This is a genomic window from Sinorhizobium fredii USDA 205, from assembly GCF_001461695.1.
Lineage (GTDB): Bacteria > Pseudomonadota > Alphaproteobacteria > Rhizobiales > Rhizobiaceae > Sinorhizobium > Sinorhizobium fredii.
This window is the reverse complement of record NZ_AUTC01000199.1, coordinates 109,662-167,332: the sequence shown is the minus strand read 5'-3', so window position 1 is coordinate 167,332 and position 57,671 is coordinate 109,662. Positions and strand designations below refer to the sequence as shown.

At 61.8% G+C, this 57,671-nt stretch carries 52 protein-coding genes and 1 pseudogene (2 of these 53 cut by a window edge); 14 read left to right on the top strand and 39 right to left on the bottom strand.

The features are described from left to right. The 3 genes from N181_RS29600 to N181_RS29590 form a co-directional block, all read right to left on the bottom strand. A protein-coding gene (locus tag N181_RS29600) for an SPOR domain-containing protein (RefSeq protein WP_037435262.1) crosses the window boundary here: on the bottom strand, positions 1-1,662 show its 5' portion. 1,248 nt of this gene lie to the left of the window's left edge; the window shows 1,662 of its 2,910 coding nt (coding positions 1-1,662); its start codon is at positions 1,660-1,662; the stop codon falls past the left edge of the window. Between the two features lie 60 nt (positions 1,663-1,722). After that, positions 1,723-3,483 carry an arginine--tRNA ligase gene (argS, locus tag N181_RS29595; protein ID WP_014328219.1) on the bottom strand — a complete coding sequence of 587 codons (1,761 nt, stop codon included), beginning with the start codon at positions 3,481-3,483 and terminating at the stop codon, positions 1,723-1,725. A 99-nt stretch (positions 3,484-3,582) separates the two neighbouring features. Next, entirely contained in the window at positions 3,583-4,800 is a 1,218-nt protein-coding gene (locus tag N181_RS29590) for a deoxyguanosinetriphosphate triphosphohydrolase (protein WP_037393430.1), read from the bottom strand. Positions 4,801-4,993: 193 nt separating this feature from the next. On the opposite strand from N181_RS29590, the gene erpA reads away from it, so the two are divergent. Beyond that, complete coding sequence (erpA, locus tag N181_RS29585; RefSeq protein WP_037393432.1) at positions 4,994-5,326, top strand: iron-sulfur cluster insertion protein ErpA; 333 nt, start codon at positions 4,994-4,996, stop codon at positions 5,324-5,326. Between the two features lie 26 nt (positions 5,327-5,352). On the opposite strand, the gene N181_RS29580 is transcribed toward erpA, so the two are convergent. Beyond that, positions 5,353-6,816, bottom strand: a complete 1,464-nt coding sequence (locus tag N181_RS29580) for a phospholipase D-like domain-containing protein (RefSeq protein WP_014328216.1) — start codon at positions 6,814-6,816, stop codon at positions 5,353-5,355. Positions 6,817-7,127: 311 nt separating this feature from the next. Between N181_RS29580 and xth the strand changes: the two genes are divergently transcribed. After that, a complete protein-coding gene (gene xth, locus N181_RS29575) occupies positions 7,128-7,910 on the top strand; it encodes an exodeoxyribonuclease III (RefSeq protein WP_060564123.1) in 783 nt (260 codons plus the stop codon). A 67-nt stretch (positions 7,911-7,977) separates the two neighbouring features. Here the strand turns inward: xth and exoR are convergent, their stop codons facing one another. The 10 genes from exoR to N181_RS29530 form a co-directional block, all read right to left on the bottom strand. After that, a complete protein-coding gene (gene exoR, locus N181_RS29570; protein ID WP_014328214.1) occupies positions 7,978-8,781 on the bottom strand; it encodes an exopolysaccharide production regulator ExoR in 804 nt (267 codons plus the stop codon). Positions 8,782-9,227: 446 nt separating this feature from the next. Further along, positions 9,228-10,487, bottom strand: a complete 1,260-nt coding sequence (locus N181_RS29565; protein WP_014328213.1) for an OmpP1/FadL family transporter — start codon at positions 10,485-10,487, stop codon at positions 9,228-9,230. A gap of 107 nt (positions 10,488-10,594) precedes the next feature. Continuing rightward, the gene (locus tag N181_RS33540) at positions 10,595-10,813 is read right to left on the bottom strand and encodes a hypothetical protein (protein WP_153451522.1); all 219 of its coding nucleotides are present in this window, start codon (positions 10,811-10,813) and stop codon (positions 10,595-10,597) included. Between the two features lie 117 nt (positions 10,814-10,930). Continuing rightward, entirely contained in the window at positions 10,931-13,774 is a 2,844-nt protein-coding gene (locus N181_RS29560; RefSeq protein ID WP_060564115.1) for a valine--tRNA ligase, read from the bottom strand. Between the two features lie 222 nt (positions 13,775-13,996). Then, the gene (locus N181_RS29555) at positions 13,997-14,797 is read right to left on the bottom strand and encodes a PopZ family protein (protein WP_014328211.1); all 801 of its coding nucleotides are present in this window, start codon (positions 14,795-14,797) and stop codon (positions 13,997-13,999) included. A gap of 266 nt (positions 14,798-15,063) precedes the next feature. Then, a complete protein-coding gene (tolC, locus tag N181_RS29550; RefSeq protein ID WP_014328210.1) occupies positions 15,064-16,428 on the bottom strand; it encodes an outer membrane channel protein TolC in 1,365 nt (454 codons plus the stop codon). Positions 16,429-16,709: 281 nt separating this feature from the next. Next, on the bottom strand, positions 16,710-17,369 hold the full coding sequence (locus tag N181_RS29545; protein ID WP_014328209.1) for a protein-L-isoaspartate O-methyltransferase family protein: 660 nt from the start codon (positions 17,367-17,369) through the stop codon (positions 16,710-16,712). 218 nt (positions 17,370-17,587) lie between these two features. Then, positions 17,588-18,013 carry a TonB system transport protein ExbD gene (gene exbD / locus N181_RS29540; protein WP_014328208.1) on the bottom strand — a complete coding sequence of 142 codons (426 nt, stop codon included), beginning with the start codon at positions 18,011-18,013 and terminating at the stop codon, positions 17,588-17,590. A gap of 5 nt (positions 18,014-18,018) precedes the next feature. After that, positions 18,019-18,969: a tonB-system energizer ExbB gene (gene exbB, locus N181_RS29535; RefSeq protein WP_014328207.1), complete on the bottom strand. Its 951-nt coding sequence runs from the start codon at positions 18,967-18,969 to the stop codon at positions 18,019-18,021. A 210-nt stretch (positions 18,970-19,179) separates the two neighbouring features. After that, a complete protein-coding gene (locus N181_RS29530; protein ID WP_037435260.1) occupies positions 19,180-21,624 on the bottom strand; it encodes a ComEC/Rec2 family competence protein in 2,445 nt (814 codons plus the stop codon). Positions 21,625-21,941: 317 nt separating this feature from the next. Between N181_RS29530 and gltA the strand changes: the two genes are divergently transcribed. Beyond that, a complete protein-coding gene (gene gltA / locus N181_RS29525; protein ID WP_014328205.1) occupies positions 21,942-23,231 on the top strand; it encodes a citrate synthase in 1,290 nt (429 codons plus the stop codon). A gap of 31 nt (positions 23,232-23,262) precedes the next feature. On the opposite strand, the gene lpxB is transcribed toward gltA, so the two are convergent. The 14 genes and pseudogenes from lpxB to N181_RS29455 all read right to left on the bottom strand — a co-directional run bounded on the left by lpxB (position 23,263) and on the right by N181_RS29455 (position 37,681). Beyond that, positions 23,263-24,447: a lipid-A-disaccharide synthase gene (gene lpxB, locus N181_RS29520; protein WP_037393442.1), complete on the bottom strand. Its 1,185-nt coding sequence runs from the start codon at positions 24,445-24,447 to the stop codon at positions 23,263-23,265. Further along, positions 24,444-25,325 carry an LpxI family protein gene (locus N181_RS29515; RefSeq protein WP_014328203.1) on the bottom strand — a complete coding sequence of 294 codons (882 nt, stop codon included), beginning with the start codon at positions 25,323-25,325 and terminating at the stop codon, positions 24,444-24,446. The genes lpxB and N181_RS29515 overlap by 4 nt, the downstream gene beginning before the upstream one ends. Before the next feature lie 5 nt (positions 25,326-25,330). Then, positions 25,331-26,149, bottom strand: a complete 819-nt coding sequence (gene lpxA / locus N181_RS29510) for an acyl-ACP--UDP-N-acetylglucosamine O-acyltransferase (RefSeq protein ID WP_037393444.1) — start codon at positions 26,147-26,149, stop codon at positions 25,331-25,333. Continuing rightward, complete coding sequence (gene fabZ / locus N181_RS29505) at positions 26,146-26,610, bottom strand: 3-hydroxyacyl-ACP dehydratase FabZ (protein WP_012707899.1); 465 nt, start codon at positions 26,608-26,610, stop codon at positions 26,146-26,148. Before fabZ ends, lpxA begins: the two co-directional genes overlap by 4 nt. Continuing rightward, positions 26,603-27,667, bottom strand: a complete 1,065-nt coding sequence (gene lpxD / locus N181_RS29500) for a UDP-3-O-(3-hydroxymyristoyl)glucosamine N-acyltransferase (RefSeq protein WP_037393447.1) — start codon at positions 27,665-27,667, stop codon at positions 26,603-26,605. Before lpxD ends, fabZ begins: the two co-directional genes overlap by 8 nt. Before the next feature lie 43 nt (positions 27,668-27,710). Then, complete coding sequence (gene bamA, locus N181_RS29495) at positions 27,711-30,044, bottom strand: outer membrane protein assembly factor BamA (protein ID WP_014328200.1); 2,334 nt, start codon at positions 30,042-30,044, stop codon at positions 27,711-27,713. 252 nt (positions 30,045-30,296) lie between these two features. Beyond that, entirely contained in the window at positions 30,297-31,421 is a 1,125-nt protein-coding gene (gene rseP, locus N181_RS29490) for an RIP metalloprotease RseP (RefSeq protein ID WP_014328199.1), read from the bottom strand. A gap of 136 nt (positions 31,422-31,557) precedes the next feature. Beyond that, entirely contained in the window at positions 31,558-32,391 is an 834-nt protein-coding gene (locus tag N181_RS29485) for a phosphatidate cytidylyltransferase (RefSeq protein WP_014328198.1), read from the bottom strand. Then, positions 32,391-33,134 carry an isoprenyl transferase gene (locus N181_RS29480; RefSeq protein WP_014328197.1) on the bottom strand — a complete coding sequence of 248 codons (744 nt, stop codon included), beginning with the start codon at positions 33,132-33,134 and terminating at the stop codon, positions 32,391-32,393. Before N181_RS29480 ends, N181_RS29485 begins: the two co-directional genes overlap by 1 nt. Before the next feature lie 35 nt (positions 33,135-33,169). Further along, entirely contained in the window at positions 33,170-33,727 is a 558-nt protein-coding gene (frr, locus tag N181_RS29475; protein ID WP_014328196.1) for a ribosome recycling factor, read from the bottom strand. Between the two features lie 52 nt (positions 33,728-33,779). Then, on the bottom strand, positions 33,780-34,502 hold the full coding sequence (gene pyrH, locus N181_RS29470) for a UMP kinase (RefSeq protein ID WP_014328195.1): 723 nt from the start codon (positions 34,500-34,502) through the stop codon (positions 33,780-33,782). A gap of 192 nt (positions 34,503-34,694) precedes the next feature. After that, entirely contained in the window at positions 34,695-35,618 is a 924-nt protein-coding gene (gene tsf / locus N181_RS29465) for a translation elongation factor Ts (protein ID WP_014328194.1), read from the bottom strand. A 245-nt stretch (positions 35,619-35,863) separates the two neighbouring features. Next, positions 35,864-36,630, bottom strand: a pseudogene (gene rpsB, locus N181_RS29460) (30S ribosomal protein S2). A 229-nt stretch (positions 36,631-36,859) separates the two neighbouring features. Next, a complete protein-coding gene (locus tag N181_RS29455; protein WP_037435259.1) occupies positions 36,860-37,681 on the bottom strand; it encodes a cell envelope integrity EipB family protein in 822 nt (273 codons plus the stop codon). A gap of 134 nt (positions 37,682-37,815) precedes the next feature. On the opposite strand from N181_RS29455, the gene N181_RS29450 reads away from it, so the two are divergent. From N181_RS29450 to N181_RS29435, 4 genes are read left to right on the top strand one after another with little or no spacing between them, the layout of a single operon-like run. Beyond that, positions 37,816-38,283, top strand: coding sequence for a RidA family protein (locus N181_RS29450; protein WP_014328191.1), 468 nt, complete (start codon positions 37,816-37,818; stop codon positions 38,281-38,283). Positions 38,284-38,295: 12 nt separating this feature from the next. Beyond that, complete coding sequence (locus tag N181_RS29445) at positions 38,296-39,021, top strand: glycerophosphodiester phosphodiesterase (RefSeq protein ID WP_014328190.1); 726 nt, start codon at positions 38,296-38,298, stop codon at positions 39,019-39,021. 4 nt (positions 39,022-39,025) lie between these two features. Next, positions 39,026-40,213, top strand: a complete 1,188-nt coding sequence (locus N181_RS29440) for a GNAT family N-acetyltransferase (protein ID WP_014328189.1) — start codon at positions 39,026-39,028, stop codon at positions 40,211-40,213. 44 nt (positions 40,214-40,257) lie between these two features. After that, on the top strand, positions 40,258-40,677 hold the full coding sequence (locus N181_RS29435; protein WP_014328188.1) for an HIT family protein: 420 nt from the start codon (positions 40,258-40,260) through the stop codon (positions 40,675-40,677). 9 nt (positions 40,678-40,686) lie between these two features. On the opposite strand, the gene N181_RS29430 is transcribed toward N181_RS29435, so the two are convergent. From N181_RS29430 to N181_RS29395, 8 genes are all read right to left on the bottom strand, one after another. Next, positions 40,687-41,031: an AzlD domain-containing protein gene (locus N181_RS29430; RefSeq protein ID WP_014328187.1), complete on the bottom strand. Its 345-nt coding sequence runs from the start codon at positions 41,029-41,031 to the stop codon at positions 40,687-40,689. Then, positions 41,028-41,765, bottom strand: coding sequence for an AzlC family ABC transporter permease (locus N181_RS29425; protein ID WP_014328186.1), 738 nt, complete (start codon positions 41,763-41,765; stop codon positions 41,028-41,030). Before N181_RS29425 ends, N181_RS29430 begins: the two co-directional genes overlap by 4 nt. An 86-nt stretch (positions 41,766-41,851) precedes the next feature. Further along, positions 41,852-44,344, bottom strand: coding sequence for an ATP-dependent Clp protease ATP-binding subunit ClpA (gene clpA, locus N181_RS29420; protein ID WP_014328185.1), 2,493 nt, complete (start codon positions 44,342-44,344; stop codon positions 41,852-41,854). A 9-nt stretch (positions 44,345-44,353) separates the two neighbouring features. Continuing rightward, the gene (gene clpS / locus N181_RS29415) at positions 44,354-44,707 is read right to left on the bottom strand and encodes an ATP-dependent Clp protease adapter ClpS (protein ID WP_014328184.1); all 354 of its coding nucleotides are present in this window, start codon (positions 44,705-44,707) and stop codon (positions 44,354-44,356) included. Between the two features lie 323 nt (positions 44,708-45,030). After that, positions 45,031-45,384, bottom strand: a complete 354-nt coding sequence (locus N181_RS29410) for a phasin family protein (RefSeq protein ID WP_014328183.1) — start codon at positions 45,382-45,384, stop codon at positions 45,031-45,033. Positions 45,385-45,615: 231 nt separating this feature from the next. Beyond that, positions 45,616-45,819, bottom strand: a complete 204-nt coding sequence (locus N181_RS29405) for a DUF3126 family protein (RefSeq protein WP_037393466.1) — start codon at positions 45,817-45,819, stop codon at positions 45,616-45,618. A gap of 155 nt (positions 45,820-45,974) precedes the next feature. Then, a complete protein-coding gene (gene cysE, locus N181_RS29400) occupies positions 45,975-46,802 on the bottom strand; it encodes a serine O-acetyltransferase (RefSeq protein ID WP_037393467.1) in 828 nt (275 codons plus the stop codon). Positions 46,803-46,914: 112 nt separating this feature from the next. Continuing rightward, entirely contained in the window at positions 46,915-47,700 is a 786-nt protein-coding gene (locus N181_RS29395) for an alpha/beta fold hydrolase (RefSeq protein WP_014328180.1), read from the bottom strand. A 175-nt stretch (positions 47,701-47,875) separates the two neighbouring features. Between N181_RS29395 and N181_RS29390 the strand changes: the two genes are divergently transcribed. Together N181_RS29390 and N181_RS29385 are read left to right on the top strand one after the other, a co-directional pair. After that, complete coding sequence (locus tag N181_RS29390) at positions 47,876-48,121, top strand: zinc-finger domain-containing protein (RefSeq protein WP_037393469.1); 246 nt, start codon at positions 47,876-47,878, stop codon at positions 48,119-48,121. A 28-nt stretch (positions 48,122-48,149) separates the two neighbouring features. Further along, complete coding sequence (locus N181_RS29385) at positions 48,150-49,331, top strand: FAD-dependent monooxygenase (protein WP_014328178.1); 1,182 nt, start codon at positions 48,150-48,152, stop codon at positions 49,329-49,331. Positions 49,332-49,381: 50 nt separating this feature from the next. On the opposite strand, the gene N181_RS29380 is transcribed toward N181_RS29385, so the two are convergent. Beyond that, complete coding sequence (locus N181_RS29380; RefSeq protein WP_037393472.1) at positions 49,382-50,569, bottom strand: cystathionine beta-lyase; 1,188 nt, start codon at positions 50,567-50,569, stop codon at positions 49,382-49,384. 340 nt (positions 50,570-50,909) lie between these two features. Here N181_RS29380 and N181_RS29375 point away from each other — a divergent pair, with 340 nt between their 5' ends. The 4 genes from N181_RS29375 to N181_RS29360 all read left to right on the top strand — a co-directional run bounded on the left by N181_RS29375 (position 50,910) and on the right by N181_RS29360 (position 55,181). Continuing rightward, on the top strand, positions 50,910-51,935 hold the full coding sequence (locus tag N181_RS29375; RefSeq protein ID WP_014328176.1) for an amino acid ABC transporter substrate-binding protein: 1,026 nt from the start codon (positions 50,910-50,912) through the stop codon (positions 51,933-51,935). A 100-nt stretch (positions 51,936-52,035) separates the two neighbouring features. Then, positions 52,036-53,229 carry an amino acid ABC transporter permease gene (locus N181_RS29370; RefSeq protein WP_014328175.1) on the top strand — a complete coding sequence of 398 codons (1,194 nt, stop codon included), beginning with the start codon at positions 52,036-52,038 and terminating at the stop codon, positions 53,227-53,229. Between the two features lie 4 nt (positions 53,230-53,233). After that, on the top strand, positions 53,234-54,388 hold the full coding sequence (locus N181_RS29365) for an amino acid ABC transporter permease (protein WP_014328174.1): 1,155 nt from the start codon (positions 53,234-53,236) through the stop codon (positions 54,386-54,388). Positions 54,389-54,401: 13 nt separating this feature from the next. Beyond that, a complete protein-coding gene (locus tag N181_RS29360; protein ID WP_014328173.1) occupies positions 54,402-55,181 on the top strand; it encodes an amino acid ABC transporter ATP-binding protein in 780 nt (259 codons plus the stop codon). A 137-nt stretch (positions 55,182-55,318) separates the two neighbouring features. Here N181_RS29360 and N181_RS29355 read toward each other — a convergent pair whose 3' ends face one another. After that, positions 55,319-56,212: a dihydrodipicolinate synthase family protein gene (locus tag N181_RS29355; protein WP_014328172.1), complete on the bottom strand. Its 894-nt coding sequence runs from the start codon at positions 56,210-56,212 to the stop codon at positions 55,319-55,321. A gap of 91 nt (positions 56,213-56,303) precedes the next feature. Here N181_RS29355 and N181_RS29350 point away from each other — a divergent pair, with 91 nt between their 5' ends. After that, positions 56,304-56,921: a GntR family transcriptional regulator gene (locus tag N181_RS29350; RefSeq protein WP_014328171.1), complete on the top strand. Its 618-nt coding sequence runs from the start codon at positions 56,304-56,306 to the stop codon at positions 56,919-56,921. 191 nt (positions 56,922-57,112) lie between these two features. Here N181_RS29350 and N181_RS29345 read toward each other — a convergent pair whose 3' ends face one another. Continuing rightward, positions 57,113-57,671, bottom strand: the 3' portion of a protein-coding gene (locus N181_RS29345) for a ferredoxin--NADP reductase (protein ID WP_037393477.1). The gene runs 254 nt beyond the window's last position; 559 of the gene's 813 nt are visible here — the last part of the coding sequence; the start codon falls outside the window, past its right edge; the stop codon is at positions 57,113-57,115.

Genomic DNA, 57,671 nt, shown 5'->3' with positions numbered 1-57,671 from the left:
CATCGCCTTCTCGAATTCTTCGAAATCGTCGAGCGAGGCGAGCGGAGCTGCGCCGTTGCCCGCTGAACCGGCGCGCGCCGGAGGAGCAAGCTCGGGCTGGCCGGTGCGAACTGCGCTCTTGGCGGCCGGGGCCGGCGTGCTGAAGAGCTGCGCCATTTCCGCGTCGATATCCAGGTCGAAATCGCCCGGATAGGAAGCCGGTTTCTCCTCGGCCTCCAGCGACGGCAACTGCGGGACATCGAGATCGGCGATCGGCGCGACGCCGCTTTCCATCTCGCCGATCATGGCGGGATCGAAAGGCAGCGGACTTTCGGTTGATGTCTCTTCGGTCTCGGCGATCGCGGGCGCCTGGGCAACCGTGGGCGCCGCTGCCTGTTCACGACGCGGCTCAGGCTCACTCGCCGGGGCAAGTGCCTGCAGGAATGGCTGAGCAGCCGGCTCTACCAGAGCAGGATGGCCTATCACCGGCGGGGCGTCCGCCGCCGCTTCCGGCTCGTCGCCCTTCGACGCATCCATATCGAGCGCGATGTCGGCGAGTTCGAGTTCGAAATCGTCGAGATCGAAGCTCGGTTCGGTTTCACCCTGCGGAAGCCTGTCTTGTGCGGTCTCAAGCGCGGGTTCGGCGAGCGCCTCCGGCGGGGCGACCGGAGCGACCGGTGTCTGTGCGGAAACCGGGGCCGGCAGAGGGGTCGCGAAGGCGCGCTGCTGAGACGGACCGGCGGTCGACGCGACCGGCGTCGCGCGGCTGAACATCGGCGTGAAAGGATAGGTGTTCTTCTTTGCGACCGGAGCGGAAACGGCGGGCGCCACTTGCGCCGGGGCGGACGCGGCCGCCAAGCCTGCAGCTGCTGCGACTGGTATTACCGGGAACCGGTCCACGTCGGCGAGCAACCGATCGACGTGATCGGAGGCAACCGGGTCAGACGGCATGGTCGGCGACACATGCGCAGCAATCGCCTCGGTGACGGCCGCCTCCTGCGGCAGGTCGGGTTCGGCCATGTCCAGGTAAACCGGTTCCGCGATCTCCGCGCGCTCGGCAGCCTTGCCGGCGGCAGCGAGCCTGGAGGCAAGCGGCTCCTGCCAGTCTTCGAAGGCCGGAAGCTCCGGCGTCTCGGACTGCAGATCGGATTGCACCATATCGTCGCGTTGCGCCGGCTCCGCCGACAAATCTTCATAGCCGAGCGACAGTTCGAGTTCACGCTCCAGATCAACCGTAGAATCGACATCCTGCGCCGCAGCAGGCTCGTGATCGGCCGAGACCTGATCATCTTCGGAAGCCGGAGAAGAGGCTACCGGCTCACGGGACACATCGTCGGCAAACTCTGCGTCCGACACGAGAGGCTCTGCGACCGCAGGATCCTGGACTTCCAACACGGGCTCGGCAGGCGAGCCAGCAGCCGCGTGCTCGACAAGTCCGCTGTCGGGGTGGACCGGCGCCGCCCGCGGCGCGTCATAGCTGTCAAAGGCGCGCAGCAGCTCGTCTTCGAGGTCAAAGGTCGGATCGCGCCGGATCGCCTCCTGGTGTCGCTGCAACTCCTGCAGCTGCTGAACTGCTGGCCGAGCATCGTAACCGACAATGCGGGCAAGTTCGCTCAACGGATCATCATCGGCCAATTTATCGAATTCTGCCGGCCCGCTTCGTGCGAATTGTTTGTCTGCCATAGTTTCCACTCACAACTGCTGCGTTGATGCCAGCGCATTGTGGGGAAATGGTGACACTACTTACCGCATCTCTTCCGGCGCCGAGGTGCCCGTAACGGACAGACCCGACTTCAATACCGAGGCGACAGCATGCACCAGCCCGAGTCTGGCAATGCTTAATTCTCTGTTCTTATCGTTAACAAAACGTAATTCCGGATTTTCCTTACCTTTGTTCCAGAGTGCGTGGAAGGCTGCAGCAAGATCATACAGGTAAAAAGCGATTCGGTGAGGCTCCTGCGAGAGTGCTGCAGCCTCGACGACGCGAGGATATTCTGCGAGCTTGGCGACGAGCTGCAGTTCGGCAGGATCAGCGATTGCCCCGATCACTGCGCCGGCAAGATCGATCGAAGACAAATCAAGATCGGGGAAAGCTTCTTTCGCCTGGCGGACCACCGAGCAGCAACGCGCATGCGCATACTGCACGTAGAACACCGGATTGTCCTTCGACTGTTCCGTGACCTTGGCAAAGTCGAAGTCGAGAGGCTCGGAATTCTTCCGGTAGAGCATCATGAACCGGACCGGATCGCGACCGACCTCGTCGACCACGTCGCGCAGCGTCACGAAGTCGCCCGAACGCTTCGACATCTTCACCGGCTCACCGTTCCGGTAGAGCTTGACGAGCTGGCACAGCAGGACCGTGAGCTTCGCCGTCCCTTCGGATATTGCCCGCGCCAGCGCCTCCAGACGTTTGACATAGCCGCCGTGATCGGCGCCGAGGACGTAGATCATCTCCTGGAAGCCACGGTCGAACTTGTCCTTGAAATAGGCAACGTCGGCGGCGAAGTAAGTGTAACTGCCGTCAGACTTGATGAGCGGCCGGTCTATGTCGTCGCCCACCTCGGTCGAACGGAAGAGCGTCTGCTCGCGGTCTTCCCAGTCCTCCGGCAACTGGCCCTTCGGCGGCGGCAGCGTGCCTATGTAGACATGCCCCTTGAAGGTCAGGTCGTTGATGGCCGTGCGGATCCGCGCCGCGCCATTGTCGTGCAGCGTCCGTTCGGAAAGGAAGACGTCGTGGTTGACGTTCAGCGCCGCCAGATCTTCGCGGATCATCGCCATCATCGCGTCGATCACGCGTTCCTTGACGAGCGGCATCCATTTGTCTTCCGGCATGATCCTGAGGCTCGTGCCGAACTCGTCGGCAAGCGCCTCGCCGACCGGCACGAGGTAGTCGCCGGGATAGAGCCCGGCCGGGATCTCGCCGATTTCCTCGCCGAGCGCCTGCCGGTAGCGCAGGAATGCCGAGCGGGCGAGCACGTCGATCTGCGAGCCGGCGTCGTTGATGTAGTATTCCTTGGTGACGTCATAACCGGCGAAGGCGAGAAGGTTGGCCAGGGCGTCGCCGACGACGGCGCCACGGCAATGGCCGACATGCATCGGCCCCGTCGGGTTCGCCGAAACATATTCGACATTCACCTTCCGTCCGGCGCCGACGGTGCTGCGCCCGAAGTCCGTCCCGGCCCGCACCATCGCCGAAAGCAGCTTCTGCCAATAGGAAACCGACAACCGGACATTGATGAAGCCCGGCCCGGCAACCGAAACCTCCGCCACCTCAGGATCCTGGCGCAACTTGTCGACGATGAGGTCCGCAAGGGCGCGCGGGTTCGTGCCCAGAGACTTTGCGAGAACCATCGCCGCATTCGTCGCTACGTCACCGTGGCTCGGATCACGCGGCGGCTCTATGCTGACTCTGCCGAAGTCAACGTCTGATCGCTTTTCACGAACGATATCAAGTGATTCCAGAATATTCTTAATTCTTGATTCGAAGTCTGTGAAGAGGTTCATCTGATCCATCCGCTCTTTCCAGTCCAACTGGAAAATGGCGCAAAACTATAAAAGAGGCCGGGTCCCAGGGGGAACCTGCAGCCTCCGCGCGGCGCGTCACTACCGCAAATCGGGCGTGTGGTCAAACAAGCGCCGGTGCACGCTGATCGCGAAGGTATCGGTCATGCCGGCGAGATAGTCTCCGACATGGCGCGCTCGGGCCGGCTCGGCCATACCGGCGATCTGGTCGATCCAGTAGTGCTCCTTCATCAGCAGCGGGTCGGCCATGAACGCCCGATAGAGGTCGGTGACGATCGACGCCGCCGCCTGCCGCACGCGCATGACCTCCGGGTGGCGATAGATGCGCGTCATCAGCAGGTTCTTGATTTGCCGGTCGGTCTCGCTCATCGCCTCGGAGAAGGTCGCGATGACCCTGCCGGCCTTGCGCACGTCGCTGACGCTCTTCGGTCGAACTTGGCCCAGACGCGCCTGGGCGACGCCGATGACGTCCTCGACCATGGCGGTGATCTGCCGGCGCATGATTTCATGGGTGAAGCGGCTGCTTTCGAGTCCCGGATAGCGGTCATGGACCTCGCGCATCAGCCGGGCGAGAAACGGCACTTCCTCCAGCATCTCGAAGGTCAGGTAGCCGGCTCGCAATCCATCGTCGATGTCGTGGGTGTTATAGGCGATATCGTCGGCAATCGCCGCGACCTGCGCTTCGAGGCTGGCGAAACTCGCCAGTTCGAGATCATGGAGGGCGCAATAGTCCAGGATCGGCTGCGGCACCGGACCGCGGGTGCCCTCACCTTCCGGGGTCATCAGCGGCCCATTGTGCTTGACCAATCCTTCGAGGCTCTCCCAGGTGAGATTCAAGCCATCGAATTCGGCATAGCGGCGCTCGAGCTTCGTGACGATGCGCAGCGACTGGGCATTGTGATCGAAGCCGCCATAGGGCTTCAGCATCTCGTGCAGCGCATCCTCGCCGGTGTGGCCGAACGGCGTGTGGCCGAAGTCATGCACCAGCGCGACCCCCTCGGCCAAATCCTCGTCGAGCTTCAATGCCCGCGCCAAAGCGCGCGCGATCTGCGCGACTTCGATCGTGTGCGTCAGCCGGGTGCGGTAGTGGTCGCCGTCTGCGGCGATGAATACCTGGGTCTTGTGCTTCAGGCGACGGAACGCGGTCGTATGGACGATGCGGTCGCGGTCGCGCTGGAAGTCGGAACGCGTCGGGCTGGAGGCTTCGGGATAGAGCCTGCCGCGCGACGCCCAGGGATTGGAAGCGAAGCCTGCGTGTTCACCATAACCGAAGCCCAGGGCCTGTCTGTCGAAAGCCATTTCACACCTGTGATGCCGCCCCATTGACGGGACATTCCAGCCTTCATACCTATAGTATGCGTTGCATGAAAGCGACGAGGGAATAGCTTCAGTCATCACGGGCGATCCCGAGGCTCGCTTCTCAAGCCCAGCAATTGTAACGCCAGGACGCAAACGAATCTCTCCGGTTCTTGACCCCGGCAGGAGGCCAGACATGATGCAGGAAACAGTGACCCTTTCGGATGCGGCCGCCCGGCGCATCGCCGCCATACTTCAGACCGAACACGACAAGACGGCGATGCGCGTCTCCGTCGAGGGCGGCGGCTGCTCCGGCTTCTCCTACAAGTTCGACCTGGTGGATCGGGAGAACGACGACGATCTCGTTCTCGAAAAGGGCAATGCCAAAGTGCTGATCGACAGCCTTTCGCTGGTGTATATGGGCGGCTCGGAAATCGACTTCGTCGACAATCTGCTCGGCCAGTCCTTTCAGATCAAGAATCCGAATGCCGTCGCAAGTTGCGGCTGCGGAACAAGCTTCTCGGTCTAGAAGACTCCTCCACTCATCTTCTCGTTCTAGAGATAGGGCGAACCGAGCCAAAGAAGGCGGTTCGCCAGGCGGTTCAGCATGGGCTCAGCCTCAAGGCTCGCGAGCGTCACCTCGGCGGCCGTCTCGCGCGCCGCGCAAAACTTGTCGCTGATCGCCCCTGCAAAGGCGTCGTCGAGGACCTCGAGATCGAACTCAAAATTGAGGCGGAGCGAGCGTGGATCGAGGTTGCTCGAGCCGACATAGGTCCAATGATCGTCGACGACGATCAATTTCGAATGGTTGAAGCTTCCTTTCGCCCGCCACACGCGACAATGGCCTTCCAGCACCTGGTCGAATTGCGCGGTCATGGCGCGATCCACGAGGGTGAGGTTATTGACGGCCGGAACGATGATGTCGACTTCGACGCCCCTTCGCGCAGCGGTCACCAGCGCGCTGATCAACTCCCTGTCCGGGAGGAAATAGGGCGACATCACGCGGATGTGCCTGCGCGCGATCGAGAAAGCCCCCATCAGCATCTTGTGGTTGGTTTCATTGGTGCTGTCGGGGCCTGAGGGAACCGCTCGCATCAGCACGGATGGCGCATCGCCTCGCTCCTCCAGCTCGGCCAGCCGCCAAGCTTCGCCCGCCAGCAGCTCTGCGCTCGCGAACTGCCAGTCTTCGGCCGCCACCTGGAAGATGTCTGCGACGATCGGTCCGGTAAGGCGGAAATGCGTGTCGAACGAAGCGGCGATGCCTGCGATCTCCGCCGTGAAACCGGCCCGGATGTTCATGCCGCCGGTGAAGGCGACCGCGCCGTCGACGACGACGATCTTTCGGTGTGTCCTGAGATTGGCATAGGGCAGCCTCAGGCCCATGATGATGTTGCCGTTGAAGACCGCGGTCGTGACGCCGCCTTCCTGCAGATAGCTGACGATGCTCGGCACCGAATAGCGTGCGCCGACGGCATCGATCAGGACCCGCACGCTGACACCGCGCTTGACCGCGGCGATCAGCGCATCGGCGAAGCGAAGCCCGATCGGATCGCGATCGAAGATATAGCTTTCGAAAAGGATGCTGCGGCGGGCGCCGGCAATCGTCTCGAGCATCGCCCCATACACTTCGTCGCCGCCCTCCAGCATGGTTATGTGGTTGCCGGTCGACATCGAGAAACGCGACACCCGGTCGCCGAGAATCTTCATCGCCGCGAATCGCTGCCCGAATCGAACCGCAACATTCTCGTCCGTGACATCGGAAGCGAGAAACGGGTCCGGCCCACTCGTGCGCAGCAGCGAGCGCTGCAGACCGATCGAGGACCGGCGAATGCGGTTGATGCCGGCGACCGCATAGATGGCTGCGCCGATCACCGGCGAAAGGAGGACGACGCCCACCCAGCCGGCGGCCGCACGTACGTCGTCCTTCGTCATGGCTGCATGAATGATCGCCGGCACCCCCAGCGCGAAGGACAGGAGGGCCAGGAAATGCGGCCAATAATTCTCGATGAACGCGATCATGCGCGGGACTATAGACGGACCGAATGAGGAATCAATTCCACTACCGACGGCTGCATTTCCGTGTGCGAACGCGCGAAGAAACAGGCCGTCGCCAGCCACGGCTCCTACTGCGTAATTCCTTAGGTCGGAATCGATTTAAGGACAAAATCATGCAGCATTTCAAAGTGCTACAGCGACCTTAGCGCGTCCGATTGGATGCGCGGCGCTGTAGCACACGGATCTTGCAGCCAGCGGATTTGTCAAAAGAAATCGCAGTCGCTACAACGACTCGGCGCCAACGCGAGACCATAAATGAAAGGCGGATGCGGCCCATGAAGATCGCCACCTGGAACATCAACGGCGTCAAGGCACGGCTCGACGGTCTCGTTGCCTGGCTCAAGGCATCGAACCCTGATATCGCCTGCCTGCAGGAGATCAAGTCGGTCGACGATGCCTTCCCGAGGGAGGAGATCGAGGCGCTCGGCTACCACATCGAAACGCACGGTCAAAAAGGATTCAACGGGGTGGCTCTGCTGTCCAAGCTGCGCCCCGACGAGGTCAACCGCGGGCTGCCGGGCGATGATACCGATGAGCAGTCACGGTTCATCGAGGGCGTCTTCTCCGTCGCTGGCGGCGCGATCCGCGTTTGCTGCCTCTATCTGCCGAATGGCAATCCGGTCGAAACGGAAAAATATCCCTACAAGCTTGGATGGATGCAGCGGCTCACCTCCTTCGCACGGGAGAGGCTGCTGCTCGAGGAGCCGCTTATCCTCGCCGGCGACTACAACGTCATCCCGGAGGCCCATGACTGCTGGGACGTGAATGCCTGGCGCAACGATGCGCTCTTCCTCCCCGAGACGCGCGCAGCGTTCCGGAGTCTACGCAATCTCGGCCTAACCGACGCCGTTCGTGCCACGACGGATGAAGTACCGCTCTATTCCTTCTGGGATTATCAGGCCGGATGCTGGCAGAAGAATTTCGGCATCCGCATCGACCACCTGATGCTGTCGCCCGAGGCGGCCGACAAGCTCGTATCGACATCGATCGAAAAGCATGTGCGCGCCTGGGAAAAGCCATCCGACCACGTGCCGGTCGCCGCCCAATTTGCTTTCTAAGCGGAAGGGCTTGAGAAGCGGAAGGCGAAACTCCCTGACAGATTTCACAGAAGCCGACTCGGTGAGCTCACTCGTCGGCCTGCGGATGCATGTTCTGCGCCATGGCGATTGCGACGCGACGGTCGTCTTCGGTCGCCAGCGAGAAGGCCTGCTCCTGCATGGACTGGAGCCAAGGCCTCTCCTTCGGCGAACACTGGTCGAGCGCCGCCGTCATGTAGGCGAGCCCGCGCACCGTCTGACCTTCCTGGAAGATCACGTTTCCGAAGACGCCCATGGCGCCGGCATGGCCGTTCTTGCGCGCCCGGTTCAGCCATTTCTTGGCCTGCTGGACATTGACGGTGCCGCCCTCTCCGGAAAGCAGCATCCGCGCCAACTGGAACTGCGCCTCGGCGATGCCGAAAGTCGAGGCCGCCTGAAAATACAGCTGTCGCGCCTGTGGCAGATCCGCCTGCACCGGGCTGTCCGGAATACCGCGCCGGTAATAGCCGGCAAGCGCGATCAGCGCGTTGACGAAATAGCCGGTGTCCTCGGAACCGGGCTCGACGCCCTGCTGGGCGATCTCGCTGTAGATCTTGAACGCTTCGAGGTCGTTCTCGGCGACGCCGTCGCCATAGGCGTACATATTGGCGAGCGCCCAGCGCGAACCCGTATGGCCCTTCTCGGCAGCGTAGCGATAGGCCTCGACCGCCTCGTCCTTGCGGCCGCTCTTGTAAGCGGAGAAGCCGAACTTGAAGAGCGCGAACGGACCCGATTCCTTCGTCACGCCCGCGGACGGGTCAAAGGCCCACGCCGGCGCGGCAGCGGTGGCGCCAACCGCCAGTGACATGCCCAGTACCGCCATCCTAAGCGACTTTAGTTCACCCGCGCGCATCACAATCAGTTTCTTCCGTTCCGGCCGGCTACGCCGACCCAACCACCACGCACAACATCGCCCAGTCCGTGGCCTTGTGTCGTTCGAGCGTTCTCTTGCAGCGCCAGTCGGCCCATTCGGGTACCGCGCGCGTCAGCCCTCTCGCGATCGATGTCGGCCCGACCACGCGCCAAGCGCCAGTTGCTAGGGGATGTCATGGCGGTACACAAACTCAGTTCACCTCAAACGCAAACACTGCACTCGCACGTTTGTCGCTATTATCGCTGCTCCCATTTTGTGGCGGGAAATGGACATAGGCGACACGGGCCGGATACTAGCAAAGCATAGTAATAAATGTGTTGCTGAATCGTCACATTCGCGATTGCTTATAAGCAACAGCCGAGATGCCCCGCCGCGCCAAAAAAAGGCCCGGTAGAACCGGGCCCGGAGACGCTGATCAATGGAGATCAGAACCTGACTTTTAGCGATGTCGAGATCGCCCCGACGAAATCATTGTCGAAGTCATAGGAAACGTCGTCGCCAATCACGTCGCCTTCGAAAGTGACCGGACCCGAACTGCCGCTTGTCATGATCCCGACGACGCCGGCAACTCGGAATTCAAGGTTTTGTGTGGGCGTGTAAGAAACGCCCGTACCGACCGTCCAGGTATCGGTCTGCGTTCCATAGCCATGGCTCGTGCCGCGGTCCCAGGTCAGACTGACGGCTCCGCTCCACTGATCGTTGAACTTGTGGCCGATGCCGCCGGTAACGGTCCATCCGTCGCGGTAGAGGAGATCTAGTGTGGTGCAAGGCTGCGCAAGGGTGCCACCGCCAGCAGGGCAGAATTCCAGTACCTGCAGTTGGCTCCAATCGGTCCACTTCACCGAGCCGAATGCCAGCCAACCGGGTGCAATGCCCGATTGCACCTTCAACTCAAGCGAATCCGGCATCGAGGCCGACCCGGACACATCGTAGAAGTTCACGGGAGCCGGACCCCGGACGTTCCGAAGGTCAATCGTGCCCGCCAAGTTATCGAGATCGACGGCGCTATTGTACACGAGGCTGGCTCGCATTGCGTATTCCGGGATCTCGTAGGCCACACCGCCCCGCCAGCCCCAGCCGTCGCCCTCGAGGTCAAGCCTGCCAACGCCCGAGAGTGGTACACCGGTACCGGTGAAATCCTGCACGAGCCGCTCTTTGAAACCGCCAACCTCCTGGTAGAAGGCTCCCCCGATGACGCGAACAAAACCAGGCCCCATATCCCATTTGTAGGAGCATGTCGCCGCGTAGTTGTCGCTTTCGACCTTCGTTTCGATGTTGTTGTTCGCACCCGCCCAGTTCTGGCCGGGATTGGTGTGGGCGCCCCAAGGCTGCGAGTAGTCCGCCATACAGTCAATACTGTCACCCAAGCCAGCCTTTACACCGATGCGGGGCGCCCAATAGCCCTCCGTGTCATCAGCGGTATTCGGACGAGAGTTAAGGTCACCGCCGCCAAAGCCGGTCCCGGGCGGGGGAAACCCAGTTGTCGTGTCCGTGTCGACAACGTTCTTCAATTCACGCTGCGGATTGACATAGGTCGCCGTCGCTTCCGCCGCGTAATCCGATGGATCGAACAAGAGATCGATATTGTAACCGCTGCGCTCCAGCCCCCCAGCCTGCGCAGCCGACGCGACAAGCACTCCAGCAACCGCGGCGAGAATGCTCTTCTTCAGTCTATTTTGAGCCATTCAGCTCCTCCCCTCGCATTTCATGAATGCGGCGTTCACCTCGCGCCGCCGCACTTGGACCCGAATATTCGACACGATCCCTGGATTGGCAATTCGCAAGACCGAGCCTAAACCCGACCAATTCGGTCACCAAATTTACGTAAGAATTTCACGATTCGGCCATATTCCGAATGGTGAAAAATAAATTTCTCAGCCGCCAGTATCAGATCGCAAAAATAAGAAAAATTTTCCAACAAAAGAGCAATGTGTGACGTACCGACAACAACATTGCTTTTTGCAAAACGGTCCGCCCGATGCCCCTTGGAAAAGACCCCGTCAAAACCCATGCGTGCAATTCGACGGCTGATCGCCCGACGGCGGGGCGATTCGAAGTTGCATTGCGACAATAAAAATCCGCGGCACTTCTGCCGCGGATTTTCATAAGCATTCAGGCATCAAGCGATCTAGCCTGCTTCCGAAACGCGGCTTAGAGCGACGCCGAGCGAGTCCTTCTGCAGGTTGAGTTCGGCCAGCCGCTCCCGTTCCGCCTCGACGAGTTCAGGCTTTGCGTTGGCGACGAATTTCTCATTGGCGAGTTTGCCGAGAATTCGCTCGCGCTCGACGTCGACCTTGGCGATTGCTTTCTCAAGGCGGGCCTTTTCGGCGGCCAAATCGATGAGGCTGCCGAGCGGAAGGCAGGCAGTCGCCTCGCCGATGACGATCTGCGCGCTGCCGCGCGGCGCCGCTGCGGCGTGCTCGATGCTCTCCACCCTCGCCAGCCGCTTGATCGCGGGGCCATGGCGATCGAGCCGCTCGCTCGTCAGACCCTTGGCACCGACGATGACCAAGGGCGCCATGGCCGCCGGCGGAACGTTCATTTCCGCCCGGACCGAGCGGATCCCGGACACGAGGTCGATCAGCCAGTTGATTTCGTCGGCCGCCAGGTCGTCCGCATAGAAGGCAGCCGGCCATTCGGCGTGGCAAAGGAGCGTGGCGCGGTTGCGCCCCGGTCCGGCGGTCTTTTCCCAGAGCTCTTCGGTCATGAACGGCATGAACGGATGCAAGAGCTTGTAGGTTTCGTCCAGCACATAGGCGACGCAGGCCTGCGATTCGCGCTTGGCCGCCTCGTCCTCGCCGCCGAAGACCGGCTTCAGCAGTTCGAGATACCAGTCGCAGAACTGGTTCCATATGAAGCGGTAGAGACTTCCGGCCGCATCGTTGAAGCGATATCCCTCGACCGCTTCGGTGACGTCGGGGATCGTGCGCGACAGTTCGGTGAGGATCCAGCGGTTGACCGTCAGCGAGGCGGCTTCCGGAATGAAGCCGTCGCTGCTCGTGGCGCCGTTCATCTCGGCAAACCGCGTGGCGTTCCAGAGCTTGGTGCCGAAGTTGCGATAGCCGGCAATGCGGGCCGGATCGAGCTTCACGTCGCGCCCCTGGGCGGCCATGATCGCCAGCGTGAAGCGCAGCGCGTCGGCACCGTATTCATCGATCAATTCGAGCGGATCGATGACGTTGCCCTTCGACTTCGACATCTTCTGCCCGTTCTTGTCGCGAACGAGCGCGTGAACGTAGACAGTGTGGAACGGCTCGACGGGCGTGCCGTCGGCATCCTTCATGAAATGCAGGCCCATCATCATCATTCGGGCGACCCAGAAGAAGATGATGTCGAAGCCGGTGACCAGGACATCGGTCTGGTAGTATTTTTCGAGCTCCGGCGTCTCCTTCGGCCAGCCGAGCGTCGAGAACGGCCAGAGGGCGGACGAGAACCAGGTGTCGAGCACATCCTCGTCGCGCGTCAGGATTTCACCCGGCTTGAAGTTCTCGAGCAGGTCCTCGACATAGGCCTTCATCGGTCCTTCATGCGCGATGTAATGCTGAATTGCCGCGTGCAGCGCCTCTTCCTCGGTCTTCTCGACGAAAACCTGGCCGTCCGGACCGTACCAGGCCGGGATCTGGTGGCCCCACCAGAGCTGACGCGAAATGCACCAGGGCTGGATGTTCTCCATCCACTCGAAGTAGGTCTTTTCCCAATTCCTGGGGACGAAGGCCGTCCGTCCTTCCCTGACCGAGGCTATCGCCGGCTTGGCCAGCGTCCTGGCGTCGACATACCATTGCTCGGTCAGACGCGGCTCGATCGGCACGCCGCCGCGATCACCGTGCGGCACCGTATGCCGGTGCGGCTCTACGTGGTCGACGAGACCTGCCGCCTCGAGGATCTCGACGATCAGCCGGCGCGCCTCGAACCTGTCCTTGCCATCGAGCTGATCCCAGGCGCCGTGGAGCGCAGCCGGGTGATCCAGGCCCTCGAGGAAATCCTCGTTGTTCTTGATGGTGATCCGTCCGTCCGGCGTCAACACGTTGACCTGGCGAAGCCCTCTGCGCTTGCCGGCCTCGAAGTCGTTGAAGTCGTGGGCGGGCGTCATCTTCACGGCGCCGGTGCCGGTCGTCGGGTCAGGATATTCATCGGCAACGATCGGTATGCGCCGTCCGACGATCGGTAGGATGACGTGCTGGCCGACGATCGCCTTGTATCGCGCGTCATCGGGATGCACGGCGACACCTGTGTCGCCGAGCATCGTTTCCGGACGCGTCGTGGCAACGACCAGATAGTCGCGGGTTTCCCACTCGGTGGCATTGCCGTCGTCGTCGAAACCGACCGGGTGCTGATAGGTGACGCCTTCTTCGAGCGGATAGCGCAGGTGCCAGAGATGACCGTTGACCTCGACCTGCTCGACCTCGATGTCAGAAATCGCCGTCTGCAGCTTCGGATCCCAGTTGACGAGACGCGTGTCGCGATAGATCAGGCCTTCCTTGTAGAGGCTGACGAAGACCTCGACGACCGCTTCGGACAGCCCTTCGTCCATCGTGAAGCGCTCGCGCGACCAGTCGCAGGAGGCGCCGAGGCGCTTCAACTGGTTGAAGATCAGGCCGCCGGATTCGGCCTTCCATTCCCAGACCTTATCGATGAAGGCCTCGCGCCCCATCTCGTGGCGCCCCGGCAACTTGCGTTGCGCCAGCTGCCGCTCGACGACCATCTGCGTGGCAATGCCGGCATGGTCCATGCCCGGCTGCCAGAGCACGTCCTTGCCGCGCATGCGCTCGAAGCGCACCATGACATCCTGCAGCGTGTTGTTGAGGGCGTGGCCCATATGCAGGGAGCCGGTAACATTCGGTGGCGGAATCACGACGCAGAAGGTTTCGGCGCCCGGCTCTACGCCGGCGCCGGCACGAAACGCGTTTTCATCGTCCCACTTCTTGGCAATACGCGGATCGACGGATGCGGAATCGTAGGTCTTATCGAGCATTCTTTGACCAATTTTCGAGATTGATGTCAGCGTTTTGTAAACCGGAACGGCCCGGCCAAGTCAACACAAACACGGAAAAAGCCGCGACGATTGCAGCGCCGACGTGTCAACTCAAAGGTGTCTGGTAGCGGCCGCCTTGCGTAACGGCTCCATGCACCGGAGCCTGAGAACCGGCGCTCAGTCGCTTTTTCGAGCGCTTCGAACCGGCCTCCCGGCAATGGATCAGCGACGGGGACCGCGTGCCACCCGCTCGATTTCCTCACGCACCAGTCTTTCGACCAGCGTCGGCAAGTTGTCGTCGAGCCATTCCTGCAGCATCGGGCGAAGCATGGCCTCGGCAATCTCGTCGAAAGAGCGCCGCGGCCCGTAGTCCACGGCGTGCGCCAGATCATCAAAAGCCCGCGCCACCTGACGGCCGACGGCGGGTGAAACGATCGCCCCGCCGCTGGTCTTGTCGCCCTTCTCCGCCACTTCCGCAGCCGGCAGGTGAGCCGGCGCCGTTGGCGCGGCGGCCGCCGACGCGGGCACTTCAGCAAAGTTGCGCGACGACACGGCCTCGGGCGTCGATTCGGCTGCGGCCGAGGGGGCTTTCGGAAATGAAACTGCCGCCATTCGCTGTGTGATCACCGGGCTGTCCCCCACCGGACCGGCCGACTCGGGACTGGCAGGCTCGGGATCAGCAGGCTCCTTGGCGGCGTAGTGCGATGCATGCCGCTCGGAGGCCGCGCGAACCCGTGCCGCCACGTCGGCGAGGGAAAGCGGCGGCGAAGAGGATGCCGGCACTTCCGCGCCGCTACTGGTCGACTCCGCGCCCGATGACGACATGTGGGAACGAGTGTCGGATGAATCGAATATCGCTGCATCGATTTCGGAGTCGATCGTCAATTCGATCGCATCATCCGTACCGTCCTCGAAGGTTTGCGCTGCGCCGGCAAGACCAGGCTCGTTGTTCTCGATGATCTTGCGAATGGATGCCAGGATCTCATCCATCGAAGGTTCTCGTGCGACATTGAGCTGTGCCATTTCAATCCTCGTTTGCTGCGGACAAGCGCGTGTCGGAAGCGGTCCGCGTGCCGATTTCGAAAGACCTTATGTGAGTCCGCGAACGAAACAAATGTCGCGAATCAGTTGAGGAAATTCTTGCACAGATTTGTTTTTTTGCAGCAGGTTCCGCAGCAACCAAAGCAAATCGCGCGCCCATGGCAAACCACGGGCGCGCGATACTTCCTTGCAATATGATCTGATTTCCTGAACCGAATTCAGTTCAAGAAAAGCGAAGCTTGATAACCTCAGCGACCGTCGACGGTACGCAGGCCGAACCACTTGTCCTTGACGGCTTCGTAGTGCTGCTCGGGGCGATACTCGGCCACCTGCAGTCCCTGGTCCCTGACGGTCAGCCTGCCCATAGCCGCGAGCAGAGCGTAGCTCGCCACCACAGCGTCGCGCTGAGCCGCGGCAAGCGCTTCCTGGGCATCCAGAACATCCTGTTGCGAGTCGAGGACGTCGAGGGTGGTGCGCTGGCCAACCTTGCGTTCCTCGATGACGCCTTCCAAAGCGAGGTTCGCGGCCGAAATCTGCGACCTGCTTGCGGTGATCCGGGCGAGCGCGGATTCTAGCTGCGCATGGGCGGAAACGACCGTCTGCTGCACCGAGGCGCGCGCCGAATCGACAAGAATGCGCTGCTGACCCAAGACTTCCTTCGCCTGGCGAATCTGACCGTATTCAGCGCCACCCTGATAGATCGGCACTTCGAGGCGGGCGGTAACGCTCGCCGTGGTGTCGTCAAGGCTGGAATTGCCGGTGTTGCGCGTCACCGATCCCTGCAGGACGACACCGGGCAGCATCGTGCCCTCGGCCGATTTCACCTGGAAGCCTGCCGAATCGACGTTGTATTGCGCCGCGAGAATCTGCGGGTTCTCCCGCAGGCCCGTGGCAACCGCCTGATCGAGAGACCTCGGCATGGCCTTCGTTGCCGGCCGCGGCTGCCGGATGCCCGTCGGGGCGTCGCCGACGATCTGCACATAGACTGCTTCGCTCTGCTTCAACTGTGCAATTGCGGTGACGAGCAGCGATTGCGCGTTGGCGAGTTCCGCATTAGCCTGGCTCACGTCCGTCCGGGTCCCCTCGCCCACATCGAGGCGAGCCTGGGCGGCATTCAACTGCTCCCTGAGGAAGGCCAGGTTCTGGCGGCGAATGGCGACGATCTGCTGATCGCGGGCGATATTCGCATAGGACTGGGCGGCCGCCAGAAGAATCTGGATCTCGTTGGCCTTCAGCGTCTCCCGGCCAGAGAACACGTCCGATTGCGCTGCCCTGACGTTGTTCAGGGTTTGAAATCCGTCGAAAATCGTCTGGGTGATCGAGATGCCGACCTGCCCGTCATGGAGATCGCGGGTCCCCGTTCTCTCCTGATCGACTCGTGTCAGCGTACCGGTCGCCGCGGCAGAGATCTGCGGGCGGTAACCGGACTTGGCTATCGGAACGCCTTCGTCGGTGGCACGCAGGCCGGCGCGCGCGGCATTGAGATCCGGATTGTTCCCATAGGCCTTGGCCATTGCCCCGGAGATCGTCTCAGCGAGCACGGTGTGCGGCGCAAGCAACACACTGGTCGAGACAGCCGCCCACAAGGCTGCTTTGCGGACAATCGACACCATCTTCCCTCCGTTCAGCCGAGCGGCACGCGCCCGGCAATTTCCAGCGGATCAAATCCCCCGTGGGCGACCCGCTCAATCCAATGCGACGAAGCTCCCTGCCGCCCCTCGGCGGGCAAATCACCGCTTCTTTCCACTTTGAACCCCGGATTCGAACTTACGACAACCGTACACTGCATTCGAGGGGGGTATTTCAAAAAGAAACACATGATACGTTGCCGATTGGCAACATTGCAGAATTGGCCTTAACACGCGCATGCTGAGATGCCTCAATAAGTGGCACCTCAGAAAATAAACGGCCGCTCGCGATGGAAGCCAGGCAGCGGCTTCACGGACGTGTTGAAATCGGATCGCTCGGAAGTTCTGCCCGATTCGCGCATATAGAGTTTTGCACGTGAGGCGTTACCAAACCCTTCAACGGCGATAAGGCGACCGCCGTCCCGAAGCTGCTCGAAGAGCGGGGCTGGGATAGCTTCGACCGCACCGTTGATGAAGATCACGTCATAGGGCGCTTCGGCTGCATATCCGTTGGTGAGAGGGCCGCTTGTCACCGCAACGTTGCCATAGCCGAGACGCGCCAGCGTTTCGGTTGCTGCGGCGAAAAGCTTCTCATCGCTTTCCAGCGCCACCACAGAGCCGGCTATCAGCGACAGCAAAGCGGAAGCGTAACCCGTCCCCGAACCGATCTCGAGGACCTTGTCCGATTTGCTGATTCGGGCGAGTTGCAGCAATTTCGCCAGTGGCGACGGCTCCATGAGGTGGCGCGGGGCGGCCCCGCCGACAAGCTCGATATCGGTGTCGATATAGGCAAGTTCCTTCATCTTCGCCGGCACGAATTCCTCGCGTGGCACGGAGAGGAAGGCAGTCAGAACCGAATGGGAGGTCACATCCGTCGTTCGGATCTGGTTGTCCACCATCTTAATGCGCGCTGCTTCGAAGTTCATGATACTGCCTCATGTGCGAATGGGCGCGGCGCCGCCAACCCGGAACCCCCGCGCGATCTCAGCCTGGCTGCGTGACAGCCTCTTGCCTAAGCTCATAATTCGCCGCACCGCCGGTTTCAAGCGACCGCGACATTCGGACCGCAAAAAGGAAAGCCGCCAGCGGGCAAGGCTGGCGGCTCGATGCGGTTGGATTGATGGCGGCCGGCGGGCGAGATCCGTCAGCGGCCGGGTGCGGCCTCGAGCCCGACGAGGGCTATCTTGCCGTAGCCCGCTCCCTGTATTAGGTTCATGACTGCCATCAACTCGCCGTAGTCGACCAGTCGGTCGGCGCGAAGCAGAACGCGGGTTTCCTTGTTTGCGTTGGTGATCCGCTCGAGTTCCGCCACGAAGACGTCACGTCCCGTCTCCTCATTGCCGATCGCAAGCGAGAGGTCCGCCTTCAGCGTCACGAAGACCGGCTTGTCGTCGCGCGGCGTCGGCTGGGCGACCGATTGCGGCAAATCCACCTTCATGTCGACCGTCGCCAAGGGGGCGGCTACCATGAAGATGATCAATAGAACCAACATCACGTCGATGAACGGCGTGACGTTGATCTCGCTGTTCTCGTCGAGATCGCCGCTGCCCTCGGATATCCGTCCTGCCATGGCCCTTACCCGATCCTGGCGATCGACGCGTCGGCGCCGTAGCCGTCCTGCCGCCGCGGCTGCGTCTTGCGGACATGGCGATAGTCGAGATCGCGGCTCACCAGCCTTTCAACCGCAGCGGCGGCATCCGCCAGGATCAGCTTGTACCCACCGACCGAGCGGGCAAAGTAGTTGTAGATCACCACTGCAGGTATGGCGGCGACAAGCCCGATGGCGGTCGCCAGCAGGGCTTCGGCGATACCGGGCGCGACAATCGCCAGATTGGTCGTTTGCGCTTTGCTGATGCCGATGAAGGAATTCATGATGCCCCAGACGGTACCGAACAGGCCGACGAAGGGGCCGACAGAGCCGATCGATGCCAGAATGCCGGTGCCTGCGCTCATCCTCTTGCCGGCGCGGATCTCGATGCGGGCGAGCAGCGAGGCGACACGCTCCTTGACGCCTGCTACGGGTGCCTGATCCAGGACCGCCTCGGAACGGGTGATTTCGTCGACGGCGGCAGCGATCATCTGGCCCGCCGCTCCCGCCTTGCGGTCGAGTTCCACCTCGGCCAGACCCTTTGCTGCGGTGAGGAGGCGAAGTGCGCGCTTCATCCGCGATTTCGCAAAGGCAAGCTCCAGCGTCTTCACCAAGAAAATCGCCCATGTGACCACAGAGGCGAGAGCAAGGGAGATCATCACGCTTTTGACGACCACGTCGGCGGCAAGGAACATGCCCACTGGTGACAGGTCATGCGGAAGGATCGGGGCGCCGGCGATCGCGCCGCCTTCGGCCGGCAGAGGCGCCGTTATCGGGGCCGGCTGGGCCGCAGCTTCAACCGGCAACTGAACGGCCGTCGGCACCTTCACCGGCTCCGATGGCGCCGTCTGGGCCGCGACCATTGCCGGAGCGGAAAGGAGAATGGCGAGCGTGGCCGCCAGCAGCATGTTCAAAGTCGGACGGCTCCGATTGGACATCTCGTTCCTCATAAATCGTGCGCTTACCCGATCGGCGTCGGCGCGTCGGGCAAGCGAGTTCAACGCGTCACCGATGGCAGGTTGCCAAGCTTTCCTCGCCAGCATGCTCCTTACGACAAACCGGGTTCGGATGACAAGGATATCTGGAGTATAATAATCATGAATAACGGCGAGGCAACGCCAGAACGAAGCTGTAGGCCCCGATCCCTTTTAGAACGCGGCCTGTTCGGAGGAAAAAGTATCGCTGCGCCAATCATAGCGCCGGTGTTGTTGCCAAGGCCTTTGTGTCGACGGGAACGACGTCACGATGCGCATCCGCTCAGGCGGCGCCGCATCGGCATAAATCTCGATCGCGCCAGTCTGCCGCAATGTCGTGCCTGTCACGACCAGGGGTTTGCCTGACGGACAGGCCGGCAGCGTCCGCCGTGTTGCGGCGACCACCAGATCGACACGGCCGCACAGGGCTGCGAAGACCTCCGGAGCATCGACCACGGCTACCACCCAGCCTTCCCGGCTGCGGCCGACGCACCACTCACCCTTGCGGCAGGAAAAGGCCCCCGGCTTCGCAGCGCTCAAAGCCGTCGCCGCTTCGGCCGCGCTCGCCATTGCGTCGACCGGATGCGCGGCCGTGGAATTCCGCGGCGGGCGCTCAATGCCGTTCCTCCTCCGGCCTCCGGCAGGCATCTCGACCGGGGCGATATGGCCTCCGAGAGCAAGCGCCCGTTGCCATTGCGAGAAGATGAACTCCGGCGGCCGCGCCTTGTTGGTGGCGATCGCTTCCCCGGTGATCAGGCCGACCAACTGGCCGTCTTCGGATATCGTAATCGACGGCCGTTCCGCCTGGCGTTCCAGCGCGATGGATGACCCGCCCAGAAGGATCAGCGCCGCGCCGGCAAAAGCGAGTCGGGTTCTCAGCACGCACAGCAACACTCCGCCGAAAGCGAGCAGGAAGAAACCTGTGACGCCGATCCGACCAGTGGCCCACTCACCGTCGAGCGTCGCCACATAGCGCGCGACGGCAAGCATCCAATCCAGCCCCTGCCCCATCACCATCAAGGGGTAGTGTTCCAGCCCGAAGGGCATAAGCAGCATGGCAAAGAGCCCGAACGGCATGATGAGAATGCCGATCAACGGCGTCGTCAGGACATTGGCTAGGAGCCCGTAGGCGGGCAGCCGATGGAAATGCGCTGCCGCATAGACGGCGGTGGCCAGGCCGCCAATGAGCGACGTGGCGACAGTGGCGACGAGCGGACCGGAGACTTGGCCCAGTCGAGATGTCTTGGCATCCGCATTCCGCAGCCGATGGTCGCGCCAGCGCGCATAGCCGGCGACAAGTGCCAGCGTCGCAGCAAAGGACATCTGAAAGCCGGGACCGGCCACGGCCGAGGGCGACCATGCGATGACGATGAGGGCGGCAATCGCGACATTGCGCAGGCTGATGGAGACGCGGTCGAAAAGAACGGCGACGAGCATGATCGAGATCATGATCCAGGATCTGAGGGCCGACACCGCGCCACCGGAAATCAGGATGTACAGGAAAACCATGGTGAGCGCGCCGGCGGCGGCAAACTTCTTGATCGGGCGCCTCGCCGCAAGGCCGGGAACCAGGCTCAGCAGCGTTCGCGCCCCGATGAGGAAGGTGCCCGCCGCCAGAACCATGTTAAGCCCGGAGATCGCAAGGACGTGCGAAAGCCCGGCGGCCCGCAATGTCTCGACGGTCTCCCGGCTGATGGCGCGTTCCTCGCCGGTCACCAGTGCTGCGGCGATGGCGCCGGTGTCGCCGCCGATTGCCGAGCGAATGCGATTGCCGACCGCTTCGCGCAAGGCCACCAGGCGGGCCGTCATCTGTAACGAGAGCGAGAGACCGCCATTGCCCTCCTCTGGTCTGCGCGGCGCACCGTAGAAAAAGCCGACGGCGCCCACACGTTTGAAATAGGCATCGAATGCGAAATCGTTGAGACCCGGAAGCGCCGGGCCGGAGGGCGGCGAGAGACGAACCTTGCCCTCGATGGTGGAGCCGATGGGAAAAGGTTCGTGGCGGCTGCGTGCCAAGAGCGTCGCCTTCTCGGGAGGCCTGCGGAGCTTCGGCCCGGAAGTCCCGGCGATCTCGACCAGGTAACGCCAGCGCCCCCTGTCGTCCGGCTCACGCGACAGCACGGTGCCACGCAGGTTCGTCGTCACCGGACCATCGAGGATGACGGTATCGACACGGCGCGTCTCGATCGCGGCAAGCAGCATGCCGGCGACAAGGATGGCTGGCGCGAGGGCGAGCGGCCGCCAGGCACGCAGATCTCCCCGGCACAGCAACGCAGATATGCCGAAAATGCAAAGCAGCGCTGCGAGTTTGGCAAGTCCGACGTTGTCGGGCAGCGAAAACCAAAGGACGGCACCAAGCGCCAGAAGCACCGGAATCAACACGAAGCCATGGCCGAAATCATCTTCCTCGCGCAGCTTGGCGCGCAGAATACCGGCGATGGAGCCTGCCGACGTTCGAAGCCGGCCGGCGGAAAAGCGGCGATCGAGCCGCGCCAAGGGATCTTGAGCCACCTTGATCTGCAGGGCTTCGGGAGTATCGAGAACGACCGCGGGGCCTGATAGACGCCATGCGCCGCGCTCCGCGTCGCGCATCCCCGCAGGTCCTCTCCCCTCCCGCATTTCGACCTGCTCTGCCCCCTCTGGCTGCCCGCAGCGATCCTGCAACCAAAGGAACCGCATTGCAATCGGAAGACTAGCTGCCGAAAAAATAGGCAGAGCCGACCACGCAAGGCTGCGCCGCCAGATTAGCGATCATTGATCTTTGCGGATATATTGCCATAACATGCGATTGTTGCGCCGCCATATGCACATTTTCGCATCGCACAATTTGCCTTTCGTACAGCTTGGCAGTCGAAACTAAATCATATAGCAAATTCGCAACGCTTAATTTGGTGGCATAGGACGATGTGCCACAGCGCCAAAAGACGGAGGGTCCCATGTCAGGAACAAGCGCGACAATCTCAATCGATGGAAAAGCAGCTGACCTGCCAGTGAGATCGGGATCCATCGGTCCGGACGTGGTGGACATCGGCTCGCTTTACAAGCAGACCAAGATGTTCACCTACGATCCCGGCTTCACGTCGACGGCATCGTGCGAATCCAAGATCACCTATATCGACGGCGACGAGGGCGTGCTGCTGCATCGCGGCTACCCGATCGAACAGCTTGCCGATCACGGCGACTTCCTGGAAGTCTGCTATCTTCTTCTCTACGGCGAACTGCCGACGAAGGCACAGAAGGATGACTTCGACTATCGCGTGACGCATCACACGATGATTCACGAACAGATGTCGCGGTTCTTCACCGGCTTCCGTCGCGACGCCCACCCGATGGCCGTCATGTGCGGCTGCGTCGGCGCGCTGTCGGCCTTCTATCACGACTCGACCGACATCACCGACCCGCATCAGCGCATGGTCGCGTCGCTGCGCATGATCGCCAAGATGCCGACGATCGCGGCAATGGCCTACAAGTACCATATCGGCCAGCCTTTCGTTTACCCGAAGAATGACCTCGACTACGCCGCAAACTTCCTGCGCATGTGCTTCGCCGTGCCCTGCGAGGAATATGTCGTCAACCCGGTCCTGTCGCGGGCGATGGATCGCATCTTCATCCTGCACGCCGACCACGAACAGAATGCATCGACCTCGACGGTCCGCCTTGCCGGCTCGTCGGGCGCCAACCCATTTGCCTGTATTGCTGCCGGCATCGCCTGCCTGTGGGGGCCGGCGCATGGCGGCGCCAACGAGGCGGCCCTCAACATGCTCGCCGAGATCGGCACGGTCGATCGCATTCCGGAATACATCGCCAAGGCCAAGGACAAGAACGATCCGTTCCGCCTGATGGGCTTCGGTCACCGGGTCTACAAGCACTATGATCCGCGTGCGAAGATCATGCAGAAGACAACGCACGAGGTTCTTGCCGAGCTCGGCCACAAGGACGACCCGTTGCTCGAAGTGGCGATGGAGCTCGAGCGCATCGCGCTGACCGACGAGTACTTCATCGAAAAGAAGCTGTACCCGAACATCGACTTCTATTCCGGCATCACGCTGAAGGCGCTGGGCTTCCCCACCACGATGTTCACGGTGCTCTTCGCGCTCGCCCGCACCGTCGGCTGGATCGCCCAGTGGAACGAGATGATCGAGGATCCGGAACAACGCATCGGTCGGCCGCGCCAGCTTTATGTCGGCGCACCGCTTCGCGACTACGTGCCGATCTCCAAGCGCTGATCGCAACAGCCCGCCCGTTGAAAAAGCCCGGTCAGGAATGGCCGGGCTTTTCGTTTTGGAGATAGCTAAGGACGATTTCTGCCGCCTTCTCGCCCGGCGGGCTGTCGGTTGCCATGCGCTGTTGCACTATCGCGAAGCCATCGAGCATGGCGGCGCGCTGCGGCGTGTCGCTCGAAAGCCTCTCGAACCAGCGGCTGAGCGTCCCGGGCCGAATGGCCTTGTTGAAATATTCGGGAACGATCGGAAAATCGGCAATCAGGTTCGGCAGCGCCGCCGTCCAGATGCGGATCTTTTCATGGAGGAGCGTGACCAGCCAGTCCGCACGATAGGTTGAGACAACCGGAACGCCTGCCAGGGCCAATTCGAGGATGACCGTGCCCGAAGCCGCGATCGCCGTATCCGCCTCGCTGTAGGCCCGCCACTTCATTTCCGAATCAACGGAGATCTCCGGCTGAACCTTCCAGGCTGCCGTCAGTTCCCGCACGCGCCGTTCCTGACGCGGTACCGTCGGCAGCAGGAAGCGCGTGCCCGGATTGCGTGCTGCGATTTCCAGAACGGCCTCGTCGAAGACCGGCAGCAGGCGGCTGATCTCGCTGGCGCGCGAGCCAGGAAGCAGCAGACAGGCCTTGGTTCGGTCCCCCTGCCTCGCCTGCTGCCTCTGACGCCGGTGCTCCCGAACCGCGAGCAGATTGGCGTCCGAGGCCAGCCGGTGGCCGACATAGGTGGTTGGCGGGCCGCCGAGCTTCGCCATCACCTCCGGTTCAAAGGGAAGTACGGCAAGCACATGATCGACATAGCCGAGCATTCGGGGCGCCCGCTCAGGCTTCCAGGCCCAGACGCTCGGACAGACATAGTCGATGATCGGCAGGTCAGGCAGGGCGGCGCGCACCCGGCGCGCGACACGATGGGTAAAATCGGGGCTGTCGATGATGATGAGGGCATCCGGGCGCGCCGCCACAATGGCGCGTGCCGTCTGTCTTATGCGCAAAAGAAGTTTCGGCAGCCGCGCCAGGACCTGGGAGAAGCCCATGATCGACAGTTCGGAATAATCGAACAGGGAAACAAGGCCCTCGGCCTCCAGCCCATCGCCACCGACCCCGACGAGTTCAATCGCCCCGTCGATCCGCCCCCGAAGCGCCCGCACCAGATCGGCGCCGAGCAGATCTCCCGAAACCTCCCCGGCTATGATCGCCAGCCGGTGCGCCCGCTCTGTCATCGCGAGCGCTCTCGAGCGTTGCGCTCGATCCCCAGAACGAAAAGACCGCTGCGGTTCGCCGTCTCGATGACCGCCGGCCGTTCGAGGACGAGTGCGCGCCCCGCCTCGACAGCTATGCCGGCGAGCCCAGCCGCCTCGGCACCCGCCACGGTCGAAGGCCCGATCGACGGCAGATCGGCGCGCTCGTCCTGCTGCGGCTTACAGAGCTTGACGAGAACCCCGCGACGGCGGCTCGACACACGGCCGTCCGCTTTCAGTTCGGCGACCCGCGCCAGCATTGCATCCGTTCCCTCGGCGCCCTCCAGTGCCACCACCCTGCCCCCGATAGCGACGGCCCCCTGTCCGACGTCAAGCGTCCCCAGGGCGTCGGCGGCAGCGATGCCCGCCTCGATGTCACGCAGGTCCTCGTCCGTCGGGGCGTGTTCTCCAATGGGGCCGATGTCCGCCAGCAGGCCGGGAACGACCTCGTGCGCGCCAATGACCCGGGCCCCACTTGCTTCGATCAGGTCCATGGCCATGCGCAAGACCGCGTCGTCGCCACCGGAGACCAGCGTCCTGAGCACGCTCGGTACTTTTGCCAGCGTTTTCAGGGTCGGGCGGATATCGCGCCAATCCGGCCGCCGCCGGACCGCGCCGGAAAGCACGACCCGATCGATCCCCTCCGCCGCAAAGGTTTTGCTGATTGCGGCAAAATCACCAATGGCCAGAGTGGCGTGGTCGAAGCCGCTCCAATCGGCATCGGCCTCCCGCGACAGCGCAATGATGAACGGGTCTTCTCCCTGCCCGCGGGCGGCCTCTGCAACATGGTGCGGCAGCGCGCCGGCGCCGGCGATGATGGCAAGCCTGCCGCTGCTACGCGGCAGACGCGGAGCGGCCATAACCTTCAACCCTTGCCGCCACGGTTCGGCGATGACAGAGCGCGGTCGCTCTCCGCGGCGATGAAATCGAGAATCTCCATCGCCGGCGGGCAGTCGAGATACTCGTCGCGAACGGCAGCTGCGTTGGCGCGGACCGATTCCAGTCCCTCGAAGATCTGCTTGTAGCAGCGCCGTACCGCATGGATGACCTGACGCTCGATGCCGGAGCGCGTCATGCCGACGACATTGAGACCGCTCAGCACACCCGGATTGCCGTTGAGCATTCCATAGGGGATGACGTCGTAGCTGACGGCCGACAGCCCGCCGATGAAGGCCTGCTTGCCGACGCGGGTGAACTGATGAACGGCCGAGCCGCCGCCCAGAATAGCGCGATCCCCGACGGTCACATGGCCGGCAAGCATCACGTTGTTCGACAGGATGATATTGTTTCCAAGCCGGCAATCATGCGCCACATGCGAATAGGCGAGAAACAGGTTGTTGTTACCGACAACGGTTGTCCCGCCATGTTCGACGGTACCGGTGTTCATCGTCACGCCTTCGCGGATCGTGCAGTTCTCGCCAATCACGAGAGTCGTATCCACGGCGCTGTGATGCACGCTCTGGGAATCGCCGCCAATCACCGCACCGGGGAAGATCTTCGTCCCTTTTCCGATCGTCGTGCGCCCGATCACGACCACATGGCTGAGGAGTTCAATGTCGTCGCCCAGAACGACATTCGGCCCGATATGGCAAAACGGGCCGACTTTGACGTTCTCACCGATCACCGCGCCGTCTTCGACAACGGACGCCGGATGGATCTTGGCACTTGATGCAATCATGTTCAGGCGTCTTCCTTGCTGACAATCATCGCGCCGATATCAGCTTCCGCGACGAGTTGCCCGTCAACTTTTGCGTCACAGTGAAATTTCCAGATATTGCCCCGCTGCTTCTGCTTCGTGACGTGGAACTCGACCCGGTCTCCAGGCACCACAGGCTTGCGGAACCGCGCGTTGTCGATCGTCATGAAGTAGACGAGATTGCTGCCGATGCCCGTCTTGCGCGCGCAAATGGCGCCCGCCGTCTGGGCCATGCCTTCGATCAGCAGCACGCCCGGCATGATCGGCTTTTCCGGGAAATGGCCGGTAAAATGCGGCTCGTTCGCCGTCACGTTCTTGATGCCGATCGCCGAATTGTCGTCATCGATCTCGATGATGCGGTCGACGAGCAGGAACGGGTAGCGATGGGGAAGAAGTCTGAGGATCTCCTGAAGGTCCGCCGTGCCGAGAACTGTCGCAGCGTCATTCATCCTTGCCACCCTTTTTCTTATGCCGTTCGCTTGAACGCATGGCAATTTCCGCGACTTCTCGCAGAAAGTCCCGCATCGGCCGCGCCGGAATTCCGCCGTAACGCTCGCCCGCAGGCACATCGCTCGCCACACCGCTCATCGCGGCGATCTGCGCTCCATCTCCAATCGTGGTATGTCCGTTGACACCGGCATTGCCGCCGATCATCACGCCATCGCCGATCCGCGCGCTGCCGGCAATGCCGACCTGGCTGACGATGCCGCAATAGCGGCCAATGCGGACGTTGTGGCCGATCTGGACGAGATTGTCGATCTTCGTGCCCTCGCCGATCACCGTATCGTCCATCGTACCGCGATCGATCGTCGTATTGGCACCGACCTCCACATGATCCTGGATGATCACGCGGCCGACCTGAACGATCTTGATCATTCCGCCTTTGGGACCAGGCGCATAGCCGAAGCCATCCTGACCGATGCGCGCACCGGGATGAATGATGACATTGTTGCCGATCAGCGCACAGAGGATGCTGGCACCAGCCGAGATCGTGCAATCCCTGCCGATCCGAACGTGTGGCCCGATGACCGCCCCGGCCGCGATCCGCGTGCCGCTGCCAATCTCCGCACCGGCACCGACAACCGCCGTCGGCTCTACCTCGACCCCAGGCTCGAGGCGGGCCGTCGGGTCGACGAAGGCTCCGGGTGCGATACCCCGCCCGCTGGTGTTATACGACGGGCGCAGCGCCTCCCCATGCAGCAACGCACCGGCAAGAGCGAATGCCGTGTGCGGCTTCTGGGTCAGGAGAACGGGAATGTGGCTCGGTACGATCGATGCGATCGCCTTGTCGCAGATGATCGCGGATGCCTGGCAGCTCTCCAACTCATCGCGGCTCTTGCGCGACAGCATGTAGCAGATGTCGCCGGGCTTGGCGCGGTAGACCGGTGCCACCGCATGGATGGCATGATCGGCCACGTTGGCATCAGAGAGTTCCGCCCCAATCCGATCCGCGAGGTCACCCAGGCGAATCCCCTGATGGGGCGGAAAAAACCAGTTCTGTTCCATGGACACTCCAGAACGATTTCTTGGCAGTTCTGGACTGCACTTATCAGAACGACGAGTTGATACCAAACTTGAAGTTCTGGATCTCGTCGAAGTCTTCCTTTGCAACCGGCACTGCGTAGTCGACGCGAAGCGGGCCGAACGGCGAAGCCCAGATCAGGCTGACGCCGACGGAGGCGCGCAAGGAGGCATCCGTACCCTCAGCAAATTCGCCCGCGCCAGTCAGCGCCACGTCGTTGCCATAGAGCGTACCGGCATCGACGAAGAACGCGCCGCGGAATCCGCTGTCACGCGGGATGCCGGGCAGCGGGAACGATGCCTCGGCCGAAGCCGTGAAATATGTCGTACCGCCCAGCGCGTCGCCATTGTTGACGCGCGGACCGATACCGTTGCGCTCGAAGCCGCGGATGTCGTTGCTGCCCAGCTGGAACTGGTCGAAGACTTCCATCGAGCCCGAGGTCTTGAACAGGTGCCCGGCGCTACCGGCGAGCGAAGCGATGATGTCGGCTTCGTCGTTCACGGTGTAGTACCACTTGGCCTTACCCGTCAGCTTGTAGAAGTCGGACGTGCCGCCGAGGCCGGCGAACTCCTGGGTCACCGACGCGAGGATACCCTCGTGCGGCAACTGGGCGTCATCCAGCGTGTTGTAGGTGACGGACTGCGATACCGACGAACGGGTCCACGGGCTACCGTCGATCACACGGTCGTAAGGCGACGACAGATCGTCCTTGTCGCCGAAATATTCGAGCTCCGTGTAGTTGTAGCGCAGCGTCGTCGACAAGTTCTCAGTGATCGGCGCGGTGACGCGCAGGCTGAAGCCCTGGTCGTTGTAGCTGTAGTGATCGTCGTCGAAGTCATGCTCATTCTTGAAGAGATCGAAGCCCGCCGCCAGGCGGTAGCCCAGGAAGTAGGGCTCCGTGAACGAGACGTTGTAGGTCTGGCTGTCTTCGCCCTTGCCGGCGGCCAGGCGGATATACTGACCGCGGCCGAGGAAGTTCTTTTCCTCGATCGAGGCTTCGACGAGGAAGCCGCCGCCGCTGCCCGCCGCATAGCCGGCACCGATGCCGAACGAACCCGTCGACTGGTCCTGCACGTCGACGACGACGACGACGCGGTCGGCCGCGCTGCCCGGCGCGGTAGTAATATTGACCGACGAGAAGTAACCGAGCGCCTCAAGCCGGCGCTTGGCGCGCGCGATCATTTCCTGGTTGAAGGCATCGCCTTCGCCGACATCGAATTCGCGACGAATGACATAGTCGCGCGTGCGGGTGTTGCCGCGGATCTCGATGCGCTCGACATAGGCGCGTTCGCCCTGGTCAACGAGATAGTCGACGGCGATCGTGTGGTTGGCGAGGTCGCGATTGCCGCGCGGCGTGACGCGGGCGAAGGGGTAGCCCGCCGATGCGACACGCTTCGAGATCTCGCTCATCGTGTCCTGGATGTCCTTGGCCTTGTAGACGGAACCTTCACGGCTCTGAACGAGACCCTTCAACTCCTCGGCATTGACGCCTTCGACGGTCGATTCGACGTTGATCGCGCCGAAGTCGTAACGCGGCCCTTCCTCGACGGTGATTGTCACCGTGTATTCGTTGGTCGCCTCGTTGAGCGTCGCTTCGGACGAGATGATGTTGAAGTCCGCATAACCGCGGTTGTAGTAGAATTGCCGCAACAATTCTTCGTCGGCGCGCAGCTTGTCGGGGTTGTAGACATCCTTGCGCGTCAGGAAGGAGAATATCCCGGATTCCTTGGTGGCGATCACCGACTGCAGGCGACCGTCGCTATAGGCTTCGTTGCCGACAAAATTGATCTGCGTGATCTTGGTGCGCTCGCCCTCATTGATGACGAAGGCGAGGTTGACTCGGCCCTCGGCGATCGGAACGACCTGAGTCGTCACGGTCACGTCGCTGCGGCCGATAGCGGCATAGGCGTCCTTGATGGCCTGGATATCGGTCTCGACCGTCGCCTCGCTGAAGGGGCCGAGCGGCTGGGTGCGGACGACGCCCTGCAGCTTGTCGTCCTTGATCTTGCGGTTGCCGTTGAAGACGACCTGATTGACGAGCTGGTTCTCGCTGACATTCACGACAAGCGTGCCGCCCGATACGCTGATGCTGACGTCGGAGAAATAGCCGGTTGCGTAAAGGCGCTTCACCGACGCGTCGATGTCCGCATTGCTGAAGCTCTTGCCGGGGACGATCGTGATGTTCGCGCGAACGGTTTCCGGGCTGACGCGCGTAGCACCGCGCACTTCAACGCGGCTGATGACCGCGGCCTGGGCGACCGACGTGCTGGCAACCAGTGCCGCTCCGGTTCCTGTCGCAACCATGCTTGCCGACAGCGCAATCGCCGACACCGCGTTCAAAAACCTTGAACCAGCTTTCATTGCAATTCTTACCTTTTTCCAACGTCCCGCGGCAAATTCGTACCGACTCCGGTCACGGTTGCCGTTTTAACCGCTTTTCCCATACAAGCAAGCCAGCTCGTTAATTTCTGTTTACTTCAATTCGAACCGTGGCTTAACAGCCACTACGGCGTTGCGTTATCGTAAACAAATCGTTGCAAAGCAAGCTTGTGAAGCCCGATCGTTCACAGCTTTCCTGAAAGAACCGATCCCCCTCGTTCAGCCCCGGCAGTCCTAACCGAACAGCCAGTTGATGTCGTTCCAGGCGGCAAACACCGTGAGCATCAGCACCATGGCGAAGCCGATCCGGAATGCGAGTTCCTGGGCGGCCGGACCGACCGGCTTGCCGCGCAGCGCCTCGACCGCATAGAACATCAGGTGGCCGCCATCAAGAACCGGCACCGGCATGAGGTTAAGCAATCCTATCGAAACCGAAAGGACGGCGGCAAAGTTGAGGACTTCGGCGATGCCCAGTTTTGCCATCTGTCCGGACATCTGCGCGATGCGGATCGGCCCTCCCACCTGATCGGCGTTCATCCGGCCGACGAAGAGATTCGACAAATAGTCGAACGTCCCAGTGACGATCCGCCAGCTCTGCAAGGCGCCCTGACCGACCGCTTCGAGGGGACCATAGGTCTCGACGCGGAAGTTGCCCGCCTCTTGATTCGTGCCGATGCCGATCTTTCCTTCCTCGACCTTGTTGCCGAGCGGGTCGACGGATTCGGTGCGTTGCGGCACCATGTCGAGATCGACTTCGGCGCCGGCGCGATCGATGCGAACCTTGATCGGGAGGTCGGGGCGGACGCTGACGTAACGGCGGACGTCGTCGAATGTGGCGATCCTCTTGCCGTCGATCGAAATCAATCTGTCGCCAGGCAGGACGCCCGCCTTTTCGGCCGCACTGCCGGGTGCGACGAAGGCCACCACCGGATCGGCGACGGCGCGGCCGTAGATCGAAAAGAGGACGGCAAAGATGGCGATCGCCAGGAGGAAGTTGGCGATCGGACCTGCGGCGACAGTTGCCGCCCGCTTCCACAGGCTGGCGCCCAGGAAGGTGCGGGCGCGCTCCTCCGGCCTTATCGATTCCAGCCGCCGGTAGTCGGGCGTGCTTGCCGCATCCTCGTCGCCGAAGAATTTCACATAGCCGCCAAGCGGGATCGCGCAGAACTTCCATCTCGTTCCGTGGCGATCCGTCCAGCCGAACAGTTCCGGACCGAAGCCGACGGAGAAGGCAACGATGCGAATGCCTGACCAGCGACCCACAAGGTAGTGCCCCATCTCGTGGACGAAGACCAGCAGGGTCAGGAGGAACAGGAAGGTGGGAATAGTGTATTGCAGATTGTCTAGCAGAAGGCTCATATCGATTCCTATCGCATCCGCGTTGCCGCCGTCAGACTTCGGATTGCCGCGCGATCTTACCCTGATTTCTATTGGTATTTAAGAAACTATGCAGCAGCCCCGGATGCGATGACAAAAGTGTGAGGCGTATTGCTGGCTAGAAGCCCAACAGGACGGAAGCGAAGTTCTCGCTCCCCTGGCCGCCGACCAGGAGCTGAACGAGGACCAGCAGCAGCGCCGCGACACTGGCGAAGATCAACCCGTCGACCCGATCCATGACGCCGCCGTGCCCCGGGATCAGCCGGCTCGAATCCTTCACACCGAAGCGGCGCTTGACGAAGGATTCGAACAGGTCACCGATCTGGCTTGCCACAGAGAGCAGCAGCGCCACGGTCGGGATGCGCACATCATCGAGCGAGAAATGCGCCATGAAGACGGCGACGCCCGCGAGAACGCCGCAAACCGCGCCACCGATCGCCCCCGACCAGGTCTTGCCGGGCGAAATCGCCGGGGCCAGCTTCGGGCCCCCGACCGCCCGCCCGACGAAATAGGCGAAAATATCCGTTCCCCAGACGACGGCGAACACGAAGAGCATGGCGATCAGCCCCAGGTAATCCGCACCACGGATGGCCGCAAGCGATATGCCAGTCAGGCCGGCATAGGCGACGCCAGCGGGCAGCCACCAACTCGTCTTCTTGATCAGCGCCCAAAGAGCGGAGAGGACAACGCTGCCGGCGAGCACCGGCAGGCTGTAGGGCATATAGTCCATCAACACCAAGGCGGCGATGACGACCTGCGAAAGCCACCCCACGGCATTGCCCTGAAAATCCTCCTCGGCAAGCTTCGTGATCGTCGACCATTCGTAGTAGACGAGCAGGCCGATCGCGACGGATAGAAGCTGGAAGGCAAAGCCCCCTGCCCAGGTGGCACCGAGGGTTATCGCGGCGAGCACCAGGCCCGATGCGATGCGAAGCTTAAGTTCTCTCTGCATTAGGACCCGACCGCCAGTGTCGGTTGCGGCAACCCGCCGAATCGGCGTTCGCGGGAGGCGTATTTCTCGATTGCGGCGATGAATGTGTCGCGCGTGAAATCCGGCCAGAGTTCGGGAACGAACAGCAATTCGGAATAGGCTCCCTGCCAAAGCAGAAAGTTGGAAAGGCGCTCCTCGCCACTCGTCCGAAGAATGAGATCCGGGTCGGGAATCCCTGCCGTGTCAAGCGACGCCGCGATCCTGTCGACGGTGATATCGTCCGGATGAAGACGCCCAGCGGCCACCTCTTCTGCGAGACGCCGCATCGCTCTCGCCAATTCGTCGCGTGCACCGTAATTGAATGCGATCACCAGGGTTATGCCGGTGTTGGCTGTCGTCGTCTCCTCGGCCTCGATCAGGAGCGGCAGGATGTCGCCGCTCAAATTGGCGCGATCGCCGATGACGCGGATACGGACATTCTCGCGATGAAGGTCCGCGAGATCCCGCCGGATGAAGGCCTTGAGCAAGCCCATGAGGTCGCTGACCTCGTCTTCCGGCCTGCTCCAGTTCTCCGAGGAAAAGGCGAAGAGCGTCAGATAGCGGATGCCGAGCTCCGCGGCCGTCTTGACGGCACCGCGTACCGCCTCGACACCCTTGCGGTGCCCCATCGTGCGGGGCAGTCCACGCGCGTTCGCCCAACGACCGTTGCCGTCCATGATGATGGCGACGTGCGCCGGCACGTTTGTGGAAACGAATTCTTGCATGGGCTGTCCGAAACTAGAGACTCGATTTTCCGCGGTCAGACCTGCATGATTTCCTTTTCCTTCTCCGCGAGCAAGCGGTCGATTTCGGAAATCACTTCGTCGGTCATCTTTTGCACCCGCTCGGACTGAGCGCGGCTCTCGTCCTGGCTGATGTCACCATCCTTTTCGGCTTTTTTCAGACCATCCATGCCATCGCGGCGGACGTGACGCGCGGCGACTTTGCTCTTTTCGGCATAGTCATGCGCGACCTTGACGAGCGATTTGCGGCGCTCCTCGTTCAGTTCCGGCAGAGGAATGCGCAGGTTCTGGCCATCGATGATCGGGTTGAGCCCAAGGTTGGACTCCCGTATTGCCCGATCCACGGCCCCGACCATGGACTTGTCCCAAACGGAGACCGAGAGCATCCGCGGCTCCGGAACCATAATGTTCGCGACCTGGTTCAGCGGCATGCGCGAACCGTAAGCTTCTACGGTCACCGGATCGAGAACGTTTGCTGAGGCGCGACCGGTACGCAGCGATGCGATGTCGTGCTTGAAAGCAGCGATCGCTCCATCCATGCGGCGCTTCAATTCCTTCAGATCCACATCACTCATGGTTCAGACTCCCATTCTTGAACTCGAGGGCCGTTTGGGCCTCTCCAGATTATCAACTATCCGACACGATGGTGGCGCGGCCGCCACCGGTCAATATGTCCGCGAAGCCACCCTTCTCATGGATCGAGAATACAACGATCGGAATGGCATTTTCCCGCGCCAGCGCCACGGCGGCAACGTCCATGACGGCAAGCCCCTTTTCGAGAACCGCGCTGTGGGTGAGACGATCGAAGCGCGTCGCCAACGGGTCCTTTTTCGGATCGGCGGAATAGATGCCGTCGACCTGCGTTCCCTTGAAGATCGCTTCGGCGCCCATTTCCGCGGCACGAAGTGCTGCCGCGGAGTCCGTCGTGAAGAAGGGATTGCCGGTCCCGCCGGCGAAGATCACGACGCGGCCGAGCGACAGATGATAAAGGGTGGCGCGCTGCGAGAAGCTCTCGCAGATCTCCGGCATGGCGATCGCCGACAGCACCACCGTATCAATGTCCAGCTTGCGCAGCGAGGTCGCGAGCGCAAGCGCATTGATGATGGTCGCCAGCATGCCCATGTGGTCGCCGGTGACACGGTCGCCGCCCTTCGAGGCGACAGCGACGCCGCGGAAGATATTGCCGCCGCCGACGACGACACCGACCTCGACGCCCATGGCACGGGCCTCGGCAATGTCCGAAGCGATCCGATCGGCCACGGCCACATCGATGCCGAAGCCTTGGCTTCCCATCAAGGCTTCGCCGGATGCTTTAAGAAGAACACGCTTGTAGATTGGCTTGGCCGACATCATCACTCCTGAGCAGATCGGCACGCAAGCGCGACAGACGCGCACAGCGGCGTGAGGACAAATCGTCTTGCGTGGTATCGACCGCCCCTGGCATAGCCCCGGCGGGTCCGCCGCAATAACGCATGCCGGATACACGAAGGGCACCGCGTTGTCACGCGATGCCCCCAGCTTTTCCCAATCGGGAAGAAGAAATCAACCCTTTGCGGCTGCTGCAACTTCCGCCGCGAAATCGGACTCTTCCTTCTGAACGCCTTCGCCGAGCAGCAGGCGCGCGATGCCGGCAACCTCGATCGGTGCACCGACGGTCTTTTCGGCTTCCTTGATGGCTGCCTCGACGGTCTGGTCGGGGTTCATGACGAAAGCCTGCGACAGAAGCGCGACTTCCTCGAAGAACTTGCGCATGCGGCCGTCGACCATCTTCTCGATGATGTTGTCCGGCTTGCCCGAGGCGCGCGACTGCTCGATGAAGACGTTGCGCTCACGCTCGGCGACCGCCGGGTCGATCTCGCTCGGGCGGACGGCGAGCGGGTTGGTCGCGGCGACATGCATCGCAACCTGGCGGCCGATCGCGTTCAGCGCTTCCTTATTGCCGGTCGACTTCAGCGCGACCAGAACGCCGAGCTTGCCGATACCGTCGCCAGCGGCGTTGTGGATGTAGGTCGCAACCACGCCGTCCTCGACCTTGAGCGCGGCAGCGCGACGCAGCGTCATGTTTTCGCCGATCGTTGCGATGGCGTCCTTGACCGAGTCCTCGACGGACTTGCCGGTCGCCGGATAGGTCGCCTGGGAAACGGCTTCTACAGTGCCGTCCGTTCCAAGCGCCACATTGGCGACGCCGCGGACGAGGTCCTGGAAGGCATCGTTGCGGGCAACGAAGTCGGTCTCGGAGTTGATTTCGACAACGACGGCCTTGTTGCCAGCGCTCGCGATGCCGATGAGGCCCTCGGCAGCCGTGCGGCCCGACTTCTTGTCGGCCTTGGCAATGCCCTTGGCGCGCAGCCAGTCGATGGCGGCTTCCATATCGCCATTGGTCTCGGCCAGCGCCTTCTTGCAATCCATCATGCCTGCGCCGGTCTTTTCGCGCAGATCCTTCACCATTGCGGCAGTAACAGTCATCTTCTTGCCTCTTGTCTGTTTCGCTGGCGCGCCAACCGCGGCGTGACGCCGTGCCAGTGGGTTTGGCAGGGAATGGCCCTACAGTGTGACATCGTTATGACGCCGTCATCCGATGCTTGCGCGGGTAAGGGTGGCCCCGGCCGAGCCATTCCCTTGCTGAAAAGAACGAGGCCGTTCAGATTTTCATCCCAAACGGCCTCGTCCCGCTATTTCCTGGGTCCGGCAGCTTAAGCTGCTGCGCCCGATCAGGCTTCGGACGATTCGTCGAGAGCCGGCTCGACCGGAGCCTCTTCGGCGGCGCCGAGGTCGCGGCCGGCAGCGCCCTGCTGACGGGCAATGCCGTCGATGGCGGCACGGGCGATGAGATCGCAGTAGAGAGCGACCGCACGCGATGCATCGTCATTGCCGGGGATCGGATAGTCGATCTGGTCCGGATCGCAATTGGAGTCGATGACGGCAACGACCGGAATGCCAAGGCGCTTGGCTTCTTCGATCGCGATCGATTCCTTGTTGGTGTCGATGATGAACATCAGATCCGGCGTGCCGCCCATATCGCGGATACCACCGAGGGCGCGGTTCAGCTTCTCGCGCTCGCGCTCGAGGTTCAGGCGCTCCTTCTTGGTGAAGCCGGAAGCTTCGGAAGCGAGGATTTCGTCGAGCTTGCGCAGGCGCTGGATCAGTTCGAGATCGTCTTCCAGTTGGTCATCATGCCGCCAAGCCAGCGAGCATTGACATAGTACTGGGCAGAACGCTTGGCAGCGTCGGCGATGATCTCCGAAGCCTGGCGCTTGGTGCCGACGAAGAGTACCCGACCGCCATTGGCGACGGTGTCGCTGACGACCTGGAGGGCGCGCGACAGCATCGGCACGGTCTGGGCAAGGTCGATGATGTGAACGTTGTTACGGTCGCCGAAGATGTACGGCTTCATCTTCGGGTTCCAGCGGTGCGTCTGGTGGCCGAAGTGTACGCCTGCTTCGAGAAGCTGGCGCATGGTAAAGTCAGGCAATGCCATGCCTTTTCTCCTTTTCCGGTTGAACCTCCGCAAGGCGTAGAGCATCTTGATGCGCCCACCGGCGGAATAATCCGGATTTCTCCCGGAAAATCCCATGCCTCACGTGTGGAATGGCAGCCCCTTAGCCGCAACTGCTCGATAAATCAAGACGGGAAGCCTCTTTTTATCGCTCCTAAAGCTTGTCGCCGGTTATTGGCTCGCAAGCGATGCGCGGTTCGGGTGATATGCGCTATTTACACTCTTCCGCGTTGAAGACTTCGAGATCGGCAAGCTTGCCGGAGAGCACGAAGTCGCCATAGTCCATCGTCAGATCGCGGGTGACGCCGTTTTCGTAAAGCTTGAATGACATGCGGTAGATGGGCAGCGCGTCGCCGCTCGCCTCGTCGTTGAAATAGGAAATCGTCACCGGCCAGGAGCTTTCGCCTGCCAGCTTCCCTGCCTTGCCGGCATCCGCATCGTCGGGCGCAGGCTTGCTCGGCTTGCCAACGAAGGTCGAGGTGATCAGCGTCTTGTCGCCCGAATCGGAACCGTCGAAGATACGGGCTTCGAAGAAGGTCTCGCCTCGCTTGGCCCGCTCGATCACCTCCAGCATATGTTCGGTGGGAAACCGGCTCTGGGCCAGCGCCACTTCGCGCTTGTCAGGCGCGGTGAGTTCGACCTTGACGCCGGACTTGTCGTCATGGGCGTTTCCACGCACCTCCTTGTCCAGCTTCTCGTCCGTGAAGGAACGCGTGAGGAAGCGGAAGCTCCTATTCTTCAAGTCCTCGTAAGTGGTGGTCTGCTGGTCGGTCAGGCGAACTTCCTCGCCGGTGTCCACCTGGGTGACGAAGCGGAAGCTCACCGTATATCCCTCGCAGGCAGATCCGTTGAACTCATAGACCATGCGTCCATAAATGCCGGTGATGCCAGAACGATCGGAAGCATTCTTCAGTTCGAGGTCATAGACAGCGCGGTGCGGCGCCAATGCGCTCGCATAGGCAGCGCCCGCGACGGTCACGGCGGCGAGGCAGGCGCTCCCCAGAGTGAGAAGACCGAAGCCTTTACGAAACATCCGTTTCCTCCTGTTGGACTCGCCGGCAATGGGATAAACAAACATTCGGCAGAAGCGAGGCAGACCCGTCCGTGCCTGTCACGATCCGGTTTGCATGCAGGATTTTACCACAAAAGACAACAAGGGAGCCCCCCATGTCCGCAGAGATCGAAACGCGTCTCAACGAACTTGGCATCGTCATTCCACAAGCGGTCGCGCCGGTCGCCAACTACGTGCCTTACGCCATCACCGGCTCGACGCTCTACATCTCCGGCCAGTTGCCCATGGAAGGCGGCAAGGTCGCGGTGACGGGCCATGTCGGCAAGGATGTCGATGTTGCGGCTGCGCAGCGCGCCGCCGAGCTCTGCGCGATCAACATCCTGGCTCAGGCGAAAGCCGCGCTTGGCGGAGACCTCGGCCGTATTCGCCGCCTCGTTAAGATCAACGGCTTCGTCGCCTCTGTTCCCGAGTTCACCGAGCAACACCTCGTCATCAACGGCGCGTCGAATCTTCTTGCCAACGTGCTCGGCGAAGCAGGCAAGCATGCGCGCGCCGCCGTCGGCATGGCTGCCCTGCCCTTCAACGCGGCGGTCGAAATCGACGCCATCCTCGAAATCGCCTGATCAGGAATGCCCATGAAGGATACTTCCTGGCTCAAAGCCCAGCCGATCGCCCATCGCGGTTATCACGACATGAACCGAGAGGTCTGGGAAAACACGCTTTCGGCCTTTTCGCGCGCCGCGGATGCGGGCTTTGCGATCGAGTGCGACCTGCAGTTCACAGCCGATAGCGTGCCGGTCGTCTTCCACGACCACGACCTGCAGCGCCTCTGCGGCATCAGAGGGGACGTTCGGGAGAAGACCGCCGGCGAGCTCGGCCTTTTGTCGATCGGCGGCACGAAGGACAAGGTGCCGACGCTCAAGCAGATGCTTCGTCTCGTCGACGGAAGAGTGCCGCTCGTCATCGAGCTCAAGGGACGCAAGGACGACGACGAAGGGTTCGCGGCGGCCGTGCTCGACACGCTCGAGGATTACCAGGGGCCGGTGGCGCTGATGAGCTTCGACCACTGGCTGCTCAAGGACCTGAAGGCACTCGACGCCCCCTACCCGCTCGGCCTAACCGCCGACGGCGTAAATCCCGAAAAGTTCTTCGTGCACGAGGAAGCCATGCAGCTCGGGCTCGATTTCATCTCCTATTTCTACGGCGACCTGCCGAACCCCTTCATAACCAAGGAGCGAGCCCTGGGCCGCACCGTCATCACCTGGACGGTGCGCGACGGCCGAGCGCAGGGGCACACCTTCGCCCATGCCGACCAGATGACGTTCGAGGGTTTCGATCCACGGGAGACCATGATTTCCTAGGCGCATGTCAGACGCTATCAACATCCGCATAGAGCATTCGTTCGCTTCGATCCCGCCGGCGAGCTGGAACAGGCTCGCCGGCGCCTCGAAGGACGTGCCCGGCACGCCCTACAATCCCTTCCTGTCGCACGCCTATCTGTCGGCGCTCGAAGAATCGGGTTCCGCGACGGTGGAGACGGGCTGGCTTGGCCAGCACCTGCTGATGGAGGATGCGGACGGCTTCCTGCGTGGCGCCCTCGTCTGCTACATGAAGAACCACAGCCAGGGCGAATATGTCTTCGACCACGGTTGGGCGAACGCCTTTGAGCGGGCCGGCGGCCGCTACTATCCGAAGCTGCAGTGTTCCATACCGTTCACGCCCGTGACCGGGCCGCGCCTGCTGAGCGCGGCGGGCCCTGATCCGCGCCCGGTGCGGGAAGCGCTTGCCGCCGGCCTCAAGGAGCTCTCGCGCCGCCATGGCGTCTCCTCCGCCCACGTCACCTTCGTGCCTGTCGAGGAGATGCCGATCTTCGAGCGGGCCGGGTTCCTGCATCGGACCGACCAGCAGTTCCATTTCATCAACGAAGGCTACGGCTCGCACGACGACTTTCTCGCCACGCTCGCGTCACGAAAGCGCAAGGCGCTGAAAAGGGAGCGCCGGGTCGCCGTCGAGAACGGGATCAACATCGAGTGGCTGACCGGCAGCGACCTCACCGAAGCCATTTGGGACCAATTCTTCGCCTTTTACATGGATACCGGCGGGCGCAAATGGGGCCGGCCATATCTGACCCGGACTTTCTATTCGCTGATCGGCGAGCGGATGGCGGACGACGTTCTGCTGGTCATGGCGAAGCGCGGCGGCCGCTATATCGCCGGGGCGATCAATTTCATCGGCGGCGACGCGCTCTACGGCCGACATTGGGGCTGCATCGAGGACCATCCCTTCCTGCATTTCGAAGTCTGCTATCACCAGGCGATCGACTTCGCGATTGCGAAGGGCTTGCGGCGCGTCGAAGCGGGCGCTCAGGGCGAGCACAAGCTGGCGCGCGGCTACATGCCGGTGACGACCCATTCAGCGCACTTCATCACCCATCCGGGCCTGGCAAGGGCAGTTGCGGACTACGTCGAGCAGGAGCGCCGCGACGTGGAAGAGACCGGCGAATTCCTTGCGGAACACGGACCCTTCCGCAAGGGTGAGCGCCAACAGAATTGACCGGCGGCGGGACTTGCCGCTGCAAACCAGCAAGAGGAAGCGATATGAGCGGCTATGACATCAACAATATTTTCGCCAAGATCCTGCGCGGCGAAATTCCCTCGCAGCGGGTCTATGAGGACGAGGCGACGGTGGCGTTCATGGACGTCATGCCGCAGGCGGAAGGACATGTGCTGGTCCTGCCAAAGGCGCCATCGCGCAACATCCTCGATGCGGACGCCGCCACCCTGCCGGCACTGATCACGACGGTCCAGAAGGTCGCCGTTGCGGCCAGGGAGGCCTTCGACGCGGACGGCGTGACGATCATGCAATTCAATGAGGCGCCGGCCGGCCAATCCGTCTTCCACCTGCATTTCCACGTGATCCCGCGCCGGGAAGGCGTTCCGCTGAAGCCGCATTCGGGAAAGATGGAAGATGGCGAGGTTTTGGCAGCGAATGCCGAGAAGATCCGGCGGGCGCTTTAAGCGCCCTGCTCAGAAGCCCAGCCACCACAATCCGATAGCGAGAACGGCAATCGAGGTCGCAATACCCGCCACCGGCTTCTGCCGAGCGACGAAAAAGGCGATGGCGCCGACAGTGACGGCGCCCACCCGCAGCCACAACGGCGATTGCGCCAGGACTCCGGTCGGATAGAGGATGAGCTTGGCGATCACGGCGGCAACCAGAGCGGTCGCGACAGCCCTTACCCAGTTCAATGCCTCCGAATCATCGCGGAGCCGCTTGCCGGCGAGCACACCGAGCCAGCGCCAGAGATCGGTGGCGAGCCAGCCGGCTATCGCGATGAAGGCGTAGGCCCACCATCCGTCCGTCCAGGTCACGGGCGTGCCTCCCGGCGCGAACGCCAGAGACGCTCCGCGCCCCAGGCAAGCGTGCCGCCCACGACGCCGGCCAGGAGGATGTCGAACTCCGGTGCGATCCAGTAAAACAGCGGGCCCGCGACAAGGCCGACCGCAAGCGCCAGATAGACGACCGGATGACGAGCCGAATGCCAGATCGAGGCGAGGAAGTAGACCGGCGTCAGGAAAAACAGGCAGCCCGCCACCAGCGGCGGAAACTCGGCGACAAGATGATAGACGACGCCGACCAGCACCATGTTCGCCGCAACCAGCGTGATGCCGAAGCCGGCGAAGAACGCGACGCGATGGTCGCGCGGCACCTTTGGCACGCGCTCCATGGCAAAGACCCACGCGGTAATGGCAACGAAATGCGACAGGAGGAGCAACAGCCAGGTTGGCGTCTTCGAGCTGCGCAATTCCGGAACGAGCGCCGCGACCATCGGCATCAGGCGGACGGACGAGAGGCTAACGGCCAGGAACGCCGTCGCGAGGCTCGCGCCGCTCATGATCGAGCTGACGAGAATGACCTTCGCCGGCAGAGCCCAGACGATGCCGGTCATGAAGACCACCTGCTCCGGCGGAATGCCCGCCTGAACCGTCAGGGAGCAGAAGCCGACGAAGGAAAGCATCAGAATGACGGCGGGAAGGCTGAAAATCCCCCTCGCGCCCGTCAGAAACCAGGCAAGCGTTGAGCGTTCGTCTTCGACATCATCCATGGAAATCACGCGGAATTGGATCGCCCCTCAACAAGACGGTGCCGGGTGAAGCCACCCGGCACCGTCAAGCGAAAATCGCGATTGCGCTATTTCTTGCGCGGAACTTTGGGAACCGTTCTTCCCTTCAGCGGTACCGCATCCGAAGCGGTCTTGGTCGCCTTTTTCGGTTTCGGCTTCGGACCCGGCTCGGCGGAAACGGTCTCCTTCTCTTCCGATTTCTTCGGCTTGGCGCTCTTGCCGCCCGGACGCGACACTTCCGCCTTCGGCTTGATCGGTGCCGTCTCCGGCACGGCATCGAGGATAAGCCCCTTGGTGCCGTCCTCCTTCGTGCCGATCGTCACCTTGACGACGCCGCCCTTCTTGAGCTTGCCGAAGAGGATTTCGTCGGCAAGCGGCTTCTTGATGTTCTCCTGGATGACGCGCGCCAGCGGCCGCGCGCCCATCTTCTCGTCGTAGCCCTTGTCCGCAAGCCAGGCGATCGCCTCGGGCGCGAGGTCGAAGGTGACGTTGCGCTCGGCGAGCTGCGTCTCAAGCTGCATGACGAACTTCTGCACGACCTGATGGATGACCGGTGTCGGCAGCGAGTTGAACGGGATGACTGCATCCAGCCGGTTGCGGAACTCCGGCGTAAACAGCTTGTTCAGAGCCTCGATGTCCTCGCCCTCGCGCTTCGACGAGCCGAAGCCGATTGCCGGCCGGGCCATGTCGGAGGCACCCGCATTAGTCGTCATGATCAGGATGACGTTGCGGAAGTCGATCTTCTTGCCGTTATGGTCGGTCAGCGAACCGTGATCCATCACCTGCAAAAGGATGTTGAAGAGGTCGGGATGCGCCTTCTCGATCTCGTCGAGCAGCAGCACGCAGTGCGGATGCTGGTCGACGCCGTCGGTCAGGAGACCGCCCTGGTCGAAGCCGACATAGCCGGGAGGTGCGCCGAGCAGCCGGGAAACCGTGTGCCGCTCCATATATTCCGACATGTCGAAGCGCAGCAGTTCCACGCCGAGCGACGTCGCCAACTGTTTCGCCACTTCCGTCTTGCCGACGCCGGTCGGGCCGGAGAACACGTAGCAGCCGATCGGCTTGTTCGGTTCGCGCAGGCCGGCGCGGGCAAGCTTGATCGACGAGGCAAGCGCCTCGATCGCCAGATCCTGACCATAGACGACCGAGCGAAGTTCCTTCTCGAGATTGGCGAGAACGGCTTCGTCGTCCTTGGAGACCGACTTCGGTGGAATGCGGGCCATGGTGGCGACCGTCGCCTCGATCTCCCTTTCGGTGATCAGCTTGCGGCGCTTGCTGACAGGCAGCAGCATCTGCGCCGCACCCGACTCGTCGATGACGTCGATCGCCTTGTCCGGCAGCTTGCGGTCATTGATATAGCGGGCCGAAAGCTCGACGGCCGCCCTGATCGCCTCGTTCGAATATTTGAGGTGGTGATACTCCTCGAAATAGGGCTTCAGCCCCCGCATGATCTCGATCGCGTCGGCAACCGTCGGCTCGTTGACGTCGATCTTCTGGAAGCGGCGGACGAGCGCTCGGTCCTTTTCGAAGAACTGGCGATACTCCTTGTAGGTGGTCGAACCGATGCAGCGGATCGAGCCGGACGACAGCGCCGGCTTCAGGAGGTTGGATGCATCCATCGCACCGCCCGATGTCGCGCCGGCGCCGATCACCGTATGGATCTCGTCGATGAAGAGGACTGCGCCGTGGTATTCCTCGAGTTCCTTGACGACCTGCTTCAGGCGCTCTTCGAAATCGCCGCGATAGCGCGTACCGGCGAGCAGCGTTCCCATGTCGAGAGCAAAGATCGTGGCGTCCTGAAGCGCCTCCGGCACCTGCTTCTCGACGATGCGCTTGGCGAGCCCTTCGGCGATCGCCGTCTTGCCGACACCGGGGTCCCCGACATACAGCGGGTTGTTCTTGGACCTGCGGCAAAGGACCTGGATGGTGCGGTTTACCTCGGCGTGCCGGCCGATCAGCGGGTCGATCTTTCCGGATTTGGCCTTTTCGTTCAGGTTGACGCAATAGGCCGTCAACGCATCCTGCTGCTTTTTCGGACCGGTTTCCTCGCTCTCGCGCGGTGACTTCTGTTCCGACTCCTGGTCCTCTGTGCCCCGCACCGGCCGCGATTCCGAGCTGCCCGGTCGCTTGCCGATGCCGTGCGAGATGAAATTCACCGCATCATAGCGCGTCATTTCCTGTTCCTGCAGGAAATAGGCCGCATGACTCTCGCGCTCGGCAAAGATCGCGACGAGCACATTGGCTCCCGTCACCTCTTCACGGCCGGAGGATTGCACATGGATGACGGCACGCTGGATGACGCGCTGGAAGCCCGCCGTCGGTTTCGAGTCTTCATCATAGCCCGTGATCAGATTGGACAATTCGTTGTCGACATAGTCCGTCACAGTCTTGCGAAGTGCTTCCAGATTTACGTTACATGCGCCCATCACGGCCGCCGCATCGGCATCATCGATCAATGCCAGCAGCAGGTGCTCGAGCGTCGCATATTCATGATGGCGCTCGTTGGCAAAAGTCAGTGCCTGATGCAGCGCCTTTTCGAGGCTGGGCGAAAATGTTGGCACGTTAGGTCCTCATTTCTTTTCCATGACGCATTGCAAGGGATGCTGATGCTGCCTGGCGAAATCCATCACCTGCGTCACTTTGGTTTCGGCGACTTCGTAGGTAAAGACGCCGCATTCTCCAACGCCGTGGTTGTGGACATGAAGCATAATGATCGTCGCTTGCTCCCGGTCCTTCTGAAAAAAACGCTCCAAGATATGGACGACGAACTCCATCGGCGTGTAATCGTCATTCAAAAGCAGAACGCGGTACAAACTCGGCTTCTTGGTCTTCGGCTTGGTGCGGGTGATAACGGACGTGCCACGACTGGGGCCGCCTCCGTTTCCATCGCTTCCCTGCTGCATCCGGACCGGCATGGCGATCATTCTGTTTCATTCCCTTGACAGCCGCAATCCATGAAAATGGCTGCAGCCTGCTTGCCTTTATCTAATGGTTCGTTCTTGGATTTTAAGTCCGAACCAACGCACTGCAATCATATTCGCACGGCCAAGCACAAGATTGATCAATTTTCTTCGGCCGCTGCGCTGGAAATCAAGCCTCGCCTCAATCTGTCGAAGCAGGCCCCGGCGGGCAGACCCTGACCGGACTGACTGGGGGCCGCATGCGGCGCCAGACAGGGCACACAGAACAACAAGGCCGGCCGCGACAACCGCGACCGGCCTTGTTGTGACAGCGATGGTCTTTACCGTCAGGCGGCGGCAGCAGACTTCACGGCTGCAGTTGCCTTGGCGACAGGAGCCTCATAGGGCTTATAGGCGTCCTTGGCGAGATCGGCATACATCTCACCGATCTTGGATGCTTCGGCGACGAAAGCTTCATAGCTCGACTTCAGATAGTTCGTCTGGAGTTCGAAGGCAGCTTCGAGGCTCTTGGCACCCGACAGCTTTTCGAAATGGGCGATACTGTCTTCGAAGGACTTCTTCGAGTAGTCTGCTGCTTCGGTTGCAATGGCCTGGAAGCCCTTGGTCAGGGTAGAGTAGCTCTTCACAGCCACGTCCAGTGCTTCCTTGCTCTTCTTGTTTGCGTCGTCGATGTTAAACATCAAGTTTCTCCTTGTGGGCGGTGGGCAAGCGTCAGTCTAGGTGCACTGCACAAAAAGTCAAGTTCAGTGTGCAATGCAGTAAAACACAATTCTTGCAACGACTTGATGAAGATCCGGCCGGCCCCGACTATTTTCTGTAAAAATATGACTTTATAAGAAAAAGCCGGCCCGATTGCTCAGGGCCGGCACCGGTGGATGATGGAGCGCGCGGCTGGCCGCGCGGCGTGCCAATCACAGGTCCACGTCGAGGATCGCCATCGAGAAACTATAGGAAAGCTCGCCGTCTTCCTCGTCGCGAAATATGACGCCAAGGAATTCATCGCCGAGATAGACCTCGGCGGATTCGTCCTTCCTGGGACGAGCCTTGACGACCATCGCCGGGTTCAAGGTGCGCTTGAAATAGGCCTCAAGCTTGCGGATCTCTTCGGGCTTCAAATCTATTCTCCGTATCCGGTTGATTTGCGGCGCTTCTCGCATGCGGCGTTGCCAAGTGTAAACCCACACCCAACCCGGCACTCATGAAGAAGATCGCGAATAGCCGTAACGCATTGGAATGTCGCAAAGATTTTTCCGGCTCGTGCCCCTCGGCGTCAGATATCGAAACTCGCCAGGATCTGGTCCATCTGCCGCGACGGCTCGGAACATCCAGCCTCGCCGACCACCTTGGCCGGAACGCCGGCCACCGTCGTCTTCGGCGGAACCGCCTTCAGCACGACCGATCCGGCCGCCACCCGCGAGCAATGGCCGATATGGATATTGCCGAGGATTTTCGCCCCGGCGCCGATCAGCACGCCGTCGCCGATCTTCGGGTGTCGGTCGCTGCCCTCCTTGCCGGTGCCGCCAAGCGTCACGCCGTGCAGGATCGATACATTGTCGCCGATCACCGCCGTTTCGCCGACGACGAGGCCCGTCGCGTGGTCGAGGAAGATGCCCCGTCCGACACGTGCGGCCGGATTGATGTCGGTCTGGAAGACGCTCGAGGAGCGGCTCTGGAGATAGAGGGCGAAATCCTTCCGCCCACGGTTCCACAGCCAATGGGCGAGCCGGTGCGTCTGGATGGCATGGAAGCCCTTGAAATACAGCACCGGCTCAAGGAACCGCGTGCAAGCCGGATCGCGGTCGTAGACAGCCTGGATGTCGACGCGCAGGATCGTGCTCCATTCAGGCCAATCCTCGAGCATTTCCAGGAAGGTCTGGTGGAGCAGATTTGCCTGCAGGTCGGGATGGTCGAGCCGCTCGCAAATCCGGTAGACCACGCTCTCTTCCAGCGAATGCTGGTTGACCACCGTCGAATAAAGAAAGGCGGCAAGCATCGGATCGCGCTCGGCGGCCAGGCGCGCCTCTTCACGCAGGCTGTCCCAGATGGGGTCGACCGCTTTCAGCGGTTCCGTGTGGCGAAGTTCGGTCTTGGCGACCATAGTCGCGCTCCTTCCTGGTCAATCCGTGGCCTGCGCTGCCCCATATATAGGGCAATTCCCGAACGACATAAATGGGCTCGCAGCGTTTCAATCGGCGGTCGCTTCGAGCCAGCTACGCCCGACTGACCTCGCCGAGAAACTCGAGGACCGCCTTCTTGAAGACGCGGTCGCCGACCGCCAGCATATGATCACGGCCCGGAATATCCAATGCCCTGGCCTGCGGCATCAGAGCGGCAAGCTCCTGCGCGGATCCGGCGACGTCATCCTTCGTGCCGACCCCGATCAGAACGGGCACATCGATCCGCCCGACATCCTCGACGGAGAGCAGGTCTCGCGAGGTCGAGATACAGGCGGCAAGCGCCTGACGGTCGCTTTTCGTCTGGTCGGCAAAGGCGCGGAACATGCGGCCGCGCGCATGCGTCACGTCTTCGAGCGACGGCGCCAGCAGCGCTTCGGCAATCGGATCCCAATCCCCCACCCCGGTCACCATGCCTATCCCCAGACCGCCGAACACGAGCGAGCGGACGCGATGCGGGTGATGCAAGGCCAGAAATGCCGAAACGCGCGCGCCCATCGAATAGCCCATGATATGCGCGTCGCCGATGCCAAGATGGACGAGAAGGGCGGCCGCGTCGCCGGCCATCTGGTGGGGATGGTAGACTGCCGCGTCATAAGGCTTGCTGCTTGCGCCGTGACCGCGGTTATCGAACGCGATGACCCGGTAGCCGGCGTCGCCGAGCGTCTTCAGCCAGCCCGTATAGACCCAGTTGACGTTGGCGCTCGAGGCGAATCCGTGAATGAGCAGGACCGGGTCTCCGGACGGGTCACCTTCGTCGAAATAGGCGATTTCCAGACCGTCATGCGTGAAGCGCGAGAATGGCGGAGGGTTCAAATCCATGGTTTTCCCAGACATCATCTGTTTTGGCCGCAAACTAGGCGGGATTGGTATGGTCGGAAACCCCCCGCCGGCCCAAAAACCACAAGCGCTTCATGATTGCTGCTACACATTTGTCCCAAAGCTCACTATGGTGCCGGCAAAATCGACACCAGACTTGCATTCATCGGAGTACGACATGGCCGGCCACAGCATCCCCCATTTCCAGAATGACGGCGGGCACCGGGTCATCGAGATCGGCGTCAAGGAATTCATGTGCACCGGCGCATCCGTTCCCTTCGACCACCCCCACATCTTCATCGACATGGGCGACGACAACGAGAAGGTCTGCTCCTATTGCTCGACGCTCTATCGCTACAATGCGAACCTGAAGGCGACCGAAACGGTTCCGCCGGGCTGTCTCTTCGAGACCAAGGCTGCCTGACCAATCCACATCCGCTGGTGCGACGTCGATGCAACAGGCTGATCCGGTCGCCATCGTCGGCGCCGGCATTGCCGGACTGACGATGGCGCTGTGCCTTGCACGGCACGGGATTCTTGCAGATATTTTCGAGCAGGCGGACGCCTTGGACGAAGTGGGCGCGGGGCTGCAAGTGTCGCCGAACGCCTCGCGCATCCTGATGGAACTCGGCCTCCTCCCTGCCCTTGAGGACGTGTGGAGCGAACCAGACTCGATCGCGCTTGTCGACGGACGCACGCTGCGATCGCTCGCCGACGTGCCGGCTGGTCCCGCGGCGCGCAGCCGTTGGGCAGCCCCCTACGGGGTGCTGCATCGCGCCAGTCTGCAGAAAATCCTTCAGGACGCCGTGCAGTCGGAGCCACGCTGCCGCCTTCATCTGGGAACCCGAATTGCCGGTGATCCGGCCGCTGCGGTCGCTGCAGCGGCGGGACGCCGTCCTTCCGTGGTCATCGGCGCCGACGGCCTCTGGTCGCAGGCAAGAGCCGCGATCGCCGGGGCCGGCACCGTCCGGTTCTCGGGCAATATCGCCTGGCGGCTGTTGCTGCCGCGCGCCGAAGCGTCCGGCTGCCTTTCGGCAGATAGCGTCACGGCCTTCCTTGGAACGAAGGCGCACCTGGTCGCCTACCCGCTCCGCGAAATCGATGGCTTCAATCTCGTCGCCATCGTTGGCGGCAAGCCGGCCGGGACAGCCTGGACAGGGCAAGACTCGGAGGAACGACGACGCGAATTTGCCGTTGCTTTCGAGGCCTGGCACCCGGATTTGCGTTTAATGATCGAAAGCGCCGCATCAGCCACCTACTGGCCCTTGTGCACCGTCGACGAGGGGGCTTGGCACAATGGACGGGACCTTGTTGTCATCGGCGATGCCGCCCATGCAATGACGCCCTTTGCTGCTCAGGGTGCCGCGATGGCAATCGAGGATGCCAGCGAACTGGCGTGTTGTCTTGCCGAATGCGTCGACGCTCCGGCCGCGTTCGTGCGTTACGAGCAGGCGCGCCGGGCTCGGATTTCCCGGGTGCGTAAACGCGCGGCCTTCAACCGTTTCGCCTATCACGCCCGTGGGCCGGTGCGGGTCGCGCGAAACCTCGTCCTCGCGGTGAGGGGGCCGACAGCGCTCGCGGCCGATCTCGATTGGCTCTATGGATACGGCGCCTCGGGCCGCCAGAAGGCATAGGTGGCAGGCGGAACACGTTTTCCGCCTGTGCCGCACCGCCTCTTCATCACTCAGACGGCATTGGCTGCAGCAAGTCCCGCTTCGATGTCGCGTCGCAGATCGGCGACATCTTCAAGGCCGATCTGCAGCCGGATGACCGGGCCCCCGGACGGAGCCTTGGCGACCTTGCGATCGGAGAGGTTCACATGGAGCGCGAGGCTCTCGAAGCCGCCCCAGGAATAGCCAAGACCGAAGAACGACAGCGCATCGAGGAAGGCATGCGCCTTCGCCTTGCTTGTTTCCGGCTCGGCCTTCAGGACAAATGAGAAAATGCCGCTCGCCCCGCCAAAGTCGCGCTTCCAGAGCTCGTGCCCGGGGAAGCTCGGCAGAGCCGGATGCAGCACCCTCGCCACCTCTTCGCGGCTTTCGAGCCAGCGGGCGAGCGCCAGCGCGCTTTCCTGGTGGCGCTCGAGGCGAATGCCCATGGTCCTGAGGCCACGCAGGATCTGGTAGCTGTCGTCCGGCGAGACGCAGACGCCGAGCGTCACCATCGCCTCGGTCAAGGCCGGCCAATGCGCCGCGTTGGCGGAAACGGTCCCAAGCAGTACGTCCGAGTGGCCGGACGGATATTTGGTCGCCGCGTGGATGGACACGTCGACGCCGTGGTCGAGCGGACGGAAGTAGAGCGGCGTTGCCCAGGTATTGTCCATGGTGACGACACAGCCGTGGCGGTGGCCGGCATCGGCAATCGCCCGGATATCCTGCATCTCGAATGTGTTCGAGCCCGGCGCCTCTGTGTGCACCAGCCGCGTGTTCGGCCTGATCAGGCTCTCGATGGCAGCACCGATCATCGGATCGTAGTATTCGACCGTGACGCCCAGTCGGGTCAGCATCGTGTCGCAGAAATGCCGGGTCGGGAAATACACCGAATCGACGATCAGAGCGTGGTCACCGGAGGAAAGATAGGTGAGAAAGGGCACCGTGACCGCGGCAAGCCCCGAAGGGACGAGAATCGTTCCGGCCGCTCCCTCGAGTTCGTTGATTGCATCGCAGAGCGCATCGGTCGTCGGCGTGCCGCGCGTGCCATAGGTGTATTTCTGCGCCCGCGTTTCCATTGCCTTGGCGTTCGGGAAAAGCACGGTGGACGCGTGGACCACCGGCGGATTGACGAATCCATGGAAGTCGGAAGGATTATTGCCGGTGTGCGCGAGGCGGGTGTTGATGCCGATCTCGCCACGCGCGCTCATTTTGTCTGCCATTTTAACGAATCCGCCGTTGAAAACTCGATGGAAACTCATCGAACGCGGCACGGGTGGGGTCAAGGAAAAATTCAGCGCCGAGGCGTTAAGCTCTTAGATGCGCGCATCTGGCGGTTTTTTATCCAGAAGTGGACGATTTCCAGCAGAATCTGCTTAAAGTTCTGGCGAATTTTCAGTTTTTCACATCGAAAATCAGAAAATCAGCAACATCACTTGACCCTCATGGATTTTGAGCATGAGATAGATTGCACTCATGCCAGGAGGGTGGCTGAGGCTGCACGCGCCGACAGAACGCACGGTGCAGACGGGAACTTACGAACAACCGAAAAGGTTCAAAAAAATGGCAAGAAGAATTCTGACAGCTCTTTTTGGCGCTGCTGTCATGGGGATTGGCGCGCATGCGGCATCGGCTGCTACCCTTGACGACGTGAAGGCCAAGGGCTTTGTCCAGTGCGGCGTGAACACCGGTCTCGCCGGTTTCGCAGCCCCTGACGCTTCGGGCAATTGGAGCGGTTTCGACGTCGACTATTGCAAGGCGATCGCTGCAGCAGTTTTCGGCGATGCGACGAAGGTGAAGTATACGCCGACCTCCGCGAAGGAGCGTTTCCCGGCGCTGCAGTCCGGCGAGGTCGACGTGCTCGCCCGCAACACGACCTGGACAATCAACCGCGACACGGCGCTCGGCTTCAACTTCCGCCCGGTCAACTACTATGACGGCCAGGGCTTCATGGTTCGCAAGAGCCTCAACGTGAAGTCCGCGCTCGAACTCTCCGGCGCAGCCGTCTGCGTCCAGACCGGCACGACCACCGAGCTGAACCTCGCCGACTACTTCAAGACCAACAACCTGCAGTACAACCCGGTCGTCTTCGAGAAGCTCGAGGAAGTGAACGCCGCCTACGACGCAGGCCGTTGCGACGTCTACACCACCGACCAGTCCGGCCTGTACTCCCTGCGCCTCACCCTCTCGAAGCCGGATGATCACATGATCCTGCCGGAGATCATCTCGAAGGAGCCGCTTGGACCGGCCGTGCGCCAGGGCGACGACCAGTGGTTCGATATCGTCACCTGGGTTCACTATGCCCTGATCCAGGCCGAGGACTTCGGCGTCACCCAGGCAAATGTCGAAGAGATGAAGAAGTCGGCCAACCCTGACGTCCAGCGATTCCTTGGTGTCGAAGCCGACAGCAAGATCGGTACGGACCTGGGCCTGACCAATGAATGGGCCGTCAACATCATCAAGGCCGTCGGCAACTACGGCGAAGTCTTCGACCGCAACATCGGAGCTGGCAGCCCGCTGAAGATCGAGCGCGGCCTGAACGCGCTTTGGAGCAAGGGCGGCATCCAGTACGCACCGCCGGTCCGCTAAAGGCTGGTCGGCTTGAGAGTCTCGGAGGAGCGGCACGCCGCTCCTCCGTTCTACAATAAGAACGCCCGAAAACAGGGCGGATCGGGGAAAGAGGCATTGTATGGCCATTGGCGTTACAGGCACGCCTGAGAAGCGCAAATCCTCGGGATCTATCATCAACGATCCTCAGGTGCGCGGTATATTCTACCAGGCAATCACCATCATCATTCTCGCGGTTCTCGTCTACTGGACCGTCCAAAACACGGTCGAGAACTTGCAGCGCGCGAACATCGCATCCGGCTATGGCTTTTTGAACGGCCGGGCGGGGTTCGATCTCGGACAATCACTGATCGCTTTCACGAGCGATTCCACTTACGGCCGCGCTCTGGTCGTCGGTTTCGTCAACACACTGCTGGTGGCGATCACCGGCATCATCACGGCAACGATCATCGGCTTCATTGTCGGCGTTGGACGTCTGTCGCACAACTGGATCATCGCCAAGCTCTCGCTCGCCTATGTCGAGGTGTTCCGCAACATTCCACCGCTGCTGGTCATTTTCTTCTGGTATAGCGGCGTTCTGGCGATCTTGCCCCAGGCGCGTGAGGCGCTCGCCCTACCTTTCGATATCTATGTGAGCAATCGCGGCGTTGCCTTCCCGAGAGCCATCTTCGGAGAGGGTTCGCAATACACACTGTTCGCCTTGATCATCGCCGTCGTCGCGAGCTTCGTTTTCGCCCGCTATGCGCGGCAACGGCAGGAGGCAACCGGTCAGCGACTGCCCGTTTTGTCGATCGTGCTCGGCTTGCTCATCGGTCTGCCGCTGATAACGTTCCTGGCGACCGGCGCTCCGCTGACATTCGACATTCCTGTCGCCGGCAAGTTCAATCTTACGGGCGGTTCGGTCGTCGGACCGGAATTCATGTCGCTCTTCCTCGCGCTGTCTTTCTATACTGCGGCCTTCATCGCGGAAATCGTCCGGGCGGGCATCCGGGGCGTTTCGAAGGGGCAGACGGAAGCCGCTCACGCACTTGGCATACGCCCAAGGCTGACGACCCGCCTGGTCGTCGTTCCGCAGGCAATGCGCATCATCATCCCGCCATTGACCAGCCAGTACCTCAACCTCACCAAGAACTCATCGCTCGCGGTGGCCGTCGGCTATGCGGATCTCGTCGCCGTCGGCGGCACGATCCTCAACCAGACCGGACAAGCGATCGAAGTCGTCAGCATCTGGCTCATCGTCTATCTCAGCCTGAGCCTTGCAACCTCGCTGTTCATGAACTGGTACAACGCCCGCATGGCGCTGGTGGAGAGGTGAGAACATGAGCACGCATCAGGCAAGTTTCGTTCGTGCTTCGATGATCGAAGCCTCACCTGCCCCCGCGCTGGAAGCTGGCATCGTCCGATGGCTGCGCAAGAATCTCTTCGCCACGCCGAAGGACAGCGTCCTGACGATCATCAGCCTGCTCATCCTGGCATGGCTGGTGCCACCCGCGATCCAGTGGCTTTTCGTCGACGCGGCGTGGACGGGCGGCGGTCGCGGCGTCTGCGCCACCCTCTCCCAGGGCGGCTCGCAACCGGAAGGCTGGAGCGGCGCCTGCTGGGCTTTCGTCAATGCAAAGCTCGGGCAGTTCGTCTTTGGCCGCTATCCGCTCGAGGAGCAGTGGCGCCCCGCTCTCGTCGGCATCCTTTTCGTCCTGTTCCTCGTTCCGATGTTGATCCCCAAGATTCCTTACAAGGGGTTGAACGCGGTTCTGTTGCTGGCGGTCCTGCCGATCATCGCCACGACCCTGCTTCCCGGCGGTTGGCTCGGCCTTCCTTATGTCGAGACGGCGCTTTGGGGCGGTCTCATGGTCACCCTGGTCCTCTCGTTCGTCGGGATCGCTGTTTCGCTGCCGCTCGGCATTCTGCTGGCGCTCGGCCGGCGGTCCGACATGCCGGTGATCAAGATGCTCTGCACGGTCTTCATCGAGATGGTGCGCGGCGTCCCGCTGATCACGGTTCTGTTCATGGCGAGCGTCATGCTGCCGCTGTTCCTGCCGCAGGGCGTCACCTTCGACAAATTCCTGCGGGCGTTGATCGGTGTGTCGTTCTTTGCGTCCGCCTACATGGCGGAGGTCGTGCGCGGCGGCCTGCAGGCCATTCCGAAGGGCCAATATGAAGGCGCGGATTCGCTAGGCCTCAGCTACTGGCAGAAGATGAACCTCATCATCCTGCCGCAGGCGCTGAAGCTGGTGATTCCCGGCATCGTCAACACCTTCATCGGCCTGTTCAAGGACACGTCGCTCGTTTCGATCATCGGCATGTTCGATCTGCTCGGCATTGTCCGCCTGAACTTTAGCGACGCGAACTGGGCTTCCGCCGTAACGCCGTTGACGGGCCTGATCTTCGCGGGTTTCATATTCTGGCTTTTCTGCTTCGGCATGTCGCGCTACTCAGGGTTCATGGAACGCCTGCTCGACAAGAGCCACCGATAAAAGGGGAAAACATATGGCAAACACTGCCACCGCTACAAAAAAAATGGCCATCTCGACGACGGATGTCGCGATTGAAATCACCAATATGAACAAGTGGTATGGTGACTTTCACGTGCTGCGCGACATCAATCTCAAGGTGATGCGCGGCGAGCGCATCGTCATCGCCGGCCCGTCGGGCTCCGGCAAATCGACGATGATCCGCTGCATCAACCGGCTCGAGGAGCACCAGAAGGGCAAGATCGTCGTCGACGGCATCGAGCTTACCAACGATCTGAAGAAGATCGACGAAGTGCGCCGCGAGGTCGGCATGGTGTTCCAGCACTTCAACCTCTTCCCGCACCTGACCATCCTCGAAAACTGCACGCTTGCGCCGATCTGGGTGCGCAAGATGCCGAAGAAGCAGGCCGAGGAAGTCGCGATGCATTTCCTCAAGCGCGTCAAGATCCCCGAGCAGGCACTCAAATATCCGGGCCAGCTCTCGGGCGGCCAGCAGCAGCGCGTCGCGATTGCCCGTTCGCTTTGCATGAACCCGAAGATCATGCTTTTCGACGAGCCGACGTCGGCGCTCGACCCGGAAATGATCAAGGAAGTGCTCGACACGATGGTCGGTCTCGCCGAGGAAGGCATGACGATGCTGTGCGTGACGCACGAGATGGGCTTTGCACGCCAGGTCGCCAACCGCGTCATCTTCATGGACCAGGGGCAGATCGTCGAGCAGAACTCGCCGGCCGAATTCTTCGACAATCCGCAGCACGAACGCACCAAGCTGTTCCTGAGCCAGATCCTGCACTGATTTCGGACGTAGGCTCCGACGCAAAATGGCCCGCCTCGATAGGCGGGCCATTTCGTTTCGAGGCTTGCGTCTACCCCTCCCCCTAACCTTCTCCCCGCAGCCGGACGAGGTGCCGACGCTGCAACTATAAATCCAGCTCAGAAAGCCGGCAGCGTCGGGCGCTTTGCGAGCGCGGCTTCGATAATGCCCTGGACCCGATGACGTTCGGCGCCGACGAGCGGCAGACGCGGCGCGCGGACGCGATCATTGGAATCGATCGCGGAGACTTCCGCGAGCTTGATGTTCTGGACGAGGTTGGTGGAGACGTCGAGATCGAGCAGCGGACGGAACCAGCGGTAGATCGCCCTCGCCTCTTCCAGACGTCCGGCCTGGACCAGCTTCCAGATCGCAACCGTCTCCTTCGGGAAGGCGACGACAAGGCCGGCGACCCAGCCATGGGCGCCCATCAGCAGGCTTTCGAGCGCCAGGTTGTCGACGCCGGTGAAGCAGTCGAAACGCTCGCCGAAGCGGGTCAGAACCTCGGTGACGCGGCGGATATCGTCGGTCGATTCCTTCATCGCGACGACAAGCTCGTTCCTGGCCAGTTCGTCGAACATCGAAAGCGTCACGTCGACGCCGTAGGCGACCGGGTTGTTGTAGACCATGATCGGCAGGCCACCAGCGGCAGCGACCGCCTGAACGTGGGCGAGTGTCTCTGTCGGCGCCGATTTGTAAGGGACGCCCGGCAGAACCATAAAACCGTCGGCGCCGGCCTTGGCGGCGGCCCTCGCCGCCGCCTCACCGCGGCGCGTGGCACTTTCGCATATGGTCATCAGCACCGGCTTGCCACCAGCGACCGACTTGGCGATCTTGAGGATCTCGATCTTTTCATCCGCCTCCAGCGTCATGTTCTCGCCGAGCGAACCGCAGACGATCATGCCGTCGACGCCTGCCTCGAACTGCAGCGCGAAGCAGCGCTCCATCTCGGCCTTGTCGAGATCGCCCTCAGTCGTGAATTTCGTCGTTACTGCCGGAAATACGCCGCGCCACATGGCAAGCCTCCTTGGTTCTGATATATCAGCTTACTTGCCATGATTTCCGAACTGTGTCAATCTCTGATATATCACAAACGCAAGGACGTTCATGTCATCGCAGTCACAGGCCCACCGCGCCTATCTGGCGCTCGAACGCCTCGTCGTCACCTTGAAGCTGAAGCCGGGAACGCTCGTCACCGAACGGCAGTTGCTGGAACTCGCCAATCATGGGCGCACGCCGGTCCGCGAGGCGATCCAGAAACTCGCCTGGCAGGGGCTGATCGAGGTTCGCCCGCGGGTCGGCTTGCAAATCAGCATTATCCGGCCGGACGATCGGATCCATGTGATGGAGACGCGCCAACAGCTCGAGCCGCTGGCGGCGGCGCTTGTAGCGGAGCATGCAAGCACCGAGACCCGCCAAGTGATGAGCGACTGCAGGCAGATGATGCAGGACTGCGCCGGTCGCGGCGATCTGGAGGGCTTCCTGGTCGCAGACAAGATGTTCGACGAGGTGATGGAAGAGGCCTGCCCGAACCGATTCCTGACGGCGGCACTGGCACCACTCCAGACCCATGCACGCCGCATCTGGTTCGCATCCGCATCGCCGGAAAAGATGAAAGGCTCGGTGGAGCGCCACGTCAAGGTTATGCGCGCGATCGAGGCGGCCGACTCTGCCGGCGCTGCCGCTTCGATGTCGCAGCTAATGGACTATCTTGCGGACGGGTAGCGTTCGTCTCCCTACAGCGCCGCGCGCCTTATCAGGCGCGCAAAGGTCGCTGTAGCACTTTGAATTGCTGCATGTCTTTGTCCTTAGATCGAGGTCGATCTAAGGAGACATGCAGTAGCACGGCCGGCAAATGAAAAAGAGGCGCATCGCAGGATGCACCTCCTCTTCCGATCAGATTGACGGCTACCGTATCAGCCGACGAAAGCGCGCTCGATGACGAATTCGGCCGGCTTGTTGTTGGCGCCTTCGGTGAGGCCCGCTGCCTCGAGGATTTCCTTGGTGTCCTTCAGCATGGCCGTCGAGCCGCAGATCATGCCGCGGTCAATCGCCGGGTCGAGCGGCGGCAGGCCGAGGTCGGCGAAGAACTTGCCGTTCGTCATCAGGTCGGTGATCCGGCCCTTGAAGGGATAATCCTCGCGCGTCACGGTCGCATAGTGGCGCAGCTTGTCGCCGACGATCTCGTTCAAAAACTCGTGATTGCGGATTTCCTCGACGAGATCGAAGCCGTACTTCAGTTCGGCCACATCGCGGCAGGTATGGGTGAGGATGACCTCCTCGAACTTCTCGTAGGTCTCCGGATCGCGCATCAGGCTCGCAAAGGGAGCAATGCCGGTGCCAGTCGAGAACATGTAGAGCCTGCGGCCGGGCACGAGCGCATCGAGCACCAGTGTGCCCGTCGGCTTCTTGCGCATCAGCACCTGGTCGCCCGGCCTGATACCTTGCAGATGCGAGGTCAGCGGGCCGTCCGGC

Coding starts and splice junctions, on each gene's coding strand:
- argS (WP_014328219.1), bottom strand. CDS start 3,483: ATGAACCTCTTCACAGACTTCGAATCAAGAATTAAGAATATTCTGGAA.
- N181_RS29590 (WP_037393430.1), bottom strand. CDS start 4,800: ATGGCTTTCGACAGACAGGCCCTGGGCTTCGGTTATGGTGAACACGCA.
- erpA (WP_037393432.1), top strand. CDS start 4,994: ATGATGCAGGAAACAGTGACCCTTTCGGATGCGGCCGCCCGGCGCATC.
- N181_RS29580 (WP_014328216.1), bottom strand. CDS start 6,816: ATGATCGCGTTCATCGAGAATTATTGGCCGCATTTCCTGGCCCTCCTG.
- xth (WP_060564123.1), top strand. CDS start 7,128: ATGAAGATCGCCACCTGGAACATCAACGGCGTCAAGGCACGGCTCGAC.
- exoR (WP_014328214.1), bottom strand. CDS start 8,781: ATGCGCGCGGGTGAACTAAAGTCGCTTAGGATGGCGGTACTGGGCATG.
- N181_RS29565 (WP_014328213.1), bottom strand. CDS start 10,487: ATGGCTCAAAATAGACTGAAGAAGAGCATTCTCGCCGCGGTTGCTGGA.
- N181_RS33540 (WP_153451522.1), bottom strand. CDS start 10,813: ATGGGTTTTGACGGGGTCTTTTCCAAGGGGCATCGGGCGGACCGTTTT.
- N181_RS29560 (WP_060564115.1), bottom strand. CDS start 13,774: ATGCTCGATAAGACCTACGATTCCGCATCCGTCGATCCGCGTATTGCC.
- N181_RS29555 (WP_014328211.1), bottom strand. CDS start 14,797: ATGGCACAGCTCAATGTCGCACGAGAACCTTCGATGGATGAGATCCTG.
- tolC (WP_014328210.1), bottom strand. CDS start 16,428: ATGGTGTCGATTGTCCGCAAAGCAGCCTTGTGGGCGGCTGTCTCGACC.
- N181_RS29545 (WP_014328209.1), bottom strand. CDS start 17,369: ATGAACTTCGAAGCAGCGCGCATTAAGATGGTGGACAACCAGATCCGA.
- exbD (WP_014328208.1), bottom strand. CDS start 18,013: ATGGCAGGACGGATATCCGAGGGCAGCGGCGATCTCGACGAGAACAGC.
- exbB (WP_014328207.1), bottom strand. CDS start 18,969: ATGTCCAATCGGAGCCGTCCGACTTTGAACATGCTGCTGGCGGCCACG.
- N181_RS29530 (WP_037435260.1), bottom strand. CDS start 21,624: ATGCGGGAGGGGAGAGGACCTGCGGGGATGCGCGACGCGGAGCGCGGC.
- gltA (WP_014328205.1), top strand. CDS start 21,942: ATGTCAGGAACAAGCGCGACAATCTCAATCGATGGAAAAGCAGCTGAC.
- lpxB (WP_037393442.1), bottom strand. CDS start 24,447: ATGACAGAGCGGGCGCACCGGCTGGCGATCATAGCCGGGGAGGTTTCG.
- N181_RS29515 (WP_014328203.1), bottom strand. CDS start 25,325: ATGGCCGCTCCGCGTCTGCCGCGTAGCAGCGGCAGGCTTGCCATCATC.
- fabZ (WP_012707899.1), bottom strand. CDS start 26,610: ATGAATGACGCTGCGACAGTTCTCGGCACGGCGGACCTTCAGGAGATC.
- lpxD (WP_037393447.1), bottom strand. CDS start 27,667: ATGGAACAGAACTGGTTTTTTCCGCCCCATCAGGGGATTCGCCTGGGT.
- bamA (WP_014328200.1), bottom strand. CDS start 30,044: ATGAAAGCTGGTTCAAGGTTTTTGAACGCGGTGTCGGCGATTGCGCTG.
- rseP (WP_014328199.1), bottom strand. CDS start 31,421: ATGAGCCTTCTGCTAGACAATCTGCAATACACTATTCCCACCTTCCTG.
- N181_RS29485 (WP_014328198.1), bottom strand. CDS start 32,391: ATGCAGAGAGAACTTAAGCTTCGCATCGCATCGGGCCTGGTGCTCGCC.
- N181_RS29480 (WP_014328197.1), bottom strand. CDS start 33,134: ATGCAAGAATTCGTTTCCACAAACGTGCCGGCGCACGTCGCCATCATC.
- frr (WP_014328196.1), bottom strand. CDS start 33,727: ATGAGTGATGTGGATCTGAAGGAATTGAAGCGCCGCATGGATGGAGCG.
- pyrH (WP_014328195.1), bottom strand. CDS start 34,502: ATGTCGGCCAAGCCAATCTACAAGCGTGTTCTTCTTAAAGCATCCGGC.
- tsf (WP_014328194.1), bottom strand. CDS start 35,618: ATGACTGTTACTGCCGCAATGGTGAAGGATCTGCGCGAAAAGACCGGC.
- N181_RS29455 (WP_037435259.1), bottom strand. CDS start 37,681: ATGTTTCGTAAAGGCTTCGGTCTTCTCACTCTGGGGAGCGCCTGCCTC.
- N181_RS29450 (WP_014328191.1), top strand. CDS start 37,816: ATGTCCGCAGAGATCGAAACGCGTCTCAACGAACTTGGCATCGTCATT.
- N181_RS29445 (WP_014328190.1), top strand. CDS start 38,296: ATGAAGGATACTTCCTGGCTCAAAGCCCAGCCGATCGCCCATCGCGGT.
- N181_RS29440 (WP_014328189.1), top strand. CDS start 39,026: ATGTCAGACGCTATCAACATCCGCATAGAGCATTCGTTCGCTTCGATC.
- N181_RS29435 (WP_014328188.1), top strand. CDS start 40,258: ATGAGCGGCTATGACATCAACAATATTTTCGCCAAGATCCTGCGCGGC.
- N181_RS29425 (WP_014328186.1), bottom strand. CDS start 41,765: ATGGATGATGTCGAAGACGAACGCTCAACGCTTGCCTGGTTTCTGACG.
- clpS (WP_014328184.1), bottom strand. CDS start 44,707: ATGATCGCCATGCCGGTCCGGATGCAGCAGGGAAGCGATGGAAACGGA.
- N181_RS29410 (WP_014328183.1), bottom strand. CDS start 45,384: ATGTTTAACATCGACGACGCAAACAAGAAGAGCAAGGAAGCACTGGAC.
- cysE (WP_037393467.1), bottom strand. CDS start 46,802: ATGGTCGCCAAGACCGAACTTCGCCACACGGAACCGCTGAAAGCGGTC.
- N181_RS29395 (WP_014328180.1), bottom strand. CDS start 47,700: ATGGATTTGAACCCTCCGCCATTCTCGCGCTTCACGCATGACGGTCTG.
- N181_RS29390 (WP_037393469.1), top strand. CDS start 47,876: ATGGCCGGCCACAGCATCCCCCATTTCCAGAATGACGGCGGGCACCGG.
- N181_RS29385 (WP_014328178.1), top strand. CDS start 48,150: ATGCAACAGGCTGATCCGGTCGCCATCGTCGGCGCCGGCATTGCCGGA.
- N181_RS29380 (WP_037393472.1), bottom strand. CDS start 50,569: ATGGCAGACAAAATGAGCGCGCGTGGCGAGATCGGCATCAACACCCGC.
- N181_RS29375 (WP_014328176.1), top strand. CDS start 50,910: ATGGCAAGAAGAATTCTGACAGCTCTTTTTGGCGCTGCTGTCATGGGG.
- N181_RS29370 (WP_014328175.1), top strand. CDS start 52,036: ATGGCCATTGGCGTTACAGGCACGCCTGAGAAGCGCAAATCCTCGGGA.
- N181_RS29365 (WP_014328174.1), top strand. CDS start 53,234: ATGAGCACGCATCAGGCAAGTTTCGTTCGTGCTTCGATGATCGAAGCC.
- N181_RS29360 (WP_014328173.1), top strand. CDS start 54,402: ATGGCAAACACTGCCACCGCTACAAAAAAAATGGCCATCTCGACGACG.
- N181_RS29355 (WP_014328172.1), bottom strand. CDS start 56,212: ATGTGGCGCGGCGTATTTCCGGCAGTAACGACGAAATTCACGACTGAG.
- N181_RS29350 (WP_014328171.1), top strand. CDS start 56,304: ATGTCATCGCAGTCACAGGCCCACCGCGCCTATCTGGCGCTCGAACGC.